At 66.6% G+C, this 57671-nt stretch carries 42 protein-coding genes and 1 tRNA gene (2 of these 43 cut by a window edge); 19 read left to right on the top strand and 24 right to left on the bottom strand.

The window, feature by feature from the left end; translation table 11 throughout:
- Positions 1-365 carry the final stretch of an efflux RND transporter permease subunit gene (locus Q8Q80_RS12990; protein WP_305633307.1) on the top strand. The gene continues 2773 nt to the left of window position 1, outside the view, so the window shows 365 of its 3138 coding nt (coding positions 2774-3138); its start codon lies off the left edge, out of view; it ends in the stop codon at positions 363-365.
- Between the two features lie 61 nt (positions 366-426).
- On the opposite strand, the gene Q8Q80_RS12985 is transcribed toward Q8Q80_RS12990, so the two are convergent.
- Positions 427-511 (bottom strand) — tRNA-Leu (locus Q8Q80_RS12985).
- Positions 512-571: 60 nt separating this feature from the next.
- Here Q8Q80_RS12985 and hpnC point away from each other — a divergent pair.
- From hpnC to Q8Q80_RS12965, 4 genes are read left to right on the top strand one after another with little or no spacing between them, the layout of a single operon-like run.
- Positions 572-1405, top strand: coding sequence for a squalene synthase HpnC (hpnC, locus tag Q8Q80_RS12980; protein WP_305633306.1), 834 nt, complete (start codon positions 572-574; stop codon positions 1403-1405).
- On the top strand, positions 1402-2235 hold the full coding sequence (hpnD, locus tag Q8Q80_RS12975) for a presqualene diphosphate synthase HpnD (protein ID WP_069037720.1): 834 nt from the start codon (positions 1402-1404) through the stop codon (positions 2233-2235). The genes hpnC and hpnD overlap by 4 nt, the downstream gene beginning before the upstream one ends.
- Positions 2220-3500, top strand: a complete 1281-nt coding sequence (gene hpnE / locus Q8Q80_RS12970; protein ID WP_305633305.1) for a hydroxysqualene dehydroxylase HpnE — start codon at positions 2220-2222, stop codon at positions 3498-3500. Before hpnD ends, hpnE begins: the two co-directional genes overlap by 16 nt.
- 7 nt (positions 3501-3507) lie before the next feature.
- Entirely contained in the window at positions 3508-4431 is a 924-nt protein-coding gene (locus tag Q8Q80_RS12965) for a hypothetical protein (protein WP_305633304.1), read from the top strand.
- Between the two features lie 41 nt (positions 4432-4472).
- On the opposite strand, the gene Q8Q80_RS12960 is transcribed toward Q8Q80_RS12965, so the two are convergent.
- The gene (locus Q8Q80_RS12960) at positions 4473-4952 is read right to left on the bottom strand and encodes a hypothetical protein (protein ID WP_305633303.1); all 480 of its coding nucleotides are present in this window, start codon (positions 4950-4952) and stop codon (positions 4473-4475) included.
- Between the two features lie 113 nt (positions 4953-5065).
- On the opposite strand from Q8Q80_RS12960, the gene Q8Q80_RS12955 reads away from it, so the two are divergent.
- Together Q8Q80_RS12955 and Q8Q80_RS12950 are read left to right on the top strand one after the other, a co-directional pair.
- A complete protein-coding gene (locus Q8Q80_RS12955) occupies positions 5066-5533 on the top strand; it encodes a putative toxin-antitoxin system toxin component, PIN family (RefSeq protein ID WP_305633302.1) in 468 nt (155 codons plus the stop codon).
- A gap of 171 nt (positions 5534-5704) precedes the next feature.
- Positions 5705-7912: a TonB-dependent receptor gene (locus tag Q8Q80_RS12950; RefSeq protein WP_305633301.1), complete on the top strand. Its 2208-nt coding sequence runs from the start codon at positions 5705-5707 to the stop codon at positions 7910-7912.
- Here the strand turns inward: Q8Q80_RS12950 and Q8Q80_RS12945 are convergent.
- The 3 genes from Q8Q80_RS12945 to clpB all read right to left on the bottom strand — a co-directional run bounded on the left by Q8Q80_RS12945 (position 7900) and on the right by clpB (position 11906).
- Positions 7900-8691: a TatD family hydrolase gene (locus tag Q8Q80_RS12945; protein WP_305633300.1), complete on the bottom strand. Its 792-nt coding sequence runs from the start codon at positions 8689-8691 to the stop codon at positions 7900-7902. The two genes, Q8Q80_RS12950 and Q8Q80_RS12945, sit on opposite strands and share 13 nt — an antisense overlap.
- A 61-nt stretch (positions 8692-8752) precedes the next feature.
- Positions 8753-8980, bottom strand: a complete 228-nt coding sequence (locus Q8Q80_RS12940) for a glycine zipper 2TM domain-containing protein (protein ID WP_305633299.1) — start codon at positions 8978-8980, stop codon at positions 8753-8755.
- A 340-nt stretch (positions 8981-9320) separates the two neighbouring features.
- The gene (clpB, locus tag Q8Q80_RS12935; protein WP_305633298.1) at positions 9321-11906 is read right to left on the bottom strand and encodes an ATP-dependent chaperone ClpB; all 2586 of its coding nucleotides are present in this window, start codon (positions 11904-11906) and stop codon (positions 9321-9323) included.
- Positions 11907-12051: 145 nt separating this feature from the next.
- Here clpB and Q8Q80_RS12930 point away from each other — a divergent pair, with 145 nt between their 5' ends.
- Positions 12052-13638 carry an acyl CoA:acetate/3-ketoacid CoA transferase gene (locus Q8Q80_RS12930; RefSeq protein WP_305633297.1) on the top strand — a complete coding sequence of 529 codons (1587 nt, stop codon included), beginning with the start codon at positions 12052-12054 and terminating at the stop codon, positions 13636-13638.
- 25 nt (positions 13639-13663) lie between these two features.
- Positions 13664-14512 carry a TIGR01841 family phasin gene (phaP, locus tag Q8Q80_RS12925; protein ID WP_305633296.1) on the top strand — a complete coding sequence of 283 codons (849 nt, stop codon included), beginning with the start codon at positions 13664-13666 and terminating at the stop codon, positions 14510-14512.
- 107 nt (positions 14513-14619) lie between these two features.
- Here phaP and Q8Q80_RS12920 read toward each other — a convergent pair whose 3' ends face one another.
- The 9 genes from Q8Q80_RS12920 to Q8Q80_RS12880 form a co-directional block, all read right to left on the bottom strand.
- Positions 14620-14925, bottom strand: a complete 306-nt coding sequence (locus Q8Q80_RS12920) for a hypothetical protein (protein WP_069037728.1) — start codon at positions 14923-14925, stop codon at positions 14620-14622.
- Positions 14926-15039: 114 nt separating this feature from the next.
- The gene (locus Q8Q80_RS12915; protein ID WP_305633295.1) at positions 15040-17949 is read right to left on the bottom strand and encodes an EAL domain-containing protein; all 2910 of its coding nucleotides are present in this window, start codon (positions 17947-17949) and stop codon (positions 15040-15042) included.
- 91 nt (positions 17950-18040) lie between these two features.
- Positions 18041-19681: a FecR domain-containing protein gene (locus Q8Q80_RS12910; protein ID WP_305633294.1), complete on the bottom strand. Its 1641-nt coding sequence runs from the start codon at positions 19679-19681 to the stop codon at positions 18041-18043.
- A 111-nt stretch (positions 19682-19792) separates the two neighbouring features.
- Positions 19793-20521 (bottom strand): retron system putative HNH endonuclease, encoded by a 729-nt coding sequence (locus Q8Q80_RS12905; RefSeq protein ID WP_305633293.1) that lies wholly within the window; start codon positions 20519-20521, stop codon positions 19793-19795.
- Positions 20518-21939, bottom strand: coding sequence for an AAA family ATPase (locus Q8Q80_RS12900; RefSeq protein ID WP_305633292.1), 1422 nt, complete (start codon positions 21937-21939; stop codon positions 20518-20520). Before Q8Q80_RS12900 ends, Q8Q80_RS12905 begins: the two co-directional genes overlap by 4 nt.
- Positions 21940-22067: 128 nt before the next feature.
- Positions 22068-23495, bottom strand: coding sequence for an efflux transporter outer membrane subunit (locus Q8Q80_RS12895; RefSeq protein WP_305633291.1), 1428 nt, complete (start codon positions 23493-23495; stop codon positions 22068-22070).
- The gene (locus tag Q8Q80_RS12890; RefSeq protein ID WP_305633290.1) at positions 23492-26590 is read right to left on the bottom strand and encodes a multidrug efflux RND transporter permease subunit; all 3099 of its coding nucleotides are present in this window, start codon (positions 26588-26590) and stop codon (positions 23492-23494) included. The genes Q8Q80_RS12895 and Q8Q80_RS12890 overlap by 4 nt, the downstream gene beginning before the upstream one ends.
- Positions 26587-29658 carry a multidrug efflux RND transporter permease subunit gene (locus Q8Q80_RS12885; protein ID WP_305633289.1) on the bottom strand — a complete coding sequence of 1024 codons (3072 nt, stop codon included), beginning with the start codon at positions 29656-29658 and terminating at the stop codon, positions 26587-26589. The genes Q8Q80_RS12890 and Q8Q80_RS12885 overlap by 4 nt, the downstream gene beginning before the upstream one ends.
- 12 nt (positions 29659-29670) lie before the next feature.
- On the bottom strand, positions 29671-30951 hold the full coding sequence (locus Q8Q80_RS12880; RefSeq protein WP_305633288.1) for an MdtA/MuxA family multidrug efflux RND transporter periplasmic adaptor subunit: 1281 nt from the start codon (positions 30949-30951) through the stop codon (positions 29671-29673).
- Between the two features lie 398 nt (positions 30952-31349).
- On the opposite strand from Q8Q80_RS12880, the gene Q8Q80_RS12875 reads away from it, so the two are divergent.
- Both Q8Q80_RS12875 and ggpS read left to right on the top strand, forming a co-directional pair.
- Entirely contained in the window at positions 31350-32612 is a 1263-nt protein-coding gene (locus Q8Q80_RS12875; protein WP_305633287.1) for an MFS transporter, read from the top strand.
- A 35-nt stretch (positions 32613-32647) separates the two neighbouring features.
- On the top strand, positions 32648-34894 hold the full coding sequence (ggpS, locus tag Q8Q80_RS12870) for a glucosylglycerol-phosphate synthase (protein ID WP_305633286.1): 2247 nt from the start codon (positions 32648-32650) through the stop codon (positions 34892-34894).
- On the opposite strand, the gene Q8Q80_RS12865 is transcribed toward ggpS, so the two are convergent.
- From Q8Q80_RS12865 to Q8Q80_RS12835, 7 genes are all read right to left on the bottom strand, one after another.
- Entirely contained in the window at positions 34895-36424 is a 1530-nt protein-coding gene (locus Q8Q80_RS12865) for a sodium/solute symporter (RefSeq protein ID WP_305633285.1), read from the bottom strand. It abuts the gene before it with no gap.
- A 404-nt stretch (positions 36425-36828) separates the two neighbouring features.
- Positions 36829-38286 carry an efflux transporter outer membrane subunit gene (locus Q8Q80_RS12860; protein ID WP_305633284.1) on the bottom strand — a complete coding sequence of 486 codons (1458 nt, stop codon included), beginning with the start codon at positions 38284-38286 and terminating at the stop codon, positions 36829-36831.
- A complete protein-coding gene (locus Q8Q80_RS12855; RefSeq protein ID WP_305633283.1) occupies positions 38273-41413 on the bottom strand; it encodes an efflux RND transporter permease subunit in 3141 nt (1046 codons plus the stop codon). The genes Q8Q80_RS12860 and Q8Q80_RS12855 overlap by 14 nt, the downstream gene beginning before the upstream one ends.
- A gap of 11 nt (positions 41414-41424) precedes the next feature.
- Complete coding sequence (locus tag Q8Q80_RS12850; protein ID WP_305633282.1) at positions 41425-42633, bottom strand: efflux RND transporter periplasmic adaptor subunit; 1209 nt, start codon at positions 42631-42633, stop codon at positions 41425-41427.
- 499 nt (positions 42634-43132) lie between these two features.
- Positions 43133-44017 (bottom strand): nitrate- and nitrite sensing domain-containing protein, encoded by an 885-nt coding sequence (locus Q8Q80_RS12845; RefSeq protein ID WP_305633281.1) that lies wholly within the window; start codon positions 44015-44017, stop codon positions 43133-43135.
- Complete coding sequence (locus tag Q8Q80_RS12840; RefSeq protein WP_305633280.1) at positions 44011-45210, bottom strand: methyl-accepting chemotaxis protein; 1200 nt, start codon at positions 45208-45210, stop codon at positions 44011-44013. The genes Q8Q80_RS12845 and Q8Q80_RS12840 overlap by 7 nt, the downstream gene beginning before the upstream one ends.
- A 37-nt stretch (positions 45211-45247) precedes the next feature.
- Positions 45248-45925, bottom strand: coding sequence for a TetR/AcrR family transcriptional regulator (locus Q8Q80_RS12835; protein ID WP_305633279.1), 678 nt, complete (start codon positions 45923-45925; stop codon positions 45248-45250).
- Between the two features lie 143 nt (positions 45926-46068).
- On the opposite strand from Q8Q80_RS12835, the gene cobA reads away from it, so the two are divergent.
- The gene (gene cobA, locus Q8Q80_RS12830; protein WP_305633278.1) at positions 46069-46875 is read left to right on the top strand and encodes a uroporphyrinogen-III C-methyltransferase; all 807 of its coding nucleotides are present in this window, start codon (positions 46069-46071) and stop codon (positions 46873-46875) included.
- Positions 46876-47016: 141 nt separating this feature from the next.
- Here the strand turns inward: cobA and bamC are convergent, their stop codons facing one another.
- Positions 47017-48186, bottom strand: coding sequence for an outer membrane protein assembly factor BamC (bamC, locus tag Q8Q80_RS12825; protein WP_305633277.1), 1170 nt, complete (start codon positions 48184-48186; stop codon positions 47017-47019).
- Between the two features lie 10 nt (positions 48187-48196).
- Complete coding sequence (gene dapA, locus Q8Q80_RS12820; protein ID WP_305633276.1) at positions 48197-49075, bottom strand: 4-hydroxy-tetrahydrodipicolinate synthase; 879 nt, start codon at positions 49073-49075, stop codon at positions 48197-48199.
- A gap of 236 nt (positions 49076-49311) precedes the next feature.
- Between dapA and Q8Q80_RS12815 the strand changes: the two genes are divergently transcribed.
- Complete coding sequence (locus Q8Q80_RS12815; RefSeq protein WP_305633275.1) at positions 49312-50901, top strand: methyl-accepting chemotaxis protein; 1590 nt, start codon at positions 49312-49314, stop codon at positions 50899-50901.
- A gap of 148 nt (positions 50902-51049) precedes the next feature.
- Here Q8Q80_RS12815 and Q8Q80_RS12810 read toward each other — a convergent pair whose 3' ends face one another.
- The gene (locus Q8Q80_RS12810; protein ID WP_305633338.1) at positions 51050-51928 is read right to left on the bottom strand and encodes a histone deacetylase family protein; all 879 of its coding nucleotides are present in this window, start codon (positions 51926-51928) and stop codon (positions 51050-51052) included.
- A 161-nt stretch (positions 51929-52089) separates the two neighbouring features.
- On the opposite strand from Q8Q80_RS12810, the gene Q8Q80_RS12805 reads away from it, so the two are divergent.
- The 6 genes from Q8Q80_RS12805 to sugE form a co-directional block, all read left to right on the top strand.
- Positions 52090-53001 (top strand): MoxR family ATPase, encoded by a 912-nt coding sequence (locus tag Q8Q80_RS12805; protein WP_305633274.1) that lies wholly within the window; start codon positions 52090-52092, stop codon positions 52999-53001.
- Entirely contained in the window at positions 53001-53954 is a 954-nt protein-coding gene (locus tag Q8Q80_RS12800) for a DUF58 domain-containing protein (RefSeq protein ID WP_305633273.1), read from the top strand. The genes Q8Q80_RS12805 and Q8Q80_RS12800 overlap by 1 nt, the downstream gene beginning before the upstream one ends.
- A complete protein-coding gene (locus Q8Q80_RS12795; RefSeq protein WP_305633272.1) occupies positions 53951-55939 on the top strand; it encodes a DUF3488 and transglutaminase-like domain-containing protein in 1989 nt (662 codons plus the stop codon). The genes Q8Q80_RS12800 and Q8Q80_RS12795 overlap by 4 nt, the downstream gene beginning before the upstream one ends.
- The gene (gene mltB / locus Q8Q80_RS12790; protein WP_305633271.1) at positions 55936-56958 is read left to right on the top strand and encodes a lytic murein transglycosylase B; all 1023 of its coding nucleotides are present in this window, start codon (positions 55936-55938) and stop codon (positions 56956-56958) included. Before Q8Q80_RS12795 ends, mltB begins: the two co-directional genes overlap by 4 nt.
- A 52-nt stretch (positions 56959-57010) precedes the next feature.
- A complete protein-coding gene (locus Q8Q80_RS12785; protein WP_305633270.1) occupies positions 57011-57394 on the top strand; it encodes a hypothetical protein in 384 nt (127 codons plus the stop codon).
- A 165-nt stretch (positions 57395-57559) separates the two neighbouring features.
- Positions 57560-57671, top strand: partial view of a quaternary ammonium compound efflux SMR transporter SugE gene (gene sugE / locus Q8Q80_RS12780; protein WP_305633269.1) — the start only. 206 nt of this gene lie beyond the right edge of the window; only the first 112 of its 318 coding nucleotides appear in the window; it begins with the start codon at positions 57560-57562; the stop codon falls past the right edge of the window.

Below are 57671 nucleotides of genomic sequence, written 5' to 3'. Positions count from 1 at the left end.
CGAGTGTCGTGGGTTTCATCGCGCTGGCGGGCGTAGCGGCCGAATTCGGCGTGATCATGCTGCTTTATCTCAGGCAGGCGTGGACGGCGCGCATCGAGCAGAACATGACCAGCGAAGCCGATCTGCTGGATGCGATCCGCGAAGGGGCGGTGCTGCGCGTGCGGCCCAAGGCGATGACTGTGGCGGTGATTCTGGCCGGCCTGCTGCCCATCATGTGGGGCGGGGGCACCGGCAGCGAGGTCATGCAACGCATCGCGGCACCCATGGTGGGCGGCATGATCACCGCACCGCTGCTGTCCATGTTGGTGATACCGGCCGCCTATTACCTGATGCGTCGGCCGCGCAGAAAATTCCTTCCGCCATGACACATCGCTCACTCATGCAGTGACGGTGCGCCCATCAGCCTTCAACGTCCGTCCGCACCGATGGTGCCCAGGAAGGGACTCGAACCCCCACGCCTCGCGGCGCCAGAACCTAAATCTGGTGCGTCTACCAATTTCGCCACCTGGGCAGGCGGCACGGATTCTATCAGGCGGGGCCGGCGGCACGCGCCCGGTATACTCCGCCACCCATGTCGGTCGAACACTACGAAAACTTTCCGGTCGCGTCGAAGCTGATGCCACCCGCGCTGCGCGAGCCAGTGGCCGCGATCTACTGGTTCGCCCGCCATGCCGACGATCTGGCGGATGAAGGCGACGCCGCGCCCGAAGCGAGGCTGGCCGCGCTCGAGCTGTGCCGCGAACAATTGCGCATCATCGAACGCGGCGGCGAACCGGACGACGCCATCCACCGCCGCCTCGCGCGCGCCGTGCGCCAGTGGTCGCTGCCGCTGCCGCTGTTCCATGACCTGCTCGACGCCTTCGCGCAGGACGTGGTGCAGACGCGCTACGCCAGCCATGCGGAACTGCTCGACTACTGCCGCCGCTCGGCCAACCCGATCGGCCGCCTGCTGCTGTGCCTGTACAAGGTGGACGATGCCGCCAGCCTCAAGCAGTCCGACGCGATCTGCAGCGCGCTGCAACTGATCAACCACTGGCAGGACGTGGCGATCGACTGGCGCAAGAACGCCGACGGCATCCCGCCCGGCCGCGTCTACATTCCGCAGGATGCGATGGCGCGCTTCGGCGTGACCGAAGCACATCTGGCGCAGTCGCACTGCGACGCCGCCTTCCGCGCACTGATGAAACACCTGGTCGATGACGCCCGCGCGCTGATGCACGCCGGCATGCCGCTGGCCCGCACGCTGCCGGGTCGCACCGGCTGGGAGCTGCGTCTGGTCGTGCAGGGCGGGCTGCGCATTTTGCAGCGCATCGAGCAGGTCGATTACGATGTATTCCGCCACCGCCCGAAACTGGGCCGTGTCGACTGGCCCGTGATCGGGTGGAAAGCCCTGAATTACCCATGACACCCGACGAATACTGTCAGGACCGTGCCGCAAAGAGCGGCTCGTCCTTCTACTACAGCTTCCTGTTCCTGCCGCCGCCGCGCCGCCGCGCCATCACCGCGCTGTACGCCTTCTGCCGCGAAATCGACGACGTGGTCGACGAAACCACCGACATCAGCCTCGCGCGCACCCAGCTCGCCTGGTGGCGCACCCAGGTCGCCGCCTGTTTCGACGGCACACCGGAACATCCGGTCTGCCTCGCGCTGATTCCGGCCATCCGCGAATTCAGCCTGCCGCGCGAGCAGCTGCTGGAAATCATCGACGGCATGGAAATGGATCTCGACCAGTCGCGCTATCTCGACTTCAAGGGCCTGCAGCTCTACTGCTACCGCGTTGCGTCGGTGGTGGGGCTGCTGGCGGCGCAGATCTTCGGCAGCACGCAGCGCGAAACGCAGAAGTACGCACACGATCTGGGCATCGCCTTCCAGCTCACCAACATCATCCGCGACGTCGGCGAAGACGCGCGGCGCGGTCGCATCTACCTGCCGGTCGACGAGCTGCAGCGCTTCAATGTGCGGGCCGCCGACATCCTGAACGCGCGCTACAGCGACGAATTCCGTCAGCTGATGGAGTTCCAGATCGAGCGCGCCCGGCACTATTACGAACAGGCGATGGCCGCGTTGCCGGCGGTCGATCGCGCATCGCAGCGGCCCGGTCTGGTGATGGCGGCGATCTACCGCACCTTGCTTGACGAGATCGAGCGCGACGGCTGCCGCGTACTCGACCGGCGCATCGCGCTGACGCCGGTGCGCAAGCTCTGGTTGGCCTGGAAGACGTGGCTGCGCAGTTGAACGCGGACCGGCCATCGGTCGCCATCGTCGGCGCCGGCTGGGCCGGGCTGGCCTGCGCGGTGGAATGCGTGGCGCGCGGTGTGCGCCCGGTGGTGTTCGAGGCGGCGCCGCAGGTCGGCGGGCGCGCGCGCGCGGTCGAGCTCGACGGTCTGGCGCTGGACAACGGCCAGCACATCCTGATCGGCGGCTATGTCCACACGCTGGCGATGATGCGCACCGTCGGCGCCGACCCGGACCTGCTGTTCGACCGCCTGCCGCTGTCGCTGCGCTTCACCGACGGTTTCGAACTGCGCGCCCGCTCCGGCTCGCAATGGGCGCAGGCGCTCGCCTTCATGACCTGCCCCGGTCTGACCTGGGGCGACCGGCTGGCTGCAATGCGCCTGATGGCGGCGATCCGCCGGTCGCCACCCGCCGACGAAACGGTGACGCAGATGTTTGCGCGCACGCGCCAGACCGACACCAATGTGCGCTACCTGTGGGCGCCACTGTGCATCGCCGCACTGAACACCGGCCTCGACGACGCAAGTGCCCGCGTGTTCGCCCAGGTGCTGCGCGACACGCTGCTCGGGCGCGCCGGCGCGTCCGACGTGCTGCTGCCGCGCACCGATCTGGGCCAGCTGTTTCCGGCGCCGGCCGCCGCCTGGCTGACACGGCAAGGTGACCAGGTGCGCGTGGGCGAGCGGGTGCGGGCGATTTCGCCGCATGCGGAGGGCTTCGCGCTTGATGTCGCCGGCAGCCCGCAAGTGTTTGAACAGGTCGTCGTCGCCACCAGCCCGCACCACGTGCCGGCGCTGCTCGGCGCCCTGCCGGGCACCGAGCGCATCACGGCGGAGATCGCTTCGCTCGGCTACGAACAGGTGACCACCGTGTTCGCCGATTTCGGCAAGGGTGCGCGCCTGCCGCAGGCCATGATGGGCTTCGCCGACGGCGTGCCGCACTGGATATTCGACCGCGGCGCGCTGGGCGGGCCGCCCGGATTGATGGCCTGCGTGGTGTCGGCCGCCGACGCGGCGCGCGACGACACCGAGCGCGCCGTCATCGAGGCGGTACGACGCGCCTTTCCGTCGCTGCCCGAACCGCGCTGCGTGCGCACACTGACCGACCGGCGTGCGACCTTCCGCTGCACGCCGGGCCGTGCCGTGATCGCACAGCCGGCTGACCCGCGCCTGGCGCTGGCCGGCGACTACCTGCTGCCGCTTTATCCGGCGACGCTGGAATCGGCGGTGCGCAGCGGCATCGCCGCCGCCCGACGCGTGGCCGGCTGACGCACGCATGACGATGCGCGACGGCGTCATCGCCGTGCTCCTCGCACTGACGCTGACCGGCCCGGTGAGCGGGCAGCCCGCAGACCCCGCGTCGTTCAGTTTCGCCGCCTGGGGCGACGTGCCGTACAGCCGGGTCGAGCGCGACAAGGCGCTCGACATGCTGGCCGAACAGGCCGCGCTGCCACTGGCCTTTTCGATCCACATCGGCGACATCAAGAGCGGCGGCAGCCTGTGTGACGACGCCACTTTCGCCGACCGTCAGGCATTGCTCGACGGCTCGACCCACCCGCTCATCCTGCTCGCAGGCGACAACGAGTGGACCGACTGCGCGCGCGCATCGGCCGGCGGCTTTGCGCCGCACGAGCGGCTCGATGCGCTGCGCGCGCGCTTCTTCGCCACCGGCGAATCCTTGGGCCAGCGCCGGCTCGCGCTGACGCGGCAGGACTGCTGCGCGGAAAACGTGCGCTGGTCGAATCAGGGCGTGCTGTTCGCCACGCTCAATGTGTCCGGCAGCGCGCTGCCGCCGGGCCCGCGCAGCGCACAGCTCGAGGCGGCAACGCTGCGCTGGCTGGACGACACCTTCGCACAGGCGCAGACCGGTGGCGCGCATGCGCTGGTGATCGCCTTCCACGCCAATCCGGCGTTCGCCGATCACGCGAAGGGCTCGCCGCGCCCGCGTTACCGCTCGCTGCTCGACCGCCTGGCCCTTGGCGCTGCCCGCTACGCGCGCCCGGTACTGCTGATCCACGGTGACACGCACCGTTATCGGGTGGACCAGCCGCTGCACGACCCGCGCAGCGGCGCCGTCCTCGACAACGTGACGCGGCTGGAAACGCACGGTTCGCCGTGGCTGGGCTGGACATTGGTGAAGGTCGATCCGGCCGCCACGCCGCCCTTCAGCTTCGAAGCACGCCCTCAGTGGCTGGATTGAGTGGCTGGACTGAGTGGCTGGAGTGCTCCGGCCGTCGGCAGTCACTTGAGGATCAGCGGGTCGATCATGATGTCGCGCGTGAAGAAGGTGTTCTGCTCGCCGGCGCAGCTCATGAAACCGAGCGCCTCGCCGAAGCGCAGGAACTGCCCTTCGCGCTTCAGGTAGGCGTTCTGCGCCTGGTAGGCCTCGGTTTCGGTCTTCAGCGTGGTCGGACAATCGGCGAAGATGGCGTCGCCACGCGCCTTGTGCTGCAGCACATGCACCAGCTCATGCAGCAGGAAGGAGTTGTCGGCGGCACTTTCCAGATCGAGCGTGTCGCGCACGTAGATCACGTAACGCTCGGTTTCGAAGGTGGCCACGATATTGGTGCAGCCGTTGCCGGTCTCGGGACACACGGCATCCGCCAGCGCCTGTTCGCTGATGATTTCGATCGGCGGCAGGTCGGCGAGCGGAATTTCCGGGTAGCCCGACAACTTGGCGGCCAGCGTCAGCAGAAAGGACAGCAGTTCCTGGCTCACCATGAATGCGCGCTCCGGTCGGTCGATGGTCGGGCCGTCATGCGCCCGCGCAGCGAAAGACAGCGACCGGCACCGGTTCGTTCGCCGGCTACACTTGCCGCCCTTCACTTGCCTTCATGCCTTCACTCGCCCCACCCTGCCCGATGCGCATCGTCCTCGACACCAATGCCGTGCTCGACCTGCTGCTGTGGCACAACGCCGAACTCGACTGCGTTGCGCAGGCGCTGGCGGCCGGCCCTGCACAATTGGTGTGCGATGAAGCCTGCCTGCGCGAATTGCGCACGGTGCTGCGCTATCCGAAGTTCGGGCTGGACGACGCGCAGGCGGCGGCGCTCTATGAAGCCTATTGCATGAAGCTCGAACTGTCGCCGCTGCCCGAAAGCCCCGACACCGGCCAGCCGCGCTGCCGCGACCGTGAAGACCAGAAATTCTTCGATCTCGCGGTGCGTGCCGGCGCCGACCTGCTGGTGACGCGCGACCGCGCCTTGCTGCGCCTGGGGCGACACCGTCTGTGCCCGCCGACCTTGCACATCCTCGCCCCCCCCGCCATCCAGACCTTGTTCGCCGCGGCCCGCGGTGAGTAATTCCCGGCGTCCGCCGCGGGTCGCAGATTCAAGCTTTTCGTGAGGTTTTGTAAGTCGGCCCTGCCTATACTCCGGCCGCTTCGACAGACGTGCGCAGACACGTCGCCCAACCCACTTCGCAACGCGCAGCCCCGCGCGCCTTGCCAGCAGATACCCAGAGAGAGGCCCCGCATGACCCCCGCGCTCCGTCACACCCCGCTTGCGCTCGCCCTTGCGCTGATTGGCCAGTGTGCCAGCGCCGAAGAACTGAAGATTGCCCCCACCGTGGTCATCACCGGTACCCGGGTCGAGCAGAATTCCTTCGATCTGCCGATGGCCATCGATTCGATCGACAAGGCCACGATCCAGGAACAGCGCGGCACGGTGAATCTGTCGGAAGTGATCAACCGCGTGCCGGGCGTGGCTTCGGCCGGCAAGGAGAACTACACGCAGGAGCAATCGCTGACGATCCGCGGCTTCGGCGCGCGGTCGGCGTTCGGCGTACGTGGGGTCAAGCTGATTGCGGACGGCATTCCGGCCAGCACGCCGGACGGCCAGGGCGGCACCGGTCTGTTCGATCTGGCATCGGCCAGTCGCATCGAAGTGCTGCGCGGCCCGTTCTCGGCGCTGTACGGCAACCATTCGGGCGGCGTCGTCCAGATCTTCACCGAAGATGGCCCGGACCGCTTCACGGTGACGCCCAGCTTCCAGTTCGGCAGCTACGGCACGCAGCGCTCAGGCGTGAAGTTCGGCGACACCGTCGGCAATTTCAACTACACCGCCAGCGTGTCGGACTTCCGCACCGACGGCTATCGCGACTACAGCCGCTCGGACAAGCAGCAGGCCAATTTCAAGGCGCGCTGGATGCTCGGCGACAAGTCTTCTCTGACCTTCGTCGGCAACTACATGCATCAGCAGGGCCAGGATCCGCTCGGCCTCACCTTCACCCAGTTGAATAGCGATCGCCGGCAGCAGGGCACGTCCAACCGCAACCTTGCCGGCAATCCCGGAACCGCCGAGTTCTTCGGCACGCGTCGCACGCTCGAGAACTCGCAGGGCGGCGTGGTGTTCGACACCGCCCTGTCCGATCGCGACAGCCTGCGTGCGATGTTCTACCTGGGCAATCGCAACAACGAACAGTACCTCGCGCTGAATGCGGGTACGCAGGACAACGTGACCGCATCCGGTGGCGTTTCGGTGTTCGACCGCGACTACTGGGGCACCAGCCTGCGCTGGACGCGCAAGCTCGAAACGGTCACGTTCAGCGTCGGCGCCGAGTACGAGCGCGCCGACGAAGCGCGCAAGGGCTACCGCAACGGCACCACCTCCAGCGGCGCGCAGGCGCTGGCCGCGGTGTTCGGCTTCCGCGGCGCTCTCAAGCGCGACGAACGAAACGTGGCGGAACAGACGGGCACCTTCGTCCAGGGTGAATGGGCTGTGACGAAGGACGTGTCGCTGTCGGGTGGCCTGCGCTACACGAAGATGGACTTCAAATCGAAAGACAACTTCATCTGCAATGGCGGCTGCTCCGGCACGACGAATGTCGCAGGCGTGAATCCGGACGACAGCGGTTCGGCTTCGTTCAGCGACTGGACGTATGCGCTGGGTGCCGTATGGAAGGTGACCCAGACCAGCAACTTCTATGCAAACGCAGGGCGCAGTTTCGAAGCGCCGACGCTGATCGAACTTGCCTATCGCCCGGATGGCGGCGCAGGCCTGAATTTCGATCTGAAGCCGTCGGTCAGCGACCACTATGAAGTGGGTTTCAAAACCTTCCTGAACAATTCGACCCGGCTCGACATGGCGGCCTTCTACATCGACTCGGCCGATGAAGTCGTCATCCGCAGCAACGAGAACGGGCGCGCGGTGTACCAGAACGCCGGCGACACTTCGCGCCGCGGCTTCGAACTGGCGATTGACTCCAGGCTGACGCGCGACATCGGCGCCTACGCGTCGCTGACGCTGATCAAGGCAGAGTTCGAGGATGCCTTCGCTTCATGCCTGACCGCGCCGTGTACCGTCAATCAGGCAGTGACGATCAATTCGGGCAACAAGATCGCCGGCATCGCCAACAAGTCGTTCTTCGGCGAAGTGACCTACAAGCACGATCCGTGGGGTTTCAACGGTGGCCTCGAGTATCGCGCCACCGGCCGCATGTTCGGTAACGACACCAATGACGTACGCGTCGGCGGCTACGGCGTTGCATCGATCCGCGGCGGCTTCACGCAGACGGTTGGTGGCTGGAAGCTGAACGAATTCGCGCGCATCGACAACCTGTTCGACAAGGAATACGTCGGCTCGGTGTACATCAACGCCGGCAATGCGCTGACCGGTCGCTACTACGCGCCGGCATCGGAACGCACCTGGCTGATCGGCGTGTCCGCCAGCTACGCGCTGTAAGCCTTCGCGGCGAGCCGGGGCAGCACGCGCAGCGCGTTCGCCCCGGTGGCCTGAACCAGCGTCTCCTCGCTGACACCCCGGATGCCGGCAATCACCTGCGCGATGCGCGGGAGGTTGGCCGGCTCGTTGCGTTCTCCGGCCGCGAATTCGGGCGGAATGTCGGGCGAGTCGGTCTCCAGCACCAACGCGTCGAGCGGTAGTTCGGTCACCAGCCGGCGCAGGTTCAGCGCACGCGCCCAGGTCACCGCGCCGCCGAAGCCCAGCGCGAAACCGAGCTTGATGAATTCGTCCGCCTGCTGGCGACTGCCATTGAAGGCATGCGCGATACCGCCCGGGCCGGTGCAGCCGAACACCGCGCGCAGATGCTTCAGAATGCGGTCCTGACTGCGCCGCACGTGCAGCAGCACCGGAAGGCCGAAATCACGCGCCAGTTCGAGCTGGCGCACGAAAAAGTCTTCCTGAAGCGTCGCGTCGATATGGGCGACGAAGAAATCGAGACCGATTTCGCCGACGGCGATCACGTCGGGGTCGTCGAGTTCGAGCGCCAGGGCGTCGATGTCGGACAGCTGTGCCGCGGGGATGTAAAGCGGATGGATGCCCAGCGCAAAGCGCAGGTCGGGCTGGCCGGCGCACACCGCCCTGACGCGACCGAAGCCGGCTCGATCGACCGCCGGCAGCACGATGGCGCCGACGCCGGCCGCGCGAGCGCGTTCAATGATGCCCGCGCGGTCCGTGTCGAACTCGGATGCATCCAGATGGCAGTGCGTGTCGATCAGCATGGGCACAAGCATAGCGGCCCGTGCCCCGATGCGCCGCCGGTTGACCGACGGCATGAGGCGTTCAGCGCTTCTTCTTGCCCATTTCGTTGCCGATGGCGCCGCCGGCAATCGCACCGCCCACGGTACCGATTGTGCTGCCGCCGGTCAGCACCGATCCGGCGACACCGCCGGCAGCCGCGCCGATCAGCGCATTGCTTTCGCTCTTGCTCATGCCGGCACAGCCGGTCATCAGCACCGCCATCGCAGACACGACAGCCAGGGTTTTCAGGGATCGGTTCGGGGTCGTCATCGCAGGTCTCCAGGTTCGGGAATGATTGCCCCGGTGCGCCAATGCAGCTCCGGGGTTCAACTCGAGTCTAGAAAAGCGGTGCGGTCCCGGGTGTCGGCGGGCAGCGCAGCCACGTGTCGGCGCTGTCCGACAAACAGGGAGGCATCAGACGCAACAAGGCCGCGACTCCCTCGTGGGAGCCGCGGCCTGTGGGAGTGAAGTACCCCTGTGGGAGCGGCGGCCTCGCCGCGATACGCACTTTGCACGGCGATGGTCGCGGCACGATCGCGGCGAGGCCGCCACTCCCGCCGGGGTCACTCTCCCACACAGGCCGCCGCTTCCGCCGCGACGCGGCCCTGCGTCAGTTCGGCTTGCGGAAGCTGAAGTGACCGCCAGCGTCCAGATCGACGACGATCACGTCCTTCGGTCCGAAGCTGCCTTCAAGGATGCGCTTCGACAGCGGGTTCTCGATGTGCTCCTGGATCGCCCGCTTCAGCGGCCGTGCACCGAACACCGGGTCGAAGCCGGCCTTGCCCAATTCGGCCAATGCGGCGTCCGACACCTGCAGCCCCATGTCGAGCTTGGCCAGGCGCTTTTCCAGGTAACCCAACTGGATCTTCGCGATGCTCTGGATGTTGCGCTCGTCCAGCGCGTGGAACACCACCACCTCGTCGATGCGGTTGATGAATTCCGGACGGAAGAAGGTTTTCACCTCGCCCATCACCGCCAGCTTCACGACGCCGTAATCCGAGCCCGACATCTGCTGGATCATCTGGCTGCCGAGGTTGGAGGTCATCACGATGACCGTGTTCTTGAAATCCACGGTGCGGCCCTGACCGTCGGTCATGCGACCGTCGTCGAGCACCTGCAGCAGCACGTTGAACACGTCCGGATGCGCCTTTTCGACCTCGTCGAACAGGATGACGCTGTAGGGCTTGCGCCGCACCGCCTCGGTCAGGTAGCCGCCTTCGTCGTAGCCGACATAGCCCGGCGGCGCACCGATCAGGCGGCTCACCGAATGCTTCTCCATGAATTCGCTCATGTCGATGCGGATCAGGTGGTCTTCCGAATCGAACAGGAATTCGGCCAGCGTCTTGCACAGTTCGGTCTTGCCGACACCCGTCGGGCCGAGGAACAGGAAGCTCCCGTACGGGCGATTCTCGTCCGACAGCCCGGCGCGCGAGCGGCGGATCGCGTCGGACACGAGACGCACCGCCTCGTCCTGACCGATCACGCGCCGGTGCAGCTTGTCTTCCATCTTCAGCAGCTTTTCGCGTTCGCCCTGCATCATCTTGCTGACCGGAATGCCGGTCGCGCGCGACACCACCTCGGCGATTTCCTCGGCGCCGACTTCGGTGCGCAGCAGCTTGTTGGCGGGCTTCGCCGAACCGTTCTTTTCCGCCTGGTTCAGTTGTGCTTCGAGCTGCGGCAGCGTGCCGTACTGCAGTTCGGCCAGCTTGTCGAACTGGCCCTTGCGCTGCAGATCCGTCATCTGCGCACGCACCTTTTCGATCTCTTCGCGGATGTGGCTGCTGCCGGCAACCTGCGCCTTTTCGCTCTTCCAGATCTCCTCGAGGTCGTTGTATTCGCGCGCCAGCCGGGTGATTTCCTCTTCGATCAGGCCGAAGCGGCGCTGCGACGCCTCGTCGGTTTCGCGCCGCATGGCTTCGCGCTCGATCTTCAGCTGGATCAGCCGGCGGTCGAGCTTGTCCATCACCTCCGGCTTGGAATCGATTTCCATCTTGATGCGCGCGGCCGCTTCGTCGATCAGGTCGATCGCCTTGTCCGGCAGGAAGCGGTCGGTGATGTAGCGGTGGCTCAACTCGGCCGCGGCGACGATGGCCGGGTCGGTGATTTCCACGCCGTGGTGCAGTTCGTACTTTTCCTGCAGGCCGCGCAGGATGGCGATGGTCGCTTCCACGCTTGGCTCGTCGACCAGCACCTTCTGGAAGCGGCGCTCGAGCGCGGCATCCTTTTCGATGTACTTGCGGTATTCGTCCAGCGTGGTGGCGCCGATGCAGTGCAGCTCGCCGCGCGCCAGCGCCGGCTTGAGCATGTTGCCGGCGTCCATCGCGCCTTCGCCCTTGCCGGCGCCGACCATGGTGTGCAGTTCGTCGATGAACATGATGATGCGGCCTTCGTCCTTGGCCACTTCGTTCAGCACGTTCTTCAGCCGTTCCTCGAATTCGCCGCGGTATTTGGCACCTGCCAGCAGACCGGCCATGTCGAGCACCAGCACGCGCTTGCCCTTGAGCGATTCCGGCACCTCGTCATTGACGATGCGCTGCGCCAGACCTTCGACGATGGCGGTCTTGCCGACGCCCGGCTCGCCGATCAGCACCGGATTGTTCTTGGTGCGCCGCTGCAGGATCTGTATCGCGCGGCGGATTTCGTCGTCGCGGCCGATCACCGGGTCGAGCTTGCCGGCGGCGGCGCGCTCGGTCAGGTCGACGCAGTACTTCTTCAGTGCTTCGCGCGAGCCTTCGGCTTCCGCGCTGCCGACCGACGAGCCGCCGCGCACCTGTTCGATCGCCTTTTCGAGCGTCGTGCGGTCCAGCCCCGACTGCTTCAGCAGACGGCCGATATCGCCCTTGTCGCTGGCCGCAGCAAGCAGGAACATTTCGGACGCGATGAACTGGTCACCACGCTTCTGCGCCTCGCGGTCGGCGAGGTTCAGCAGATTGGTCAGGTCGCGGCCGATCTGCACTTCACCGCCGTGGCCCTCGACGGTCGCGATGCGCGACAACGCCTCATCGACCGACTTCTTCAGCGGCGCGACATTGGCGCCGGCGCGTTGTAGCAGAGAGGTAGTGGCGCCGTCGTCCTGGTTGAGCAACGCGAGCAGCAGGTGGGCCGGCTCGATGTACTGGTGATCGCGGCCGACCGCAACGCTCTGGGCGTCGGCGATGGCCTGCTGGAATTTGGTGGTCAGTTTGTCGAAGCGCATTGGGGTCTCCCGAATCATGGTCTGCACGCTATCTGGGGCAGACACTGCGCTTTTCAATCGGGCTGCGCTTGATGCGGATCAATTCGCGATGCACAGGCCTCGGCGGCTCCGGTACAGTAAGCCGGTCCGACACGTGCCCTTCACGATGACCGCAACGCCCAGGAACGCCAGCAAGATCATGAGTGCCGCCGAGGCGGTTGCCCGCATTCCCGATGGCGCCAGCGTGGCCACCACCGGTTTCGTCGGCATCGGCTTCGCCGAACATGTAGCGATCGCAGTCGAACAGCGCTTCATCGATACGCAGCATCCACGCGACCTCACACTTGTGTACGCGGCCGGCCAGGGCGACGGTCACTCACGCGGTCTGAACCACTTCGGCCACGAAGGCCTGGTGAAGCGGGTGATCGGCGGTCATTGGGGGCTGGTACCACGGCTGCAGGCGCTCGCCGTCGCCAACCGCATCGAAGCCTGGAATCTGCCGCAGGGCGTGATTTCGCAGCTGTTCCGCGACATCGCCGCGCATCGCCCCGGTCAGCTGACGCGCGTCGGACTCGATACCTTCGTCGACCCGATACACGGCGGTGGCCGGATCAATGCAATCACGACCGAAGACATGGTCACCCGCATGCGCATCGGCGACGAGGACTTCCTCTTCTACAAGGCCTTTCCGGTGACGGTGGCGCTGGTGCGCGGCACCACTGCAGACACCGACGGCAATGTAACGATGGAGCGTGAGGCGCTTACCCAGGAAGCGCTGGCGGTCGCGATGGCGGCGCACAACGCGGGCGGTCTGGTCATCGTGCAGGTGGAACGCGTTGCCGCGCGCGGCTCGCTGCATCCGCGCCAGGTGAAGATCCCCGGCGTGCTGGTCGACTGCGTCGTCGTTGCGCCGCCCGAGCATCACATGCAGACCTTTGCATCGCACTACAACCCGGCGTATTCGGGCGAAGTGCGGCTGCCTCCTGGGTCACACCCGGCGATGCCACTGGATATCCGCAAGGTGATCGCGCGCCGCGCCGCGCTGGAGTTGCGACCCGGTGACGTGGCGAATCTGGGCATCGGCATGCCTGAAGGCGTCGCCTCGGTGGTGGCCGAAGAAGGTCTGGGCGATGCCGTCACGCTGACCGCCGAACCGGGCGTCATCGGCGGCATTCCAGCCGGCGGTCTGGACTTCGGAGCAGCGGTGAACACCCAGGCGGTGATCGACCAGCCCTATCAATTCGACTTCTACGACGGCGGCGGACTGGACATCGCGGTACTCGGACTGGCGCAGGCGGACGCCGAAGGCAATCTGAACGTATCCCGCTTCGGTTCGCGCCTCGCCGGTGCCGGTGGCTTCATCAACATTTCGCAGAATGCGCGCAGACTTGTGTTTGCCGGCAGCTTCACGACCGGTGACAGCCATATCGCGGTCGAACGGGGCGCGCTGCGCATCCGGCGCGATGGCGACCGGATGAAGTTCGTGCAGGCGGTCGAGCACCGTACATTCAGTGGTCGCGAGGCGCGCCGCCGTGGCCAGCAGGTGCTCTACGTCACCGAGCGTTGCGTGTTCCGCCTGATCGACGGCGGACTCGAACTGATCGAAATTGCACCGGGCATCGACCTTGAGCGCGATGTGCTGGCACGCATGGCCTTTGTGCCCGTCATATCATCGTCGCTGCGGACGATGGATCCGGGCATTTTTGCCGACACCGTCATGGCGCTTGACGCGCAGTGGCGGCAGAATCCCTGACATTCACTTCACAAGGAGTCGTGCCATGAGCAATCCCGAGCAGATGTCGGAACTGCAGAAGAAGAACATCGAGGCGGCGATGCGTCTGGCGCAGCTGTCGATGGAAAATTCACAGCGCATCATGCAGTTGCAGGTGGCGACTGCCCGTGCACTGTTCGAAGAAAGTGTGGCCAACGCCCGTGCGCTGTCCGATGTGCGCGAACCGGTGAATCAGGTCGAACTGCGTTCACAGCTGGCTCGCTCGACCACCGAAAGGATGCTCGGTTGCGCGCGACAGATTGCGGAAATCACCTCCGAAACCCAGGCGGAGTTCGGCCGGCTGGTCGGTGAGCAACTGAACAGCGGTGGCTCCGACCTGATGGACAGCCTGCGCAAGCTGCTGGCCGGCATGCCGATCACCAGCACGCGGTCGATGGGTTCGATGCAGGAGGCCATCGACAAGGCGCGTGGCGCGTTCGAACAGATCAGCGCGCTCACGCGCAGTGCATTCGAGCAGTTTGCCGGCGGGGCTACGGCCGCACCGGCGCGCCCGGCGATGGCCCCGGAACCCTCCGCTGCGAAGCCCGCTGCGCCGGAAAAGGTTGCGACGCCGACCACGGCACCGAAGGTTGCCGCTGCACCGGTTGCACCTGCCGCAAAGCAGGCACCGCGGCCGGCCGCGAAATCGGTGCGCAAATCCGCCGCCACAAAGCCGACTGCTGAAAAACCTGCCGCCAGCCCGGTCGTCAAACCCGCCACCAAGGCCGCCAGGCCTGCGGCCAAGCTGACTTCACCGGTCAAGTCAGCGCCGACCAAGGCTGCATCGACCAAAGTAGCGGCGAACAAAGCGGCACCCTCGAAACCCACCGCAACACGCAGCAAGAAGGCCGACTGATCGGCACTGCCGCAACGCCAGCCGAAAGCAAAACGACCCGGGTGGCCTGAGCCACCCGGGTCGTTTTGCTTTTCAAGGCTGTTGACCGGAAAACCGGTCCGGCAGAATTACTTGCCCAAGCCCTTGAACGATGCCATTGCGGCCTGACCGGCTTCGGTCGCGAACGCGGTGAAAGTCTGGCCCTGCGCCTGCAGCAGCTTGAACAGCGCGGTGTTGGCTTCCACGTTGAAGCGGATCAGCTCTTCCGGCGTCTTCAGGCTGGCGGCCTTCTGCGCTTCGGACTGGAAGAAAGCCATCAGTTCTTCGCCGGATTTCTTCTGCAGCTCGATCGACTTCGCAATGGTCTGCGCCTGGATTGCCATCAATGTCTGAACGGCTTCCATCGGCTTCTGAAAATCGGGTTTTGTCGTCATGGTGTGTCTCCTTTGGTTATGTTGCAGTGCAACAATGAACGTAGATTACCCCTTCCGGTCCGGATGTCAATCACTTTTTGATGCTGTCACTTCACTGCCCCTTCTCCGCCCGGTTCAAGACTTGATCAGTCTCAGTGCGCGCGGTTCGCTGCGCTGCTTGCTACCCAGGATGTTATTGGCCAGCAGGTCGGCCGCACTGAGCGGACGCGCGAACAGATAGCCCTGGACGACATCGCAGCCCTGCGCCGACAGCCGCGAAAGCTGCTCTTCGGTTTCAACGCCTTCCGCCACGACCCGCATGCCCAGACCATGTGCCAGCGCGATCGTCGCGCGCACGATGGCTTCGTCGTCGGCGTCACGCACCAGATCGCGCACAAAGGAGCGATCCACCTTCAGTTCGTCGATCGGAAAGCGCTTCAGATAGGACAACGACGAATAACCGGTGCCGAAGTCGTCCACCGACAGCGACACGCCGAGTGCGTGGATGTCGGCCAGCAGCGCCGCAACGTGATCGACATCGCTCATCGCGGTGGTTTCAGTCAGCTCCAGTCGAAGCAGCGACGGTTCGATGCCGGAACGTGTCAGCGCGTGCGACACGCGACGCACCAGCGAACGCCCGAGGCACTGGCGCGCCGACACATTCACGGCGACCGGAACGACGTTGAGCCCCTGACGCGACCACTCGGCGATCTGCCGGGTGACCGCCTGCAGTACCCATTCACCGATCTCCTCGATCAGGCCGGATTCCTCGGCGACCGCGATGAAATCGACCGGCTGCAGCAATTCGCCTGCTGCGCCCGTTGTGCCACCTTCACGCCGGAAGCGCAGCAGCGCCTCGAGCGCCGACAGACGACCGCTGGCCAGTTCGTACTGTGGCTGGTAATGCACCTCGAAGCGATTCTGTTCGAGCCCGCGGCGCAGATCCGCTTCGAGTTCGATCCAGTCGCGCGTGCCGGCACTCATGTCCTGGGCATAGAAATGGATGGCCGCACCGGCCTGCGACTTGCTGCGATACATCGCCGTGTCGGCCATGGCAAACAGCACGTCCGGGTCGCTGCTGTCTTCGTGCGCGATGGCCACGCCGATGCTGCACGAGAAGCGGAAATCGACGCCATCAAGCGTGATCGTCTGGCCGACCGCATGCATCACCTTGGCCGCCACGCGCGACACGGCTTCGCGATCGCCCAGGCCCTGCAGGATGATCATGAACTCGTCGCCGCCCCAGCGCGCCACGGTGTCGCTGGCGCGGCAGACCGCGCGCAGCCGGCTGGCCAGCGTGGTCAGCACGGCGTCGCCCTGCTGATGGCCAAGACTGTCGTTGATGCGCTTGAAGCGATCGAGGTCGACGAACATCACGGCCACCACGCCCGCGTCGCGCTGCGCCAGCACCTGGCGCAGCCGGTCACGCAACAGCAGGCGGTTCGGCAGGCCGGTCAGTGCGTCGTGCGTCGCCTGATGTGCCAGACGTTCGGCCGCGTCCACGGTATCGCTGACATCGTTGAGCACCAGCACGACGCCTTCGATGCGACCCGACGCATCGAACAACGGGCTGGCGGACAGACGCAGCGCACGCGCCGGGCCGTCACGGCCTGCCGGCATGCTGACGTGCCCCGGCCGCGTCACCGGTTGCGCAGTATCGCGACAGCGCTCGGCCAGCGCCGTTGTCTCGATCAGCAGGTCGCGGCCGAGTACCACCAGTTCGCCGAGCGCACGTCCCTGCACGTGATCAAGCGTCGACCCGAGCAGCACCAGCGCCTGCCGGTTCAGATAGCGGACATTCAACTGCATGTCGAGCCGCAACACCGCATCTGAAATGGCTTGCAGCGTGGCGTCAGCACGTGCGTTGACGCGGTTGAGGCGCAATCCGAGACGCAGGGACTGGGTGCCCAGCCAGCCGAGCGCACCCAGTGTGACGGCGATCGCCACGCTGATCATCCCGAGCCAGCGGGACAGTCCGTCGAGCAGCGCGAGCATGCCCAGCCAGGGCAGCAGCACGGCCATGACCACCAGTGCAACATCGCGCAGGCGCCGTTTCGGCCCGATCCACGCGACGGCGCCGAGCAGGAGCAGGCCTGCGAACAGACTCCACCGCGGCGACAGCGGTGTCACGATCGCGCCATCGGTCAGTGCCATGTAGCCACGCGCATGGAAATCCACCGATGTCATCGGGGCGCCGTGGCCGGACATCGGTGTTGCCAGGGGTACGCCCAGCCCTGCCGCCGTGACGCCGACCAGCACGGTGCGCCCGCGCAGGGTCTCCGGCGGCACGCGCCCCGCCAGCAGATCGACCGCCGGAATGTGACGCAGCGGCCAGTCGTGCGATGACGGCAGCACGATGACTTCGTGGTCGCGCACCCATCGGCCGGCAGCAGTCGCCCCGCCATCATGCTGCCGGCCCAGACCGGCCAGCGGGCGAGGCGGCTGCGAAACGTCCATCAGCGCCCACGCAAACGCCGGCCACTGCGGACGGTGTTCGCCGGCTTCCAGAAACAGGCGACGCGCCAGCGCATCAGCGTCGAGTTCGACGTCGACATGGCCGAGCCGCGCTGCAGCCGCGGCCAGCGCCGGCAGTGGCTGCAGCGTGTCGATGCCGCCCCCTGGCCGCGCCACCGGTGCAACCGGCAGTACCACATTGCCGGCGCGTGCAATCGCTTCGGCCAGACGACCGTCTTCGCCGGGGTCCGACGACGGTTCGGCAAACATGACCGGGTAGCCGATGCCTGCGACACCGGCGCGGTTCAGTGCATCGATCAGTTCGGCATGGCGCGAGCGCGACCAGGGCCATGCACCCAACGCCTTCAGGCTGGCCTCGTCGATCGCGATCACCAGCGGCGCACTGACTGCGCTGGCCGGCGCGTCGGCCGTCACGCCTTGCATCACCAGCTGGTCATGTACCAGCAGGTCAGCCCGTTCCAGCGTGCGCGGTGACAGGGCATGCAGTACCAGCAGAACGGCGATCGCGACAACCCACGGCAAGCGACTGTGGTCGAGCAACGCGACGGCGATGCGCTGCGCTGCTTTCATCGGACGGACCCGTTGGCAGCCCTTTCGGCAAACCTTTCGGCCAACCCGCCACAGCAGTCAATCGACTCGACGACCTTCATGCAGGCTCCTGTCAGAACAACAAAAGCAGCGGCAACAGCCACCAGGGTTGAAAGGACGGCGGCGGCTCGGGCACGGTGATGGCCTGTACCGGGGCCCAGTCACCTTCGACACCGTCGGCGGCGAAGCTGCGCACGCGCAGCAGGTAGCGTCCGGGCGCGGCATCGCGCAGCAGGTAGCTGGCGCTGTCGAGCCGGGTATCGACCAGCGGCTGCGCGAAGTCATCGCCCGTCGCGATCTGCAGCTGGTAGCTGACGCCCTCTCCCGAGCTGCGCCAACGCAGTGCCAGCCCGTCGGGCGACGCCTCCGGTGCTTCCATCGCCGGACCGGGTTCTGGGCGCCGGAACGGCTGCGGATCGCTGAACGGCCCGGCCCCCTCGTCGGGGTTGCTGCTGGCCACGCGCCAGAAGTAGCTGCCGGGCGGCAGAGCGGCTTCGAACGCATATGCCGGCTCGGTGAGATCACGGCGGTCGACGATCAGGCTGTCGAAACCTTCGCTCGCCGACACCTGCAGACGCCAGCGTTCGTCTGCGCGCGACCGGCTCCAGCTCATCGCCGGCCGGTCGTCGCTGATGCGGGCATTCGGCGCCGGGCTGACCAGCACCGGCGGTTCCGGTCGCGCGTCAAGCGTCAGCGGCCATTCCGCGTCGCGGCCTTCGAGGCCGGTCGCATCGACGCCGCGCACACGGACCCGGTACTCGCCATCGGGCAGCGTGGCGACTGCAACGGCGGCCTGTGACGAGGTACGGTCGGACAGCACGGTGTCGAAGCGGGCATCCGGTGCAACCTGCACGCGGTAGGCCGTGGCGTCGGCCAGCGCCGGAAAGGGCAGATTGAGCGGCAATCGGTCGGAAAACAGGGTCTGCGCCGCGGGCGCGGGCAACAATGCACGCGGTGGCGCAATGGGCGTGCCGCGCATGGCCGAGGCACCCTGCCCGGCGGCCACCTGCTGTTCGCCCGCCGCATTGCCGAAGGCGACGCGGCCTTCGATGACCTCATTGCGCGTATCGGCATCACCGGCATGCACACGGAAACGCGTGCCGCGCACGGCGGCGATCGCGGCCGGCGTATCGATCTCGAAACGGCTCGCCGTGCCGCTGCGCGGTACCACCAGACTTTCCAGCGAGCCGCGCAGCAGGTCGAGCCGCACCCAGGTACCCGCGCCAGCCGCGAAATCGGCGGACTGGCGCACCCCCAGTTCGCTGCCCGGACGCAGCTGTACGCGGCTGCCGTCGCTGAACCCCAGCGCCGCACTGCCTGCTTCGCCGGTCAGCACGCGCGTGCCGACGGCCAGCAACTGGCCGGCCACCGCTGCGCTGCGCCGCCCGTCCGCGGCGATCACGACTACATCGCCCTGCACGGCGTCGAGCTTCACCTCGCGCGTGCGCAGTTTCAGCCAGTCTTCGGGAATCAGCAGCCGGGTGCCGGGTTGCATGCGGCGCGGCTCGGTGATCCGGTTGTAGCGCTGGATGCGCGGCCAGTAGGACAGATCCTTCAGATAGCGCTGGGTGAGGTTCCACGGGTTGTCGCCCTCGCGAACGATGTAGGCGAAATCGGCCGCCTGTGCGGACGACGCCGGAACCGCCAGCGCCGACAACAGTGACAGGGCAAGCACACAGGACAGGGAACCAGCGGACGGCAGTCGTACGGACATCGGACCCTCGGGCACGCGGCGGCGAAGAACATATGCCTGAATCCTAGTCGCATCGACGCGCACTCGCCATCCGTCGTCCGGCCTAGCCGTCTTCGGGGACTCTTGTGTCTTTTAAGGGAATGCGGACGCGCAATCGCGCAAGGTTTGTTCAGCAACCGGACCGAAGAACTGGCGTGTCACAGAAAAGAAAAGGCTAAGCCTTCCGTTTACGGGAACGAGATCGATAGCTGCCAAATCGGAGAGGCTCCAGTGCTTTTGACGATGCTCTTCATACAGCCGATCCAGCTCGTCCCACCATTGCTGGCGCCGCGTGACAAGAAAAGGGCTGTTGAGATTGAGCAGATCGACGGTGTACTGCGCCTGATCTTGTTCCGCCGCATTGAGGTCCGTAGATGGAACGACGCGCCCATCCGACAAGTAGGCAAAAAATCGATGACAGTCCGGACGATGCGGAGAGACGAAGCGCTGCATGTCGCATGCGGTCTGTTTATCTGAGGCATGCCCGCCAAACACAACCTTCCCTTGAAACCTCATGTCATGCAGATCGTTGGCACTGTCGAGCGCGCTAGCCGCCAGATTGCTGTAGTCGAAGGTGCGAGATGGTTTCTGGCTTTTGTTCTCGACATGTTCGATGTGATACCCCAGACCTTCCTCGTCGGCACGCAGTTCGCTGTAACAGCAAAGCTGGAACTGCTCTTCAAGCAGACACTGCAAGACCGCCGCCTTGTGCCGACGAAACGAATTCCACCTGGTCGTCGCTTGTTCCGATGTTTCCGGGGGATGCGTATGTGCCTGTGTGAGATGAAACCCACCAGAGCCAAGCTTTCTTATTGCCCTCACTGCTTCAGGGCTTCCTGCCGCTGAATGCTGCGGCGAAGGCGTTGTAATTGAGGATGTCGTTCGCCCAGGGCCGAAGTGAGTCGGTTCATCAGATCGACAGCTTGTGGCTCTTCATAACCGCCCTGATCCACCCACTCGGTGAGTCTCAGCAAATCTGCCTTCTCGGCTACGGGCGGCTGAGGATCGACCAGCATGACGCTGTGCATGACATCACCACTTGGTTCGCCATAGGTCATGGCGATAGGCATTGCTGCAATCGTCTTTCCGGCCGCATCCGGGCCGATCACCCGGATGTTCTCGCGCCGAACGGTACTCAGCACTTGCGGGCTGTGGGTGGTGACGATGAATTGCATTTCGGGAAACGCCCTGATCAGGCTTTGCAGCACGACCTGCTGCCACTCCGGATGCAGGTGCATGTCCACCTCGTCGATCAGCACCACCCCCGGCGTTTCCAGCGCCGCTCTACCGCCCAGATGGCCATTGAGTTTTGTCGCCCTGAAAGCGATATCGGCCACCATGCCGATCATGTTTCGTATGCCGTCGCTGAGCAGCTCGACCGGCAGTTCTCCATGCTGATCGTGGTGAGCAACCAATGTATCCCGAGAAATGGAGTACTCGATATCCTTCCAGCCGACGGGCTCAAGACAGTTATTCACGGCTGTGCCGACCGACTGGATGTACCCGTCGAACTCGGTGCCTGTCGACGGTCGCCCCGTCTCCTGCGCCATGATCCGGGCCTCCTTTGAATTCAGGTTCCAGTATCTGAACCAGGCAACAAAGGACTTGTAGCTGGAGGCCGGATCCAGGCAATCCGCGTAGCCGATGGTGCGAGACGTACGCTGCAGCTTCTTGTTCTCCGTGAGCTTCTTCTGTTGCCACAAGCGACCGGTGCCGTAATACGCGACAAGCGGCAGCAGAACATCGCTTCCGGGGGTGCGCACAGCCTCCTGCAGGCGCTTGCCATAATCGATCAGTTGCTTGGCGTCCTTGATGGTGGTCTTGGCTTTACTGGGACCGGACAGGCTTCGCCGCCACACCGTGGGTGGATGGTTGCCAAGAATGCTGTCTTCAATGCTGTCTGCGATAAAACCAGTCGCTTCGAGACGCACACCTTTCACCGCGTATTCCATTTCATGGGTACGGGTTTCCCGCACCCGGTGCTGGCGGATGTCCGTGGATTCAAAATGCTTTCCGACCGCCTCATCGAAAGATCCTATGAAGGGGCCAAAAGCCACCGCTATTGCATCCAGGATGGAGGTCTTGCCCGCACCGTTCGCAGCCACCAGCACCGTAAGTTGGGGGTGAAAATCGATATCGATCTGCTCGAAGCAACGGTAGTCGCGCAGCTTCAAGCTTTGTATGTCCAGGTGGGGCATGGGTGCCTCGGCACGTTCGGGAAATCGGCTCAGATCGATCACGATTGATGCTGACCAGTTTCCAAGTTTGTTGTTGATCTGCTGATTCTGCCTTTCTCAAACTGCGTTCACAAGCCCGTTCACCGGGGCCACTGCAGCTCTCGATCCCACATTGGACTTTCCCGGTGCGCTCAGGGTGCTGCCGCCAGCCCCTGCCAGCCGCCGCCGACCGCCTTGTTCAACAGCGCGCTGGCCGAGAACTGCCGGCCGCGCAGCTGGGCGAGGCTGCGTTCATTGTCGAGCGCCGTGGTCTGCGCAGTGATCACTTCGGTGTAGTTGGCGATGCCCGCGCGATAGCGGTTGAGTGCCAGCGTTTCCGCCTCGCGCGACGCTTCGAGCGCCTGCGCGCGCAAGGCTGCTTCGTCTTCCAGCAGGCGCAGCTCACTCAGGTTGTCTTCCACCTCCTGTAGTGCACCCAGCACGATCTGCCGGTACTGGGCGACCGTGATGTCGTGCGCCGCACGCGCCGATTCGATCTGCGCATCGCGCCGGCCACCGTCGTACACCGCCTGCGCCACGCTCAGGCCGAACGACCACACCAGGTTGGATGCCGAGAACCACTGCGCGAAGTTGTTGCCGGCATAGCCGGTCGAGGCGTTCAGCGTCAGCGACGGAAACCACGCTGCCTGCGCCACACCGATGCGCGCGTTGGCCGCGGCCACGCGCCGTTCCGCCGCGGCAACGTCGGGCCGCCGCTCGAGCAGTGTCGACGGCAGACCGACCGGCGTGGCCGGGGGTGCGGCGGGCCAGTCGGCCAGTTCCAGTGCGAAGGTGGATGGGGGCGCGCCGATCAGCACCGCGATGGCGTTCTGCAACTGGGTCCGCGTCAGATCGAGATCGACTGCCTGCGCCTGGGCCGCGCGCAGCTGCGCCAGCGCCTGCACCTCGTCACCGCGCGTCGACACGCCGGCGGCGACACGGTTGCGCGCCAGTTCCAGCGCGCGCTCGAAGGACGCGACGGTGCGCCGGTAAAGGTCGCGCTGATGGTCGGTCGCGCGCAGCTGGAAGTAGTTCTGTACCAGTTCGGCGTGCAGGCTCAGCCGCACCGACGCCAGATCACCGGCGCTACCATCGAGTTCGGCACCGGCCGCCTCGACCTCACGCCCGATGCGCCCCCACAGATCCGCTTCCCAGCTGGCGTCCAGCCCCAGCTGGGTGGTGTTGGACTGGTTCGCCGAGCGGCCTTCGATCGCCGCACCGCGGCTGCGCCGGGCCGCCGCTGTCAGTCCGATTTCGGGCGTGTAGCCGGCGCGAGCCAGCTGCGCGGCGGCGCGCGCCTGACGGAAGCTGCCGAGCGCAGACTGCAGGTCGGGGTTGGCCGCATCGAGCCGTACGATCAGATCATCGAGTACCGGATCGCCATAGGCGCGCCACCATTCGCCGCGCGGCAGGTGGTCGGCCGGCTCGGCCGGCTTCCAGCCTTCGGCGGCACGGAAATCGGCGGGCATGTCGAAGGCCGGTCGCTGGTGATCGGGGCCGATCGAGGTGCAGCCTGCGGCAAACAATGCCAGCAGGAGTGCGCATACGACGGGAGAAGGACGGAGAAGCAGCGGGTTCATGGCGTCACCGTGCGGCCGCGGCCGGCAAACCACCGGCGGCTGTAGCGGCTGAAACGTTCGAGATAGAGATAGGTGACCGGCGTCGTGTAGAGCGTCAGCAACTGGCTGACCACCAGACCGCCGACCACCGCAATGCCCAGCGGCTGGCGCAGTTCCGAGCCTTCGCCGAAGCCGATGGCCAGCGGCAGCGCGCCGACCATGGCCGCCAGCGTGGTCATCAGGATGGGCCGCAAGCGCATCAGGCAGGCCTCGCGGATCGCCTCGTGCGGCGAGCAGCCGAGATTGCGTTCAGCGTCGAGCGCGAAGTCGATCATCATGATGGCGTTCTTCATGACGACGCCGATCAGCAGCAGCAGGCCGATGATGGCGATCAGCCCGAATTCGATGTTGAATGCCATCAGTGCGAGGATGGCACCGATGCCGGCCGACGGCAGCGTGCTCAGGATGGTCAGCGGATGAATCAGGCTTTCGTACAGGATGCCAAGCACCAGATAGACCGCGATGATGGCACCCAGCACCAGCAGCGGCTGGTTCGACAGCGATTGCTGGAAGGCGCGCGCCGATCCCTGGAAACCGGCATTGACGCTGGCCGGCACACCGATCTCGCGCATCGCGGTACGGATGGCTTCCATGCCCTGCGCCAGCGTCACGCCCTCGGCGGTGCCGAATGAAATGGTGGTCGACACCTTGCCGCCCAGATGCGAAATCGACAGCGGCATGGTGCCCTGGGTGACGCGGGCAAAACTGTCCAGCGGCACCAGCTGGCCGTCGGCGCCGGCGACGCGCACCGCGTCGAGCGCCGAAATGTCCTGCGCGCGCGCCGGATCGACCTCCAGCACCACCTTGTACTGATTCAGCGGCTCGTACAGCGTGCTGATCTGGCGCTGCGCGAAGGCGTCGTTGAGCACCTGGTTCACGCCGCCCGGCGTGATGCCCAGCCGCGCCAGCGTGTCGCGGTCATACATCAGCATGGTTTGCGAGGCGCGGTCTTCCTGATCGGTCGATACATCGACCAGTTGCGGCAGGTCGCGCATCGCAAAGCGCACCTTCGGCTCCCATTCGCGCAGCACGCGCAGACTGTCGGCGGTCAGCGTGAACTGGTATTGCGACGACGAGCGCAGGCCGCCGATGCGCAGGTCCTGCGCCGCCACGAGAAACAGCGACACGCCCTCGATGCGCCCCAGTTTGCCGCGCAGCCGGCCGATCACCTGATCAGCCGTTGCATCGCGCTCCGACAGCGGCTTCAGATTGACGAAGAAACTGGCGTTGTTCGCACCGCCGCCGCGCCCGCCGCCCGTGAAGGCGCTGACATTGGCCACCGCCGGATCGGCGCGCACCACCTCGACCGCCTGCGCCATCTTCTTCGTCATCACCTGGAAGGACGTGGTCTGGTCGCCGCGCAGGCTGCCGAACAGGCGGCCGGTGTCCTGATTCGGAAAGAAGCCCTTGGGCACGATGACGAACAGCCACAGGTTGAGCGCGATCGCGCCGGCGAAGATCAGCATGACGATGCGCGTGTGACGCAGCGCCCAGTCGAGACTGTGCGAGTAGGCGAGCTGGATGTCGTCGAACACGCGCGCCAGCGCGCGCTGCCAGCGTGCTTCCTGTTCGACCGGCCGGTGGCGCAGCAGGCGCGCTGCCAGCATCGGGGCCGCAGTCAGCGACACCACCATGGACACCAGCACGGCAACCGACAGCGTCAGCGCGAACTCACGGAACAGCCGGCCGACGATGCCGCCCATCAGCAGGATGGGGATGAATACCGCCACCAGCGACAGGCTGATCGCCACCACCGTGAAGCCGACCTCGCGTACGCCCTGCACCGCCGCTTCGAACGGCTTCATGCCACGCTCGATGTGGCGCGCGATGTTCTCGATCACCACCACTGCATCGTCGACCACGAAGCCGGTGGCGATGGTCAGCGCCATCAGCGACAGGTTGTTCAGGCTGAAGCCCAGCAGGTACATCACCGCCAGGCTGCCGGCCAGAGACACCGGCACGACGATGGCCGGGATCAGCGTGGCGCGGGCGTTGCGCAGGAACAGGAACACCACCAGGATGACCATGCCGACCGCGATGGCCAGCGCGATCTCCACCTCGTGCAGCGCGCTGCGTATGGTGACCGAACTGTCCGACACCACTTCGAGCTTCGCCGAGGCGGGCAGGCTGGCCGCCAGTTCCGGCAGCAGCGCATGCACCCGTTCGACGGTTTCGATCACATTGCTGCCAGGGCGCTTGGTCACCACCAGCAACACCGTCGGCTTGCCATTGGTCAGACCGAGGTTGCGCACGTCCTGCACCGATTCGGTCACCGTCGCGACATCACCGAGGCGCAGCGTCGCGCCCGAGGTGTGACGCAGGATCAGCGGCACGTAGTCGGCCGCGCGGCGTACCTGGTCATTGGCGTCGATCTGCCAGTAGCGGTCGCCCGATTCGACGAAACCCTTGGGGCGATAGACATTGCTTTCGCTGATGCGCGCGCGCACGTCTTCCAGCGTCAGGCCGTGCTGATGCAGCGCGTCCGGATTCACCTGCACACGCACCGCCGGCGGCGACCCGCCGCCCACGGTGACTTCGCCGATACCCGGAATCTGCGCCATCTTCTGCGCCAGCACGGTCGAGGCGATGTCGTACAGACGCGGAATCGGCACCGTATCCGAGGTCAGCGCCAGGATCAGGATGGGTGCGTCGGCCGGATTCACCTTGCGATAGCTCGGGTTGGACGGCAGGCTGGTCGGCAGGCTGGCGCGCGCGGCGTTGATCGCCGCCTGCACGTCGCGCGCCGCGCCCTCGACATCGCGGTCCAGCTCGAACTGCAGCGTCACCCGGGTATTGCCCTGCGAACTGCTCGACGTCATTTCGGTGACGCCGGCAATGCGGCCCATGGTGCGTTCCAGCGGTGTCGCCACGGTCGCCGCCATCACTTCCGGGCTGGCGCCGGGCAGCGACGCACTGACCGATATGGTCGGGAAGTCGACCTGCGGCAGTGCGGCCACCGGCAGCAGCACGAACGCCAGCGCGCCGGCCAGTGCGATCGCCGCCGTCAGCAGCGTAGTCGCCACCGGTCGGTAGACCGACCAGGCCCAGCCGCTCACGCCCGATGCTCCTGCGCTGCGTTGCCGCGCGCCGCGAACAGCCGACCGAACGCGAGATAGATGACCGGCGTGGTGTACAGCGTCAGCACCTGGCTCACCAGCAGGCCGCCGACCATCGTCAGTCCCAGCGGGTGGCGCAGTTCGGATCCCATGCCGCCGCCCAGCATCAGCGGCAGCGCACCGAGCAGTGCCGCCATCGTGGTCATCAGGATGGGCCGCAGTCGCAGCAGGCAGGCCTGATAGATCGCGTCGCGCGGTGCCATGCCCTGCGTGCGTTCGGCGTCGAGCGCGAAGTCGATCATCATGATCGCGTTCTTCTTGACGATGCCGATCAGCAGGATGATGCCGATCACCGCGATCATGTCGAGCGCGTGACCGGTGCCGAGCAGCGCCAGCAACGCGCCGATCGCGGCCGACGGCAGCGTGCTCAGGATGGTCAGCGGATGGATGAAGCTTTCGTACAGCACGCCCAGCACGATGTACATGGCCGCCACCGCGGCAAGGATGAGCCACAGCGTGTCGCTCAGCGAAGCGCGGAAGGCTTCGGCCGACCCTTCCCAGGTCACGGTGAGCGTGGCCGGCATGGCGAGCGCGCGGCGCGTGGCGTCGATGGCGTCGACCGCTTCGCCGAGCGACGCGCCGTCGGGCAGGTTGAACGACACCGTGGCGGCCGGAAACTGGCCCTGCCGCCCGATCGACAAGCGTGCCGGCCGCTCCTCGATGCGCACCAGACTGCCCAGCGGAATCTGCTCGCCGGTGGCCGACATCACATGGATCTGCGATATCGCTTCCGGGCCCTGCTGGAACTGCGGCTGCACTTCCAGCACCACGCGGTACTGGCTCGACTGCGTGAAGATGGTCGAAATCAGGCGCTGGCCGAAGGCGTTGTACAGCGCGGCATCGATATCGGCCACGGTCACGCCGACCCGGGCGGCGGCGGCGCGATCGATGTTCACATAGGCCTGCAGGCCGCCGGTCGTCAGATCGGTCGTGACGGCGGACAGCTTGTCCGACTGCTGCAGCGCTGCGACCAGCTTCGGCACCCATTCGAGCAGGTCGTCCTGATTGGTGGCCTGCAGGACGAAGGGATACTGCGCGCGACTCACCCGGTCCTCGATCGTCAGGTCCTGCACCGGCTGCAGATGCAGCGTGATGCCCGGCACCTCGCGCGCCAGATCCTCCAGCCGGCGGGCGATCTCGGGCGCGCGTGCGTCGCGGTCAGCCAGGGCTTTCAGACGGATCTGCATGCGGCCGGTGTTCAGCGTCGGATTCTGGCCGTCGACGCCGATGAAGGAACTGATGTTTTCCACATCCGGGTCGCGCAGCAGCACTTCGGCCAACGCCTGCTGGCGCACGCTCATCGCCGAGAACGACACGGTCGGTTCGGCCTCCGAAATGCCCTGGATCAACCCGGTGTCCTGCACCGGGAAAAAGCCCTTGGGCACGGCGAGGTAGAGCAGCGCGGTCAGCACGAAGGTGGCGACGGTGACGACCAGCGTCAGCGTCTGGTGCTCGAGCACCCAGCGCAGCGTGCGCGCATAGCCGGCCAGCAGGCGGGCGTACCAGCCCTCATCGGCTTCATGCGCCGGTTCCGCCTTCAGCAGGCGCGCTGCCATCATCGGCGTCAACGTCAGCGACACCACGGCCGACAGCAGGATGGCGATGGTCAGCGTGAGCGCGAATTCGCGGAACAGCCGGCCGACCACGTCCTGCATGAACAGCAGCGGAATCAGCACCGCCACCAGCGACACGGTCAGCGAAATGATGGTGAAGCCGATCTGCTTCGCGCCATCGAGCGCGGCCTGCATCGGCGTCTTGCCCTGTTCGAGGTGGCGCGCGATGTTTTCGGTCATCACGATGGCATCATCGACCACGAAGCCGGCGGCGATGGTGAGTGCCATCAGCGTCAGGTTGTTCACCGAAAAGCCGGCCATGTACATGACGGCGAAGGTGCCGATCAGCGACAGCGGCACCGCCACCGCCGGAATGACTGTGGCGCGGACGTTGCGCAGGAACAGGAAGATGACCAGCACGACCAGCGCGACGGCCATCACCAGTTCGATCTGCACGTCGCGTACCGAGGTGCGGATCGATTCAGTGCGGTCGGTCAGCACGGCCACATCGACCGCGTCGGGCAGCGAGGCCTGCAGTTCGGGCAGCAGCGCCTGGATGCGCGACACCACGTCGATCACGTTGGCGCCCGGCTGGCGCTGGATGTTCAGGATGAGCGACGGCGTCTGGTTTGCCCAGGCGGCCAGCAGACGGTTTTCCGGTCCATCCACCACTTCGGCGACGTCCTCGAGCCGGATCGGTGCGCCGTTCTTCCACGCAATCACGCTCTTCCGGTATTCGGCCGCCGACCGCAGCTGGTCGTTGGCATCCAGCGTGGTGGCGCGGGTCGGTCCGTCGAAACTGCCCTTGGCCTGGCTGGAACTGGTGCTGACGACGGCCGCGCGCAGCTGTTCCAGGCTGAGGCCGTAGGACGCCACCGCCGACGGATTGACCCGTACGCGCACGGCGCGCCGCTGGCCGCCGGAAATGCTGACCAGCCCGACGCCCGACTGCTGCGAAATCTTCTGCGCCAGACGCGTGCTGACGGCTTCTTCCAGCAGATGCAGCGGCAGCGCGTTGGAACTGATGGCCAGCGTCATCACCGGCGCATCGGCCGGATTGACCTTGCTGTAGACCGGCGGTGCCGGCAATTCCTGCGGCAGCAGCGTCGCGGCGGCATTGATCGCGGCCTGCACCTCCTGCTGCGCGGTATCGAGCGAAATGTTCAGACCGAAGCGCAGCGTGACCACCGAGGCGCCGGCCGAACTGACGGAATTCATCTGCACCAGCCCCGGCATCTGGCCGAACTGGCGTTCCAGCGGCGAGGTGATCAACGAAGTGGTCAGTTCCGGGCTGGCACCCGGGTAGAAGGTGACCACCTGCATCGTCGGGTAGTCGACCTGCGGCAGCGCCGACACCGGCAGCAGCCGGTAGGCGATGAAGCCGGTCACCAGCAGCGCGATCATCAGCAGCGAGGTCGCCACCGGACGCAGGATGAACAGTCTGGACGGATTCATGGAAATGGCCGGTCAGCGCGCCGGCGCAGCGTCGCGACGCCCGGGCGACGCCGCGTCCGGCTTGCCGGCACGGGCACCCGCGGCCGGTACATCGTCGATCTTCACCTTGTCGCCTTCGCGCAGGCGATCGACGCCGTCGGTCACCACGCGCTCGCCGGGCTGCACGCCTTCGGTCACCTGCTGCAGTTCGCCCGCCAGCGTGCCGGTCTTCACCGGCCGCATCGCCACTGTCAGATCGTCACCGACGACGTACACGAAGGTGCCGCTGGCGCTGCGCTGTATCGCGGTGACCGGCACCACGACGGCAGCGGACACCGTGTCGACGCGCACCCTCACATTGACGAACTGGTTCGGAAACAGCACGTCGTCGCGGTTTTCGAACATCGCCTTGGCCTTGACGGTGCCGGTGGCGACGTCGATCTGGTTATCCAGGATGCGCAGCGTGCCGGTGGTGAGCACACTGCGGTTTTCGCGGTCCCACGCTTCCACCGCCAGGCCGCCGCGCTGAGCGATGGCGGCGCGCACCGCCGGCAGTTCCGGCGCCGGCAGTGAAAACACGACCGAAATCGGCGCTTCCTGCGTGATGGTCAGCAGGCCTTCGGTATCCGACGCGCGCACGATGTTGCCCGGTGTCGCCTGGCGCAAACCGACGCGCCCGCTGATCGGCGCCGTGATGCGCGCGTAGCTCAGCGACAGCTGTGCCGCTGCGATGCTTGCCTCGTCGGCCTTGATGGCGGCTTCGTACTCGCGCACCAGCGCCTGCTGGTTCGTCACCTGCTGGGTCGCGATCGAATCCTGCTTGAGCAGCGTTTCGTAGCGGTTGAGGTCTTCGCGCGCATTGGTCAGCAGCGCCTGGTTGCGCAGCTTCGCTGCCTGCGTCTGCGCCAGTTCGACCTCGAAGGCACGCGGATCGATCAGTGCCAGCAGATCACCCTTCTTCACCCGCTGGCCTTCGGTGAAATGCAGCGAGCGCAGCTCACCTTCGACGCGGCTGCGCACCACGACGCTTTCGATCGGCGTCACCGTACCGAGCGCACTCACCGTCACCGGCAGATCCGCCCGTGTGGCCAGCGCGGTACCGACCCGTGATTCGCCACCGAAGCGACGGCCTGCGGCGCCGGGTGCGCCGGGTGCCGCACCGGCCGGCCGGGCGCCCGGCGGCCCTCCACCCTCGGCAGGCGCACCGGTGCGCTCCCGCGCAAGAAACCAGCCGGCCGTCAGACCGGCCAGTACCAGCAACATCAGTATCCAGGGCCAGCGTGGTTTGCGAATAACGGGGAGCGTCGTCGTCATGGAATATCGGTCGAAGTGAAATCGGTGGCATGGCGGTCAGCGCGCACGGGGATGTCACCCGCGTTCGTCACGACTGCCATTGTCGGCTGCGCATGTTAATCACGTCTCGGCGCGCCGGGCGGACTTGTGAATGGACTGTGAACGGCGGTGAGCGGTCGTCAGCGCGTCGCTCGACCGGGCCGGATGTCGATGCCGCAACGCGGTGTTGAGCGACGCCCGGTACGCGGGGTTCCGCAAGCGGCAGGATTGCGTCTGGTAAACTGTTGGAGTCGTCTACAGGCTCAGCCAGCAGTTCCACCGCGCGGCCCTGCGTTTTTCCGCGGGACACCCTGTCCCGCTGTCCGGCCTCACACCCTGCGTCAGGTCGCTTCCACTCCGTCTTTCGGGAGAGCGAAGCCTTGCTTGTCCATCTGCTGCCACTTGCGGCACTTCTGTCCGGCGTTGCCCTGCTGTTGCTGGGCAGCGGCCTGCTGACCACCCTGCTCGCCGTGCGCGGCGGCATCGAAGGCTTCGGCAGCCCCTTCATGGGCCTGCTGGGTTCGATGTTTTTCGCCGGCTTCCTGATCGGCACCCATGTCGCACCGCGCATGATCCGCCGGGTCGGCCATGTGCGTGCATTCGCTTTCTTCACGTCAGCGGTGGCCTGCAGCGTGCTGTTGCACGAGTTGCTGGTCGTGCCCTGGGTGTGGGCGCTGGTCCGCCTGCTGACCGGTATTTCCATGGTCGGGCTGTACACCATCGTCGAAAGCTGGCTGAACAGCCAGGCGGCACCGGCACAGCGCGCCCGTGTGTTCTCGGTTTACATGGGCGTCAATCTGGGCGCACTGGCGCTGTCGCAGCAATTGCTGCATCTGGGACCGGCCAGCGGCCACGTTTTGTTCGGTCTGGCGGCGCTGCTGGTGTCGGCAGCCGTGATGCCGGTGGCCGCGACCCGGCTGGTTCAGCCCGTGCTCGACCACAGTGCGTCGGTCGACCTGAAAAGCCTGTATGCCAAGGCGCCGATCGCGCTCTCTGCGGCTTTTGCGTCGGGCCTGGCGATGGGCGCCTTCTGGGGTCTGGGTGCGGTGTGGGCTGACGGTCACGGCTTGGGACATCAGGGCATCGCGGCCTTCATGACTGCCACCATCCTGGGTGGTGCGCTGTTCCAGTGGCCGATCGGTCTGCTGTCCGACCGCATCGACCGCGGCCGCGCGATCGCCTTCGTGGCGTTCGGCGCCACAGTGTGCGCCATCGGACTGATGGCAGCCGCCCGCCACGGCACGCTGGCGACCAGCATGGCTGGCTTCATCTACGGTGGATTCGCGTTCGCGCTCTATCCGATGGCCGTCGCCCGCATGATCGACCGACTCGAGCCACACGAAGTGCTTTCGGGCAGCAGCAGCCTGCTGCTGATTCATGGCGCGGGTGCCGCCGCCGGCCCGCTGCTGGCCGGGTTCGCCATGGCGCTGGCCGGCGACGCGGCGCTGCCGCTGTGGTTCGCCGCGACCCAGGGTGTTCTGGCAGTCGCCGCCTCGTCGCTGTTGCGCCGGCTCACGCCGGACATCGCCCATCAGACCCGCTTCCAGCCCATGGTGCGCACCGCATCGACCGCCTTCGACATGGTCGACGGGGCGCACCCGAACGACCTTCCATCCACGCGACCCAGCCCGGAGACCCGCTGACCCGAACCCGCAACCTGCTCTGAAAGGACTTCATCATGCTTCTCGCCACCGATCTTGACGGCACCTTCCTTGCCGGCGCCCCGGAAGCGCGACTGCGCCTTTACCAGCGCATCGCAGCCGACCCCGAAGTGACACTCGTGTTCGTGACCGGACGCGGCCTCGAGGCCGTGCTGCCCATCCTGTCCGACCCGACGATACCGGTGCCGCACTACATCATCGCCGACGTCGGCGCGACTGTCGTCGATGGCGCCACTCGGCAGGCGGTGCAGCCGCTGCAGTCGGCGATCGACGTCGTGTGGCCGGGCGAACTTGCGGTGACCGAGGCGCTGGCCGGCTTCGAACGGCTGCAACGGCAGGAAGTCCCGCAGCAACGGCGCTGTTCCTACTTCTGCGAGGGCGACGCGGTGACCGGCGACATCCACTCCGCGGCAGCGGCACTGGGCTGCGACGTGCTGTATTCGGCCGACCGCTACCTCGACATCCTGCCGCCCGGCGTGAACAAGGGCAGCACGCTGCGCAAGCTGGTGCGTCATCTGGGCATCGACCCCGAACATGTACTGGTGGCCGGCGACACGCTGAATGACCTGTCGATGTTCGAACAGGGTTTCCGCGGTGTGTGCGTCGGCGAGTCGGAACCGGCGCTGCTGGCGGCAACCATGGACCGCTCGCGCATCGTGCATGCTTCGCGCATCGGCTGCGGCGGCATCATCGACGCACTTCGCAGCTTCCGCATGATGCGTTTCGATCCGGTCAGCCCGGTTACTGACGGCGGCGATGCCGAGCTCGTCATCGTCTATCACCGGCTGCCGTACGAGGAGTACATCGAAGACGGCATCGTGAAGCAGCGCCGCCCGACTTCGCCCAACGGCATCATTCCGACGCTGCTGAGCTTCTTCGCCGAAGGTCAGCAGGGCTCGTGGGTGGCCTGGTCCACGCTCAATGCAGAATCGACCGATTTCGAGGTGCACACGACGGTCGATCGCCAGCGCTACCCCAATCTGACCTGCGCGCGGGTCGCACTCGACAAGAACGACGTCGACATTTTCTACAAGCGCTTTTCGAAAGAAGCCTTCTGGCCAACGCTGCACACCTTCTGGGAGCGAGCGCAGTTCCGCGAAGACCACTGGCAGGTGTTCCTGAAGGTGAACCGGCTGTTCGCCGAACGCAGCGCAGCCGAGGCGGCACCGGGCGCCACCGTCTGGCTGCACGACTACAACCTGTGGATGGTGCCGGCAGCGCTGCGCGAAATGCGGCCCGACCTGAAGATCGCCTTCTTCCACCACACCTACTTTCCGTCCGCCGACGTGTTCAACGTGATGCCGTGGCGGCGCGACATCGTCGGCAGCCTGCTGCAATGCGACTACATCGGCTTCCACATTCCGCGCCAGGCCGAAAATTTCGTCGACGTGGCACGCGGCGTGGCACCGCTGAAGGTGCTCGAATCGCGCAACTGTGCACCGCGCTTCCTGACCTATGGCTGCGCCGTCGGGCTGGACGAGATGACGACGGCAATCGAGGTGCATGGCCGCCGGATCGGCATCGGCGCCCATCCGGTCGGGCTGGATGTGCAGCGTGTCGGTCGCCTGCTGGCCGACCCGGCGACCGCCCGCCGCATGGACAGCCTGCGCCATGAACTGGACGGCCGCCGGGCCATCCTGTCGGTCGAGCGGCTCGACTACACGAAGGGCACGCTCGAAAAGCTGCTCGCCTTCGAACAGCTGCTGGAGCGCTACCCGGAAATGCGCCAGAAGGTCACGCTGATCACCGTATGCGTGCCGGCGGCGAGCGAAATGACCATCTACCGCTCGCTGCAGACACAGATCGAGCAGGCCGTCGGCCGCATCAACGGCCGCTATTCGAGAGTGGGCTGGACGCCGGTGCAATTCTTCTTCCGCGCCATTCCGTTCGAGGAACTGATCGCCTACTACGCGGTGGCCGATGTCATGTGGATCACGCCGCTGCGCGATGGCCTCAATCTGGTCGCCAAGGAATTTGTAGCGGTGCAGGGCCTGATGCAGGGTGGCGGCGTGCTGGTGCTGTCCGAGTTCGCCGGCGCCGCCGCCGAACTGCACGGCGCCGTACTGACCAATCCGCACGACATCAACGACCTGCGCGAGAAGTGCTACTACGCACTGAACATGCACCGCGCCGAAGCCGAGTCACGCCTGCGCGAACTGCTGGCCATCGTGCAGTACAACGATGTGCATCGCTGGGGGCAGGAATTTCTGGCGGCCGTCGCCGCTTCGGTCAACGGCGTACCGGACGCAATCGAGCCGTCCTGATCAGCGAAACAGCCACACCACGATCAGTACGGCGAATGCGATCAGCGCAGCACCCGCTTGCAGCGAGCGCGGAGCCGGGCCGGCGTCCGGCAAGGCGCGGGCCGGTGCCGCGCCGATCCCGGCTGACGCCTGCCACACCAAGGCAGCCAGCAGCGTCGTCGCGAACAGCAGCCCTGCGACAATGGTGAAGTGCGGCACCGCCCACCCCGCCACCGATGCCGCCAACATCGCAGCGCTGATCGCATGTCCGGTAAGCAAGCCGCGCAGCGCGGCCGATGCGCCGACGCGGTTGTTCGTCATCGCCAGTGCAAACACCGCCACCAAGGGTGGCACCACGTAAGAAAATGCCTGTTGAAGATAGGCAAACAGCCCGGGGAAGTGCGCGATCTGCGGCGCCCACAGCGCAGCCAGCAGCATGAAGCCAAGCGTGCTCGCGCGGCCCAGCCTGGCCTGATGGCGCGCACTCAGGCCAGGCCGGCGCGGCAACACGAAATCGCATATGAGCAATGTAGACGCCGAATTAAGCGCCGAATCGACGCTGGACATCATGGCGGCAATCAGGCCGGCCACCATCAACCCGGCCAGACCGACCGGCGCATAGTGCAGGATGAGTTCGACGAATACCGTGTCGGGCTGCTCCAGGCCTGGCAGCAGCACCGTCGCCATCACACCCGGCATCACCATCAGGAACAGCGGCAACAGCTTGAGCGCAGCGGCAATGAGCGCACCCTGTCCGGCCGCGCGCAGGTCGCGTGCGCCAAGCAGGCGCTGCGCGACATACTGGTTCATGGTCCAGTAGTAAAAGCCCAGCACGGGCAAACCGATCAGCGTACCCAACCACGGTAGTACCGGATCATCCATCGGCCGGAGCAGCGAAAGCCGCTCCGGTTCGACCGCTGCAACCAGTCGCCCCCAGTCGTGATCGAACTGGCCGAACACGATCGTGCTCATGACCACGGCACCGGTCAGCAACACGACCGTCTGCAGCATGTCGGTATAGACGACCACACGCAATCCACCGGCCGCGGTGTACAGACCGGCGAACAAGGCCAGTCCGGCGCAGGCCGCACCCAGTGTCACTCCGGGCACCATCTGGCTCAGGATGAGGCCGCCGGCGTAGAGGCTGCCGGCGGTATCCAGTGCCAGACTGAGGAAGAGTGAAGTACCGGACAGATAGCGTCTCAGCCGCGCATCGAAACGCCGTTCGAGCAGTTCCGGTACGGTGGTCAGCCGGCCACGGATGAAGGTCGGCAGCACGAATACCGCGGAGAACACCAGAACGAGTGCCGCCACCCACTCGTAGTTGGCAACCGAAATTCCGTTCGCGTAGGCCGCCCCGGGCAGGCCGATCAGGGTGGTGGACGAAATGTTGGACGCGAACAGCGAAAGTCCGATCGCCAGCGGCCCCAGACTGCGGCCCGCGAGGAAAAGTTCGTCCGCATCCGGCGCTGCACGCGAGGCCCATACGCAGAGCGCGATGGTCACAAGCAGGTAGATCGCGATCACGACCAGGTCGGGCGTCTGCAACATGCAGGGGCTTTCGTGATGAACGCATGCAACGGCCATCGTGGACGTGGTGGCTGCATGCTGACGGTACAAGGCGGCCGGTGTGCCGCGCGACGGTACCCGGCGGTCCGTTCGCATCTGATCCGTGCGTCAGGGCCTGGACTGCGACGCGCTTGCGGCACGCGTCATGTACGGATCAGATGCGAACAGACGCTGGCACGCCAGCCGAGACCTTTTCACCCGCTGGAGGTGATGTCAAGCTGCGGTCGCGCCGCGATATGCACGCGGCACAACGTCGGTCGCAGCACCGATCGCGGCGAGAACGGAGCGGGGATTTCGGCGAGCACTGCTCGCCGCGATCGTGCCGCGATGGTCACATTGCAGCGTGCGGATCGCGGCGAGGCCGCCGCTCCCACAGACCGCCGCTTTCAGCGCGCTGCGGTCGGCGTGTTCTCCAGTGTCTCCGCCGGACCGCCGGATTCGATGCGGCCGCTCCAGCCGCCGCCGAGGGCCTGATAGGTATTGACCAGCGCAGTGACCCGGTCGAGGCGGCTGGCGATCAGCTGACGCTCGGCCGACAGCCGCTCGCGTTCGGCATCAAGCAGCACGATGCGGCTCGCGTTGCCGGCGTTGAATGACAGTTCGGCCAGATCGCGCGCACCGCGCGTGGCGTCGGCCAGCTTCACCGTCTCTTCCATCGCCTCGCGGGCGCCCCGTGCGGCGGACAGCGCACCGAGCGCATCGGCATAGGCCTGACGCGCTGCCTGCTGATAGGTCTGCGCGATCTGCGCACGTTCCGCTTCCGTCTGCGCAACCAGCGCGCGCGTGCTGAGCAGGCCGACCAGCGGCTGCGCAATCGCGGCGCCGACACTCCAGGTGCGGGCTGAGGCCGACAGCAGATTGCCCAGCGTGGCGCTTTCGCCGCCCAGTGCGGCGGTCAGCGAAATGGTCGGCATCCACTGCGTGCGTGCCACTTCGACGCTCAGGCTGGCCGCCGCGAGATTGGCTTCGGCGGCGCGCACGTCGGCGCGGCGCGCCAGCAGATCGGAGGTCAGTCCGGACGGAATTTCCGGCTGCACAGCGAGCGTGGACAGCGCAAGTCCGCGATCCGGCATCCGTTCGACCAGTTCGCGCGGCGAGCGGCCGAGCAGCACCGACAGCGCAGTTTCAGCCTGTTCGCGCGCACTGCGCGTGCTGGCCAGCGACGCGGCCACACCGGCCCGCTCGGAGCGCGCCAATTCCAGGTCATAGCGGCTGATCGCACCACCGGAAAACTGCCTGTCGCGCAGCCCCAGCGCCGATTCGCGCGTGGTCAGCGTCTGCGTCAGCAGTGCTTCGTCGGCATCGAGCGCGCGCAGATTGAAATAGGCACGCGCCACCTGGGCGCTGATCGACGCACGCAGCGCTTCCAGTGCATAGCGACTGGAAGCGAGCTGCTGGCGCGCGACGTCGCGCTGACCGGACAGACGTCCGAACAGATCGAGTTCGTACGAGGCATTGAAGCCGCCGATGACCGTGTTGTACTGGCGCGGCCGGTTCGGAATCGGCCGCTCGGTGCTGAACTGCTGGCGCGAGCCGGACAGAGACAGGTTCGCATCGGGCAGACGGTTGATGCGCACCAGATCAAGCGTAGCCTGCGAGGCCTGCACGCGCTGGGCGGCGATCACCATGTCGTCGTTGCGCGCCAGCGCTTCGGCGATCAGGCCGTCGAGCACCGGATCGCGGAAGCTTTCCCACCAGCGGTCGAGCTCGACCGGCGTCGTGGCGTTGACTGCAGGCAAGTCCAGTTCGGGCGCCGGTTTCGGCATCAGTGAGCAGGCCGACAACAGGCTCGCCGCGAGCAGCGCGCCCAGCGCGCCGCGACGTGCGGGATCAATGAGGCGCATAGGGATTCTCCGGCTTCGGTGGTTCGACTTCTTCCGGCGGCGTGGCCAGCCGGCGGTCGACGATGATCTTGTAGAACAGCGGCACGAAGAAGATCGCGAGAAAGGTGGCCGCGATCATGCCGCCGATGACGCCGGTGCCGACCGACACCCGCGCACCCGCGCCGGCGCCGGTCGAGATCGCAAGCGGCAGCACGCCGAGGATGAAGGCGAGCGAGGTCATGATGATGGGGCGCAGGCGCAGACGCGCCGCCTCGATCGCCGCGGCAGCCACCGCATAGCCTTCCTGGTGCTTGAGCACTGCGTACTCGACGATCAGGATGGCGTTCTTGGCCGACAGGCCGAGCAGCGTCACCAGACCGATCTGGAAATACACGTCATTGGTCATGTCGCGCAGCCACACCGCGGTCAGCGCGCCGAAGATGCCGAACGGCATGGCCAGCAGCACGGAAAACGGCAGCGACCACTTCTCGTACAGCGCGGCCAGGATGAGGAACACCATCACCGCAGCCATGATGAGCGCGATCGATGCCGCGCTCGACACGCGCTTTTCCTGGAAGGCGGCACCGGTCCATTCGAAGCTGGTGTCGCCCGGCAACGAACGCGCCAGCCGTTCGACTTCGGCGATCGCCTGACCGGACGAGTAGCCGGGAGCTGCCTGGCCCATCAGCTTCACCGCCGGCAGATTGTTGTAACGGTCCACGGTGTCCGGGCCCGAGCCGTACTCGACCTTGGCGAAGGCCGACACCGGCACCATGTCGCCCGCGGCGTTCTTCACGTACAGCCGGCCGATGTCTTCCGGCGAACGACGGTACTGGCTTTCGGCCGACATCAGCACCTGCCACACGCGGCCGAACTTGTTGAAGTCATTCACGTAGAAGGTGCCCAGCGTGCCGGCCAGTGTGTTGAACGCTTCGGTCAGCGGAATGCCCAGCGCCTTGGCGCGCTCGCGGTCGACGTCCACGAACAGCTGCGGCGCATTCGGCCGCCACAGCGTCTGCAGGCCGCCCGCCAGCACCGGCGTCTGGTGTGACGAGCCGATCAGTGCGTTCATGTTCTCGACCAGCCTTTTCGTGCCGCCGTCGCCGCGATTCTGCAGATAGAACTCGAACCCTCCGGTATTGCCCAGGCCGAAGATGGCCGGCGGATTGAAGGCGAGCACCAGCGCCTCCTTGATGCCGCCGGTCTTTGCGAACACCTCGCCAACCAGCTGCTGCGTGCTCATCTTGCGTTCGTTCCAGTGCTTCTGGCTGACGAAGATGGTCGCCGCGCTGTTCTTGAAGCCGCCGCCGATGAAGTCCATGCCGGAGAAGGCCATCACATGCTCGTTCGCGTCGTTCGACTGGATGGCCTTCATCACTTCGGCCACCACCTTGTCGGTGCGCTCCAGCGTGGCGCCATCGGGCAGGAACACGGCGACGATGAAGTAGCCCTGGTCTTCGTCCGGCACCAGCGAGCCGGGCGTCTTGGTCCACAGGCCGATGGTGATGACGACCATGCCGGCGAACAGCAGCACGCCGACCGCCGAGCGCTTGATCATCCAGGTGACGGCGCCGGTGTAGCGGTGCGTCACCCGGGTGAACCAGTCGTTGAACCACAGGAAGATGCGCGCCTGGTTCTTGTGTTCGTTTTTCAGCAGCGCCACGCACAGCGCCGGCGTCATGGTGAGCGCGACGATGCCGGACAGCACGACTGCAATCGAAATGGTCACCGCGAACTGCCGGTACAGCTCGCCGGTCAGCCCGCCGAGGAAGGCGATCGGCACGAATACCGCGGTCAGCACCAGCACGATGGCCACGACCGGCCCGGTCACTTCCTGCATCGCCTGGATGGCGGCGTCGCGCGCCACCATCTGCTGCTCGTGCATGATGCGTTCGACGTTTTCCAGCACCACGATGGCGTCGTCCACCACGATGCCGATGGCCAGCACCATGCCGAACAGCGTCAGCGTGTTGATCGAATAGCCGAGCAGATGCAGACCGGCGAAGGTGCCGAGCAGCGACACCGGCACCGCCAGCAGCGGAATCAGCGTGGCGCGCCAGTTCTGCAGGAACACGAACACGACGACGAACACCAGGATCATCGCCTCGCCCAGCGTCTTCACCACTTCGGTGATCGACACCTCGACGAAGCGCGTCGTGTCGTACGGAATGGCGTAGGTCATGCCCTGCGGGAAGCGCTCGGCCATGTCAGTGATGGCCGCCTTGGTCACCTTGGCGACGTCGAGCGCGTTGGCGCCCGGCTGCAGGAATACGCCCATCAGCACCGCGGGCTTGCCGTTGTAGGTGCCGTTGAAGTCGTTGTCCTTCGAACCGAGTTCGATCCGTGCGACGTCGCGCAGGCGCAGCTTCGAGCCGTCGGCGTTCGAACGCAGGATGATGTTCTCGAATTCCTCGACCGTGGACAGCCGGCCCTTCGTGGTGATGGTGTACACCATGTCCTGCCCGCCGCCGGTCGGCGACTGGCCGATCTTGCCGGCGGCGAACTGGGCATTCTGGTCGCGCAGCGCCGCGGCGATTTCGGTCACCGTGACGCCGAGCTGGGTCATGCGGTCCGGGCGCACCCAGATGCGCATCGCGTAATCCTTGGCGCCGAAGATCTGCACATTGGTCGTGCCGGGAATCTTCTTGATGTTGTCCAGCACGTTCAGCGTCACGTAGTTCGACGTGTACAGGTCGTCGTACCTGTCGTCCGGCGAATAGAACGCCAGCACCAGCAGGAAGGCGGACGAGCTCTTTTCCACCGTCACGCCCTGCCGGCGCACCTCTTCCGGCAGGCGGGCGTCGGCCTGCTTGACCCGGTTGTTCACGTTCACCGCCGCCTTGTCCGGGTCGGCACCGATTTCGAAGGTGACCTGGATTTCCACCACACCGTTCGAGGTCGAGGTGGACTGCATGTACATCATGCCTTCGACGCCGGTGATGACGTTTTCCAGCGGCGCGGCAACCGTCTGCGCAATGGTTTCTGCCGACGCACCCGGGTAGATGGCGCGCACGGTGACCACCGGCGGCGCGATTTCCGGGTACTGCGCGATCGGCAGCGCCCGCATCGCCGCCAGACCGGCCAGCACCAGCAGGATGGAAATGACGAAGGCGAAGATCGGCCGGTCGATGAAGAAGCGCGAAAACATGTGCGCGCTCCTTATTGCGGCGCGGCGGGGGCTGCTGCGGCCGGCGCCTGACCGTTGTCGATCTGCACCGGCGAACCGGGTACGAAAATGCGCGCCATGCCGTCGACGATGATGCGTTCGCCCGGCTGCAGACCTTCGCGGATCACCCACGCATTTTCCAGCTCACCGTCGAGTTGCGCCCATTCACCGAGCTTGACCGGACGCGGCTGCGCGAGCAGCTTGCCGTCGGCTTCCGCAATGACATAGACGAACTTGCCGTTCGGGCTGTCGAGCACCGCACGCTGCGGCACGGCCAGCGCATCCGGGCGCGTGGCGCCGGACAGCGCGACGCGCACGAACTGCCCCGGAGACAGCTTGCCGTCACGGTTTTCGAAGGTGGCACGCAGCGCAAAGGCACCGGTGCTGGTGTCGGCCTTGTAATCCTCGAAGCCGAGCCGCCCGGTGCGCGGGAATTCCGCGCCGTCGGAGGTGCGGATCTTCACGACGAAGCCGGCGTTGTCGAGCCGCAGCAGACCGCGCGCGATTTCGTCGCGGGCGCGCAGGTATTCCGCTTCGCCGACGCCGAAATTGACATAGGCCGGATTGATCTGGGCCAGCGTGGTCATCAGGCTGTCGGAGCCGGCGACCGCCAGACTGCCTTCGACCTTCAGCGCACGGCCGGCCAGACCGCCCAGCGGGGCCCGCACGTCGGTGTACCCCAGATCGATGCGCGCGGTCTGCACCTGCGCTTCGGCCGACTTCACCGCAGCGCGCGCCAGATCGCGCTGCGACAGCGCGTCGTCCGATTCCTTGCGGCTGGCCGCTTCCGCATCGGCCAGCGGCTTGATGCGCGCGTACTCGCGATCGGCCTGCGCCAGCTGCGCCTTCGCCTGATCGAGCTGGGCTTCGGCGGCGGCGACACGGGCACGATAAGGCGCGGCATCGAGCCGGTACATCACCTGCCCTTCCTTGATGCGCTGGCCTTCTTCGTACAGACGCTTCTCGACGATGCCGGTGACGCGCGCCCGCACCTCGATTTCGCGCGAGCCGGCCACCTGGCCGACGTACTCGAAACGAACGGGCACTTCGCGCGGCGCCACCTCGAGAACCTTGACGGCCGGCGGCGGCATGCCGCCATTGGCCGGCTTGCCGTCTTCCTTGCCGCAACCCGCCAGCGCGAGCACAAGCACCGTCACGGACAGCACGCCCACGCGCTGAACGACATCCATCGCTTTATTCATGATCCATCCCGGAAGCTGAAGCGGCGATGCCGCGCAAAAGTGTCGGGCCATGCAGGCGACAGCCCTGTTATGGCCGGAATTATAAACATACATCCTTGTATGTTTAAATTACCGGATGAAAAAAATATTCATTCCGGTCACGACGAACGGGATGTCCGGGATCAGACATGGAGGGGTTCCGGGACCTTGTCCCGGTCGACAAAGGTAAACGTCCTGAAGCGCTGGCGCGATTCGGGCAGGCCGTTGCTGCGACGGTCCGGGCGAACAGCGCGCACAACAGCGCAATGCGGTAGCGCACCCCAATCTGGGCATACCCGAGCGAAATGCAGTCAGCGCCCGGTTGGAAGCAGGCGCGACCGATTCGATGAAGGTCTGCACGATTTGCGGCGCGCCCGGTCACCCCAGGTGGGGTCAGCGCAGCGATGCCCGGCGGACTTGCGTATCGCCCCTGTCAGACAGCGCGCCGGGTTCAAGCGCTGTTCGCTTGACGAATTCGCGCTCAGGCCGCGGCGCGCAATCCGGCGGAGGGCGACGCCAGTTCGCGGCGCAGGTCTGCGCCACATTCGTCTATCCAGGCATAGACGCCGTCGATGGCCCGCGTCGCCCCGGCGAACCACGCCTCGGCGTTCAGACCGGCGGCGCCGCCGAGCAGGTGTCGGCGCAGTGTCGACATCATGGCGCCGACGCTTCGGTCTGCATCGATCGCGGCCTGGCTGTCGTCGGACGCCGCGAGCGCCTGTCGCAGCAGCGATTCGATGCGTGACGCGAGATACATCAGGCGCACGCGCGCCACCGGTGCGCACTGGCCGCGCGCCGCCACGCCGGTGCCGATGGCGCGCGCCTGCCCGAGGTATTCGGCCAGCGCCGGCAGGCTGCCGATGTGGTTGCGTACCCGACCGGCATCGACGCACCCGGCCGCGCCCAGTTCGACGCGCGCCTCGCCAAGCCCGGCCAGCCACTCCAGGGCGCGCGACACCAGCAGGCCGTGGCGGGCGATGCTCTGTTCGGCGCCGGCCTTGCCCTGTTCGATCAGGTCGACCAGTTCGCGCCACTGGAAACGGAACAACATCAGGTCGTTGTGCGTCACGCAGGCGCGCGGCATCTCGTCTTCCGCCCGCGCGGTGTGTTCGAGCGCGACGATGCAGCGATCGATGTCCTGCCGCCGCGCCGCCATCTGCGCGCCGAACGCGGCATCGCCCGCCAGCCACGCCACGCTCATGCCGCGATGCTGCTGCAGTGCACGCACCAGCTGCAGCATCACCGCACAGCCATCGAGCGCACGCAGCGCCGTCTGCACCATTTGCGTGCGCGTGCTGCGGCGCTGCCACAGCAGGATGCAGGTCGTCGCGGCGAGGGCTGCGAGTATCACGAGTGTGGTCAGCATGTCTGTTCCACCTGGTAGGTGTCGAGTGCGTCGCGGAGCTGGCCGGCCATCTGTTCGAGATAGCCGGACAGTTCGTGGTTGTCGTGGATGAGGTTCTCGTTCTGCCCGGCCAGCCCGGCCACCTGTTCGACGTCACGCGCCAGCGCTTCGGCAGCGCGGCTCTGTTCGGTGCTGGCCTGGGCGATTTCGGTCACCGCGGCGAGCGTGGCATCGATCTGCGCGGCAATGTCGCCCAGGCTGCCGATGACGCCGGCGGCTTCGCCCCGGCCCAGCGTCACTTCGCTGCCGGCGCGGTCGATGGCGCTGCTGACCGATACGACGTCGCCCTGCAGCCGTTCGATCAGCGCCTGCACCTCGCCGGTGGCCTGCCGGGTCAGGCCGGCCAGCTTGCCGACCTCGTCGGCGACCACCGCGAAGCCGCGTCCGTTCTCGCCGGCGCGCGCCGCCTCGATCGCCGCATTCAGCGCCAGCAGATTGGTCTTGTCGGCGATCGCCGCGATGGTGCCGACGATGCCGCCGATGTCGGCCGAACAGGCATTGAGCCGGGCCACGCGTTCGCCGGTGGCCTGCATGTCGACAGCGATGCTGTCCATGCGCAGTCCCAGTTGCTCGCCCGTGCGCGTGCCGTCTCTGGCAGCCGCATGTGCCGTACGCGCCATTGCGGCGGCGTCGTCCGCCTGCTCTGAACTGACGGCCAGGCTGGTGGACAACTGTTCCAGCGTGGCGGCCGAACTGACCGTCACTTCGCGCTGCGAGCGCACGCCGCTGTCGCCGGCGCGCGCGTTCGCGCTGCTTTCGCGCGACGAGTGCTCGAGCTCGTGCACCACCCTGGACAGACGCGTCATCAGGCGCACGAAGGATCGCGCCATGCCATTCATGCTTTCCTGCAGCGTGGGGGCGTCGACGCTGCCAGGCTGCAGCCGCGCGGTGAGGTCGCCGCTTTCAAGCGCCAGCGCGAAATCGATCAGCGTGCGCTCGGCCCGTCGTCGGGTACGCAATTGCGCCGCCAGCAGGACACCGCAACCCGTCGCCGGCAGCAGCGCAAGCCAGCGCCAGTCAGGCAGGCCGGCGGCGAACAGCCCGGCGACGAAGGCGAGCATTGCAGGCAGCAAGGCAAGCAGGACCAGCGGGATGCGCGGCGCGGCATGGGCACGCACGGCGGGCGGGGATGAGGAGAGCGCAAGGGTATCCATGCCATCGCCGTAGCAATTCCCAGGCCAGCGCGTAAGGTCAGGCGGACAGCGCGGGCGCCTCCATGCCACCGACGACGAAGGGCACCAGTGCACGCAGCAGCGTTTCCGGGTCATGCCTCCTTTCCGGCGCGCAGTGGCCGAGCAGCTGCATCACGTCGCGGCCGGCCATCACGTAGGCGACGATGCCGACGAAGAAGTACATGCGCCTGACCACCTCGTCTTCAGGGACATCGGGCAGCGCGCGCAGCAGCGCGACGCGGTAGCGGTCCATGATCTGCACATACTCCGCCGGAATGTAGTCATCGCCCGGTTCGAAATACGCGCGACCGATCAGCTGCTTGAATACGGAGCCGGACACCGTGTCCTTGCGCGACAGGCGCAGGATGGACTCGATGAAGGTCTGCACGATCTGCGGCACCGTCAGCGGCGCGCCGCCCGCTTCGCGTTCCAGCTTGTCGAGATAGTCCGAGCGCCGGCCGTCGGCACCGAGCACGCGCCGATAGATGGCTTCCATCAGATCGCGCTTCGATTTGAAGTGGTAATTGATGGACGCGAGCGGCACGCTGGCGGCATGCGCAATCATGCGCATCGATGTCGCGGCATAGCCCTGCTCGGTGAACAGCTTTTCCGCCGCCTCGAAAATCCGTTCCTTCGCGTCTCCGCGCGGCCGGCCCGCGGCGCGCCCGCCCTTCCCAATGTCGTCGTCGGATTGCATGCGTACGCCTCTTTTTACGCCCCGGAATGTAGCACTGCACGCACACCGGCGGTGCATCCGTCAGACTGCCGGCGACGGCACGTACGCTGCACGTGGCGGCGTCCTCGGGACGGGCATGGCCCCGCGCTTGCTTGTATCCGGGCATGAACATTCAAACTGATGCTTTCTCCCGCGCAACCGGCAAGGTCTATCTGATCGGCGCCGGGCCGGGCGACCCGGAGTTGCTCACGCTGAAGGCCGTGCGCGTGCTTGGCCTGTGCGACGTGCTGCTGGTTGATGATCTGGTCGATCCGGCCGTGCTCGGGCACGCACGGCCGGACGCGCGCATCGTGCGTGTCGGCAAGCGTGGTGGCTGTCGCAGCACGCCGCAGGCCTTCATCGAACGCTTGATGCGGCGCTGTGCACGGGCCGGGCTGACGGTCGGCCGGGTCAAGGGCGGTGACCCCTTCGTGTTCGGCCGCGGCGGCGAGGAGATGCAGTCCATGGCGCGCGCCGGCATCGCCTGCGAGGTGGTCAGCGGCCTGTCGTCCGGCATCGCGGTACCCGCATCACTCGGCGTACCGGTGACGCATCGCGACTTCGCCTGCGGCGTCACCTTCGTGACCGGGCACGCACGGGCCGACGGCCAGCCCGGACGCGAGCCGGACTGGGCGGCGCTGGCACGCTGTGGCACCACACTGGTCATCTATATGGGAATGCGCACGCTGGACAGCATCACGCGTGCGCTGATCGATGGCGGCCTGCCGGCTGACACACCGGCCTGCGCCATCCAGAACGGCACCCGGTGCGATCAGCGCAAGGTTGTGGCGACTGCCGCAACGCTGGCAACCGAAGTTTCAATCGCCGGACTTGGCAGCCCCGCCATCGTGGTGATCGGCGAGGTGGTCAGCCTGGCTGACGCTGCTTCAGCGCTCGATCTGCAACAGGAAAGCGCACGGATCGCAGGCTGAACGCCGTCGACGATTCACTTCGCACGGCCGTGCGTGGCAGCAGATGCCATGCGGGGTACTGCTGTGGGGAGCGGCGTCCCCAGCCGGATGTCCCCGGCCGCAGCCACCGGTTTGCGAGCTGACTCTCCGGGGCCCGGCCGGCTACTTGAGCTGTTCGTGCAGCAGCGACAGGATGCGCTTTGCGGTCTTGCTGTCGTCCACGCCGCCTTCCGGCGTCAGCACCTGGACGTTGCTCTGCTTGCCCTCACCCTTGATGTGGATGCGGTACTGGTTCTGACCGGCCTTCGGATCCGGTTTGTCGTCCGGCATGAAGAAGAGCAGTTTGGACAGCACGCCCTTCTTGCCCTCGCCGGCGGTGGCGTCGACTTCCGGATCGACGTAGCGCACGAAATACACGCCCTGCGAACGGTCGCGGTCCTCGACGGTAAAGCCGACGCGATCGAGTGCGAGGCCAACCCGGCGCCACGCGCGGTCGAAACCTTCGTAGATCTGCAGCGTGCCGCCCTTGTCCGCCGTCACCAATTGCGCGCGCTCGGCCACCGGCTGGGCCGCCACCAGCGTCTTGGCCCGTTCGTTGTCGGCGCCCAGACGCACCATCAACCGGCGCAGCATTTCGGCTTCCAGTTCGGGGTCAGCCGGGCGCGGTTGCCACACGGTGCTGTCACCGCGCTCGTTGATGTACACCTCCATCACGCCGCGATGGCTGACGTAGATTTCGGTGGTACCCGGTTCCGCACCGGGTTCGAGACGGGTGCGGTACTTGTCGCGTTCCGGCGTCGAATACAGGTTGTCGAACACCCTGCCGATGGTGTTGCGGATGATGTCGTTCGGAAGCTTGGCGCGGTTTTCGTTCCAGTCGGTTTCCATGACGCCCGCTTCGGGCTGCTCGATGTCGATCAGGAAACCGGTTTCCTGCCAGAACTCCTTCACCTGCGGCCACATCTGTTCCGGAGAGCCGGCGACGACCAGCCAGCGCTGATTGCCCGAGCGCTCGATGCGCATCTTGTCGACCTGCGGCAGCACGGCGCCGCCCTGTTGCTGCGCCTGCGCCGGCCCCGCACGATCTGCGTTGTAGGCGGACAGCGTGGCCACGTCGCGGCCGGCGGAATCCGGCACCGCGTAGCGATCACTGGAGGCCGGCAGCGTGAGGTCGGGCGGCAGGTCGAGCCGCGGTCCGCGTTTCTTGGCAGCTGCCTTGTAATCGACCTTGGTCGATTCGGTGTATTCGCTGATCATCGAGCACGAAGCCGCGAACACGGCCAGCACGACAACCAGCAGGGTGCGCAACGCACCGGACTTCATGGGAATCATCGGTAAAGCCTCAGTTCAGCACGCCGGCCTGCTGCATCGCGGCGCGAACCTGCGGGTGGAATTGCGGTGCCAGTTCGGTCAGCGGCAGGCGAAGCGACGGGCCGATCAGACCCAGTTGTTGTACGGCCCACTTCACCGGGATCGGATTCGCTTCGCAGAACAGCTGGCGATGCAGACCGGTGAGCTTCGCGTTGAGGGCACGCGCCTTCACGGCGTCGGCCGCCAGGGCTGCGGCGTTCATTTCATGCATCAGGCGCGGCGCCACGTTGGCGGTGACCGAAATGCAGCCGTGACCGCCCATCAGGATGAAGGCGCAGGTGGAAGCATCGTCACCGCTGTACAGCGCGAAACCCTGCGGCGCGCGGTTGATCAGTTCCACCCCGCGGTCGAGGTTGCCGGTGGCGTCCTTGATGCCGACGATGTTCGGGATTTCCGCCAGCCGCAGCGTGGTGTCGTTCGCCAGATCGGCCACGGTGCGACCGGGCACGTTGTACAGGATGAACGGCACGTCGACCGCTTCGGCCTGGGCGCGGAAGTGGCGGTACAAGCCTTCCTGCGTCGGCTTGTTGTAGTAGGGCACGACGGTCAGGCAGGCATCCACGCCCACCGCCTTCGCGCGCTGCGCCAGTTCGATCGCCTCGGCCGTCGAATTGGCACCGGTACCGGCGATCACCGGAATACGGCCGGCAGCCTGCTCCACGGTGACGCGGATCAGTTCGCAGTGCTCGTCGACGTCTACCGTCGGCGATTCGCCGCTGGTGCCGACGATCACGATGCCGTCGGTGCCCTCTGCAATGTGGAAGTCGATCAGGCCGCGCAGTCGCGGGTAGTCCAGGCTGCCATCTTCAAGCATGGGCGTGACGATGGCGACGAGCGATCCGGTAATCATGTGTGAAACAGCTTCAGCAGGAAACGCAGCATTCTACCGGAGCGCAGCGGCAAGCCCAACACACGCGATGCGTCAGTCTGTAACAGCGCTGGCCGACGCACTCATAAGTCAAGCGCTTCACGCAGTAAAAACATTTAATAAGAATTGATTATCAAGCGCTGCACATCGACTCCGATATGAAGCTACCGGCACCGCCATGGCGTCCGGCTGCACGCACAACAAAAGAGGAGACAACGATGCGCAACCCGCTTTCCACCAGTCTGTCGGCGCGCCTGCTGGCCGTGCTGTTCGTTTCGCTGGGCGCAATTTCGGTCAGCAACACCTCGTGGCTGCTGTGGAGCGTGCAGCGCGCCGGCGGGCAGGACATCCCGCAGCTGCTCGATGCCCGGCTCGCACTCGCGGCCACCGCGTTGTCAGCGGCGGGCACTGCTGCAGCCGCCGCGCAGACGCGGGCACAGCTGGGCCGGCACCGCATCGGCGACAGCGGCTACCTGGCGCTGCTCGATACCGGCGACGGCGGGCCGGTGCGCGTCGCGCTGCACCCGGCATGGCAGGGCCACACGCTGGACGAGGTGGGCGACGAAGCACTGCGCGGCAGCTTGCGCCAGGCGCTGCATTCGGCCGGCGGCGAACTTCGCTATCGCGGCGCCGACGGCCGCGCGGTGATCGCGCGCTACCGGCGCCTCGACGACCCGTCGCAGGTGCTGATTGCCGCCGGCCACGCCGACGAACTGAACGCCGGCACGACGCGCCTCATCTGGCAGGTACTGTGCGGCCTGACGGTGAGCGGCCTGCTGCTGGTGGCGATGATGGCGTGGATGTTCCGACGCGAAGTGTCGCGGCCACTGGGCGAGGCGGTGCGGGCGATCGACGCCGTGGCCTGCGGCGACCTGACGCGGGCACTGCACTCGCCGCGGCGCGACGAGATCGGCCGCCTGCTCGGCGCCGTCGAGCACATGCGCGGCGGCCTGGGCGATCTGGTCGGCGCGCTCACGCGCGATGCGCAAACCCTGCGCCAGCGCGCACACCAGCTGTCGGACGCCGCGGCGCAGAGCCGCGAAGGCGCACGGCGGCAGGCCGAGGCGTCAACGTCGATCGCCGCCTCGGTGCAGCAGATGCACACCGGGCTGGAAGAAATCCGTCACAACGTCGGCGCGGCCAATGCCTTCTCGGGACAGGCGGGCGCCAGTGCGCAGCACGGTGCCGGGGTGATCCACGAGGCGTCGGCGGAAATGCGGGCGATCGCCGGCCATGTCACGCAATCTTCGTCGGTGGTCGAGGCTCTGGCGGCGCATTCGGCCAGCGTGGCCGACATCGTCAAGGTAATCGACGCGCTGGCCGACCAGACCAACCTGCTGTCGCTGAACGCGGCAATCGAGGCGGCGCGCGCTGGCGAACACGGCCGCGGCTTCGCCGTGGTGGCCGACGCGGTGCGCAAGCTTTCGGTATGCACGCGCGAGGCGACCGGCCGCATCGGCAAAGTGGTGGCGCGTATCCAGCAGGGCACCGCGGCTTCGGTCGGCACCATGCGCGAAGCGGCAACCAAGGTCGAAGCCGGCGTCCGGCTGGCCGGCGACGCGCAGCAGGCGATCACGATGATCACCACCGATGCCGGCCAGGTGGTGCGGCGCATTGCCGACATTTCGGCCTCGATCGGCGAACAGGGCCGTGCCAGCACCGAAATATCGCGCGCCGTCGAAACCGTGGCCGACATGGTGGAGCACAACAGCGCTGCTGCCGCACGCGTCGCCGAATCGGCCGTGGGCATCGAAAAACTCGCCGAAGACGTACTTGGCGCGGTGAAACGCTTCCGCATCACCGCCTGACGGGTCAGGGGCCGGTAGGCGACTTCAGGGTGCGGGCTTGTTGGGCATCGCCTGCGGCTCACCCCAACCTGCGGAGGGCGATTTCTTTTGCGATGCCAGCCCGTAGGTTGGGGTGAGCCGCAGGCGATGCCCAACATCCGGGTCGTGACTACAGTTCGGCCAGTGCCCTCACGTGCTCGGTCACGCTGCGGCCCAGTGCCGACAGCGCGTAGCCACCCTCGAGCATCGACACGACGCGGCCCTGGCAGTGCACCTGCGCGAACTTCAGCAGTTGCGTGGTCACCCACGCGTAATCCGCCTCGACCAGACCGAGCGACGCCATGTCGTCTTCGTAGTGCGCATCGAAGCCGGCCGAAATGAACAGCATCTGCGGGGCGAATTCCTGCAGCCGCGGCAGCCAGCGCGTACTGACCGCCTCGCGGAAGGCCTCGCCGCGGGTGCCGGCGGGCAGCGGCACGTTACACAGATTGCCGGCGAGAGGTTTGTCGCCCGAGTAGGGATAGAACGGGTGCTGGAAGATGCTCACCATCAGCATGCGTTCGTCGCCGGCGACGATGTTTTCGGTGCCGTTGCCGTGATGCACGTCGAAATCGATGATGGCGACCCGCTCCAGCCCATGCACTTCAAGCGCATGGCGGGCGGCGACGGCAATGTTGTTGAAGAAGCAGAAGCCCATCGCACGCCCGAATTCGGCATGGTGGCCGGGCGGGCGCACGGCGCAGAAGGCGTTGCTGGCCTGCCCCGACAGCACCAGATCGGTGGCATGGATGCCGGCACCGGCGGCACGCAACGCGGCACGCAGCGTGCCGGGGCACATGGCGGTGTCCGGATCGAGGTGCACGATGCCGCTGGCGGGTGACTGATCGAACACCTGCCGCACATGGGCGGCCGAATGCGCCCGCTCGAGCGCTTCGACGCCGGCCAGCGGCGCGTCGTGGTGCGCCAGGCAGATGTCGAGCCCGCTGGCGATCAGGCGGTCCTGTATCGCGCACAGCCGGTCCGGGCATTCAGGATGGTGCGAGCCCATGTCATGCAGCGCGCACTCGGGATGTGTAATGTATGCGGTGGTCACCGCGCCTCCTCCATTTTTGCGGCGTATATGCAACCGTGCCTCTGCGTGCCGTGTCACACCGCGTGAATTGAATCGTGCCCTGCATTATCCCGCCACACCTTAACCCACCTCAAGCCATGTCTGATCCCCGTGCTGTCGTCGATGCCGCGTCCACCCTCATACTCGGCAAGCGCAGCCGGCTCGAACTGGCGCTGACCTGCCTGATTGCCGGCGGTCACCTGTTGATCGAGGATGTTCCCGGCACCGGCAAGACCACCCTCGCCCACGTGATGGCGCGCCTGCTCGGGCTCGATTTCCGCCGCGTGCAATTCACCAGCGACCTGCTGCCGGCCGACATTCTCGGTGTATCGGTGTTCGAACGCGAAACCGGCGCCTTCCGCTTCCACCCCGGCCCGGTATTTACCCAGGTGCTGCTGGCCGACGAGGTGAACCGCGCCACACCGCGCACGCAGAGTGCGCTGCTCGAAGCGATGGAAGAACACCAGGTCAGCGTCGAAGGCGAAACGCGCCCGCTGCCCGAGCCCTTCTTCGTCATCGCCACGCAGAACCCGGCCAGCCAGATCGGCACCTATCCGCTACCCGAATCGCAGCTCGACCGCTTCATGATGCGCATCACCATGGGCTATCCCGATCCGGCGGCCGAACGCGCACTGCTGACCGGCCGCGACCGGCGCAGCCTGCTGGCCGACCTGGCGCCGGTGGCCGACGCCGCGACGCTGACCGCCTGGCGCACGCAGGCCGAAGCTATCCATGTCAGCGATGCGCTGATCGATTACGTGCAGGCGCTGATCGCCTACACGCGCACCGGCGGTGCCTACCGGCTCGGTCTGAGTCCGCGGGCCGGGCTGGCGCTGCTGGCCGCGGCGCGCGCCCGCGCGCTGCTCAATGCACGCAACCACGTGCTGCCGGAAGACGTGCAGGCGGTGATGCCGGCGGTTGCGCTGCACCGGCTGCCGATGCTTGAGCAGCCAGCCAGTCACGACGATGCCGCCCGCCATCTGCTGCAGGCGGTCGCGCTGCCGGTCTGATGCGGGAAGCGATCCGCCGCTGGCTGGCCACCTTGGGCGGCTCGCCCGCGCTGCCGCTGACCCTTGATCGTCGCCGCATTTTCGTGCTGCCGACCGGGCCGGGTCTGGCCTTCGGCTGTGCGCTGCTTGCCATGCTGCTGACCGCGATCAACTACACGCTGAGCCTGGGCTTCGCACTGGTATTCATGCTGGCTGGCCTGGGTCAGGTCGCGCTGCTGCATGCCTTTCGCAACCTGTACGCGCTGAAGCTGCGCGAAACGATGCCGGAGCCGGTGTTCGCCGGCCAGCACGCGAGCTTCCCGCTGTGGCTGGACAACGATGCCAGCCGGCCGCGGCCGGCGCTGCAGCTGACCATGGCCGGTGCCGATCCGGTCACGATTGATCTGGCGCCGCAGCAGAGCCGGGCGGTCATGCTGCGCGTGCCAACGACACGGCGCGGCTGGCTGTCGCCGGCGCGCGTCACGCTGGACACCCGCTACCCGCTCGGCCTGATCCGCGCCTGGTCGTACGCGAAGCCGGCCCAGCGCTGTCTGGTGCTGCCGCAGCCGGAAAGCGGCAGGCCGCCGCTGCCGGCCACGGCGGCCGGTGAGGCGGGGGTGCGCCCGCGTGGCGAAGGCAGCGAGGAATTTGCCAGCCTGCGCGACCACCGCGCGGCCGATTCGCCGCGCCACGTGGCGTGGAAAACCTCGGCGCGCACGCCGGATGCGCCGCTGCTGACCAAACAGTTCGAAGGCAGCGACGGCGGCGACCTGTGGCTGGACCTCGCCCAGCTGCCCGCCACGCTGTCGCTCGAACAGCAGTTGTCGCGGCTGACCGGCTGGGTGATCGACGCCGACGCCGCCGGCCTGCATTACGGGCTGGCGTTGCCGGGCACGCGCATCGCGCCGGCCAGCGGACCGGCACATCGCGCGCGCGTGCTGCGCGCGCTGGCACTTCACGGGTTGCCGGCATGAAGTGGCGCCGCACGACCGCCCCCAGGGTGGCCGCCGAACCGCTCGATCAGTCGCGCATCGCCTGGCTGATGGCGGTCGCCGCCTGTGCGCTGGTGCCGCACGGCTCGCACCTGCCGGGCTGGCTCATCGCGGTGGCAGCCCTGCTGTTCACCTGGCGGGTGGCGCAGTGGAAGCTGGGCTGGCCGGGTGCCAGCGGCCTGGTCAAGCTGCTGGTGGTGATCGCCTGCTGCGCCGGCGTGTCGCTCACGTTCGGCCGCCTGTTCGGCCGCGAGCCCGGCGTGGCACTGCTGACACTGATGCTGGTACTCAAGCTGCACGAATTGCGCAGCACGCGCGACGGCCACACCGTCGTGCTGCTCGGCTATTTCATGTTGCTCACCGCCTTCCTGTACTCGCAGACACCGGCCATGGCAGCCACGCTTGGCGTGTCGATGACGGTCATCACCGCGGCGCTGATCGCGCTGACCGGCCCGCCGGCCGCGCCGCGCGCATTGCTGCGCCACGCCGTATGGCTGCTGGCGCAGGCGCTGCCCTTCATGCTGGTGCTGTTCGTGCTGTTCCCGCGTGTGCCCGGCCCGCTGTGGGGCCTGCCGCTCGACGCCTGGAGCGGCACGTCGGGGCTGTCCGACTCCATGTCGCCGGGCTCGATTTCGCAGTTGAGCCTGTCCGGCGCCATCGCCTTCCGCGCGCGCTTCGAAGGCGATGCGCCGCCGGCACGCGATCTGTACTGGCGCGGGCCGGTGCTGAGCGCCTTCGACGGCCGCACCTGGCGGCAGGGCAGCAGCGCGCAGCGCATCGGCGATGGCGTGCCACACCCGGTACCCGGGCGTGCGCTGGCTTATGAAGTCACGCTGGAGCCGCACAACCGGAACTGGCTGTTCGCACTCGAAACCGTCAGCACCCTGCCGGCCGACGTGCGGGTGAGCGACGACTGGCAGTTGCTCGGTCGCGACGGCGTGCGCACCCGACGGCGCGACCGTTTCGAATCGGTGCTCGGCGCGCGACCGGGCATCGAGGAGTGGAGCGGTCATCTCGACGCAGCCCGCCAGTTGCCGCGCGACGGAAATCCGCGCGCCCGGCAACTGGCGCAGACGCTGCGCGCCGCCTCGCCGGCCGACACCGTGGAGGCCGGCCTGCGGCTGTTCCGGCGCGAAGCCTTCGTCTACACGCTGACGCCGCCGCTGCTCGGCGAAGACGGCATCGACGCCTTCCTGTTCGACACCCGGCGCGGTTTCTGCGAGCACTACGCCGGCGCCTTCGTGTTCCTGATGCGCGCCGCAGGCCTGCCGGCGCGCGTCGTGACCGGCTATCAGGGCGGCGAGCGCAACGAGGTCGACGACTACGTCGTGGTGCGCCAGTCCGACGCCCACGCGTGGGCCGAGGTGTGGCTCGAGGGCGAAGGCTGGCGGCGCGTCGATCCGACCGCCGCCATCCTGCCGTCGCGCATCGAACGCGGCCTGGCCGACCTGCCGGCCGGCGAACCGGTGCCCTTCGTGGCGCGCGTCGATCTGGGCTGGCTACGCTCGCTGCGCCACCAGTGGGAGGCCGCGAACAATGCGTGGAACCAGTGGGTGCTGTCGTACGACCAGCAGAAACAGCGCGAACTGCTGAGCCGGCTCGGCATGTCGCAGCCCGACTGGCGGCTGATGACGATCTGGCTGGCATCGCTGTGCGCGCTGTTTGCCATCGCGCTGACATTGTGGGCAATGCGCCGCAGCGGATCGGCCGATGCGCTGGCGCGCGCGTGGAGCGGGGTCGACCGCGCATTGCGCCCGGCCGGCCTGGGCCGCGAAACATGGGAAGGGCCGCTCGACTACGCGGCACGGATCGGCCGGCTGCGCCCCGATCTGGCACCCGTGCTTTCTCAGGCGTGTAGACTTTATGCCGACGCCCGCTATGGCGCGGCCCCGCCCGCCGCTGCGACCCGCGAACTCAAGGCCTGCGCCCGCGCGCTGCGCCGCCAACGCACTCCGCCCCACCAATGACCTCACGCTTCACTACCGACGCCTTTTCACGGCGCCATTTCATGCTCGGCAGCGCGGCACTGATTGCCGCCGGCCGTTTGCCGGCGCAGACAACCGGTACTGGCGGCTTTGCCGGCCGTGACGACGTGCGCGCCTTCTGCGCCGAACTGGCCGACGCGCACGGCTTCGACGCGGGCTGGCTGCTGACGCAATTCGAACCGGTACAGCCGCAACCCAGGGTGATCGAACTTATCCGCCCGCCGACGAAGCCGGGCGTGCGCTCGTGGCAACGCTACCGCGGCCGCTTTGTGGAACCGCTGCGCATCCGTGAAGGCCGTGCCTTCATGGACGAATACGTCACAACGCTGGCGCGCGCCGAACAGCAGTACGGCGTGCCGCCGCATGTGGTCACCGCCATCATCGGCGTCGAAACGATCTATGGCCGCCACACCGGCAACTTCCCGGTCATCGGCGCTCTGGCCACGCTGGCGTTCGACTATCCACCGCGCGCCGAACTGTTCCGGCGCGAACTGGGCGAGCTGTTCCTGCTGGCGCGCGACCAGAACCGCGATGTGGCCAGCTATCGCGGCTCCTACGCCGGCGCGCTCGGTTACCCGCAATTCCTGCCCAGTAGCTGGCGCCGTTATGCGGTCGATTTCGACAACGACGGCCGCGTCGACCTGATCGACAGCCCGATCGACGCCATCGGCAGCGTCGCCGCCTACCTGAAGGAACACGGCTGGGAGCCGGGCGAACCGGTGGTGCAGCGCATCCTGGTCGACAGCAGCACGGTTGCGCCGCTGATCGAATCCGGCATCGAGCCGATACTCGATACCGACCGGCTGCTGGCCAGCGGCATCCGCCCGCTCGGCCGCGAACTGATTGCCAAGCCGGCGGCCGTGGTCGATCTGATCACGCCGGATGCGCCGACCGAATACTGGCTGGGCTTCAGGAATTTCTACGTGATCACGCGCTACAACAAATCGAGCTTCTACGCGATGGCGGTGCATCAGCTGAGCGAGGCGCTGGCGCGTGGCTGACCGCAGCCTGTGCACTCGCTCTCTGCACTCGACCCCGAACCTGGACTCGAACATGATCCGCCTTCTGATCGCCGCGACGCTGGTCGCCCTGCACTGTTCGAACGCGAGCGCCGACGCTTCGCCGACCGGACGCTGGGCGGGTGACTACAAGACCGACGAAGGCATCGACCGCGAAGCAGAGTTCGTCGTGACCGAAAACGGCGCGACCTGGACCGGCAGACCCAAGGGCAGCGCCGGCCGGCAGAACCCGTGCTTCAACCGCGCCTTTGCGGTGCTGATCGAAGGCGGGCCTGATGGCGCACTGTCGCTGTGGGTGAAGGCCAGCCAGGCCTTGCCGCTGTGCAAGGACCTTCGGCTGCAACTGACCCGGGTATCGCCGACCCGGCTCGAAGGCCGGTTCAAATCAGGTGCGCCGGTCTGGCTGGACAAACGCTGAGCCCGGCACGCCATGGTGCATATATATAGGCACCATGGCGCGGCGCTACCAGGCTTGACCCGCGCATTGAATGAAACCAATATTCACTCCATGCAACATTGCACCGGGACGACCCGGTCGCCTTCATTCTTCCGGGGACGACCCCGGATGTCCGGAGCATTCATCATGGCGTGGGTCATCCTGTTCATCGCAGGTCTGTTCGAGGTCGCCTGGGCGATCGGTCTGAAACACACCGACGGCTTCAGCAAGCTGTGGCCGTCGGTCGGCACCGCGGCTG

Origin of the sequence: Methyloversatilis sp., from assembly GCF_030698125.1 — a bacterium.
GTDB lineage: Bacteria > Pseudomonadota > Gammaproteobacteria > Burkholderiales > Rhodocyclaceae > Methyloversatilis.
This window is presented reverse-complemented; position numbering and strand designations above follow the sequence as displayed.

What these genes read in the sequence shown, in the direction of transcription:
- hpnC (WP_305633306.1), top strand. Translation starts at nt 572, where the DNA reads ATGTCGGTCGAACACTACGAAAACTTTCCGGTCGCGTCGAAGCTGATG.
- hpnD (WP_069037720.1), top strand. Translation starts at nt 1,402, where the DNA reads ATGACACCCGACGAATACTGTCAGGACCGTGCCGCAAAGAGCGGCTCG.
- Q8Q80_RS12965 (WP_305633304.1), top strand. Translation starts at nt 3,508, where the DNA reads ATGACGATGCGCGACGGCGTCATCGCCGTGCTCCTCGCACTGACGCTG.
- Q8Q80_RS12960 (WP_305633303.1), bottom strand. Translation starts at nt 4,952, where the DNA reads ATGGTGAGCCAGGAACTGCTGTCCTTTCTGCTGACGCTGGCCGCCAAG.
- Q8Q80_RS12955 (WP_305633302.1), top strand. Translation starts at nt 5,066, where the DNA reads ATGCCTTCACTCGCCCCACCCTGCCCGATGCGCATCGTCCTCGACACC.
- Q8Q80_RS12950 (WP_305633301.1), top strand. Translation starts at nt 5,705, where the DNA reads ATGACCCCCGCGCTCCGTCACACCCCGCTTGCGCTCGCCCTTGCGCTG.
- Q8Q80_RS12945 (WP_305633300.1), bottom strand. Translation starts at nt 8,691, where the DNA reads ATGCTGATCGACACGCACTGCCATCTGGATGCATCCGAGTTCGACACG.
- Q8Q80_RS12940 (WP_305633299.1), bottom strand. Translation starts at nt 8,980, where the DNA reads ATGACGACCCCGAACCGATCCCTGAAAACCCTGGCTGTCGTGTCTGCG.
- clpB (WP_305633298.1), bottom strand. Translation starts at nt 11,906, where the DNA reads ATGCGCTTCGACAAACTGACCACCAAATTCCAGCAGGCCATCGCCGAC.
- Q8Q80_RS12930 (WP_305633297.1), top strand. Translation starts at nt 12,052, where the DNA reads ATGACCGCAACGCCCAGGAACGCCAGCAAGATCATGAGTGCCGCCGAG.
- phaP (WP_305633296.1), top strand. Translation starts at nt 13,664, where the DNA reads ATGAGCAATCCCGAGCAGATGTCGGAACTGCAGAAGAAGAACATCGAG.
- Q8Q80_RS12920 (WP_069037728.1), bottom strand. Translation starts at nt 14,925, where the DNA reads ATGACGACAAAACCCGATTTTCAGAAGCCGATGGAAGCCGTTCAGACA.
- Q8Q80_RS12915 (WP_305633295.1), bottom strand. Translation starts at nt 17,949, where the DNA reads ATGAAAGCAGCGCAGCGCATCGCCGTCGCGTTGCTCGACCACAGTCGC.
- Q8Q80_RS12910 (WP_305633294.1), bottom strand. Translation starts at nt 19,681, where the DNA reads ATGTCCGTACGACTGCCGTCCGCTGGTTCCCTGTCCTGTGTGCTTGCC.
- Q8Q80_RS12895 (WP_305633291.1), bottom strand. Translation starts at nt 23,495, where the DNA reads ATGAACCCGCTGCTTCTCCGTCCTTCTCCCGTCGTATGCGCACTCCTG.
- Q8Q80_RS12885 (WP_305633289.1), bottom strand. Translation starts at nt 29,658, where the DNA reads ATGAATCCGTCCAGACTGTTCATCCTGCGTCCGGTGGCGACCTCGCTG.
- Q8Q80_RS12880 (WP_305633288.1), bottom strand. Translation starts at nt 30,951, where the DNA reads ATGACGACGACGCTCCCCGTTATTCGCAAACCACGCTGGCCCTGGATA.
- ggpS (WP_305633286.1), top strand. Translation starts at nt 32,648, where the DNA reads ATGCTTCTCGCCACCGATCTTGACGGCACCTTCCTTGCCGGCGCCCCG.
- Q8Q80_RS12865 (WP_305633285.1), bottom strand. Translation starts at nt 36,424, where the DNA reads ATGTTGCAGACGCCCGACCTGGTCGTGATCGCGATCTACCTGCTTGTG.
- Q8Q80_RS12860 (WP_305633284.1), bottom strand. Translation starts at nt 38,286, where the DNA reads ATGCGCCTCATTGATCCCGCACGTCGCGGCGCGCTGGGCGCGCTGCTC.
- Q8Q80_RS12855 (WP_305633283.1), bottom strand. Translation starts at nt 41,413, where the DNA reads ATGTTTTCGCGCTTCTTCATCGACCGGCCGATCTTCGCCTTCGTCATT.
- Q8Q80_RS12850 (WP_305633282.1), bottom strand. Translation starts at nt 42,633, where the DNA reads ATGAATAAAGCGATGGATGTCGTTCAGCGCGTGGGCGTGCTGTCCGTG.
- Q8Q80_RS12845 (WP_305633281.1), bottom strand. Translation starts at nt 44,017, where the DNA reads ATGCTGACCACACTCGTGATACTCGCAGCCCTCGCCGCGACGACCTGC.
- Q8Q80_RS12840 (WP_305633280.1), bottom strand. Translation starts at nt 45,210, where the DNA reads ATGGATACCCTTGCGCTCTCCTCATCCCCGCCCGCCGTGCGTGCCCAT.
- Q8Q80_RS12835 (WP_305633279.1), bottom strand. Translation starts at nt 45,925, where the DNA reads ATGCAATCCGACGACGACATTGGGAAGGGCGGGCGCGCCGCGGGCCGG.
- cobA (WP_305633278.1), top strand. Translation starts at nt 46,069, where the DNA reads ATGAACATTCAAACTGATGCTTTCTCCCGCGCAACCGGCAAGGTCTAT.
- bamC (WP_305633277.1), bottom strand. Translation starts at nt 48,186, where the DNA reads ATGATTCCCATGAAGTCCGGTGCGTTGCGCACCCTGCTGGTTGTCGTG.
- dapA (WP_305633276.1), bottom strand. Translation starts at nt 49,075, where the DNA reads ATGATTACCGGATCGCTCGTCGCCATCGTCACGCCCATGCTTGAAGAT.
- Q8Q80_RS12815 (WP_305633275.1), top strand. Translation starts at nt 49,312, where the DNA reads ATGCGCAACCCGCTTTCCACCAGTCTGTCGGCGCGCCTGCTGGCCGTG.
- Q8Q80_RS12810 (WP_305633338.1), bottom strand. Translation starts at nt 51,928, where the DNA reads ATGGGCTCGCACCATCCTGAATGCCCGGACCGGCTGTGCGCGATACAG.
- Q8Q80_RS12805 (WP_305633274.1), top strand. Translation starts at nt 52,090, where the DNA reads ATGTCTGATCCCCGTGCTGTCGTCGATGCCGCGTCCACCCTCATACTC.
- Q8Q80_RS12800 (WP_305633273.1), top strand. Translation starts at nt 53,001, where the DNA reads ATGCGGGAAGCGATCCGCCGCTGGCTGGCCACCTTGGGCGGCTCGCCC.
- Q8Q80_RS12795 (WP_305633272.1), top strand. Translation starts at nt 53,951, where the DNA reads ATGAAGTGGCGCCGCACGACCGCCCCCAGGGTGGCCGCCGAACCGCTC.
- mltB (WP_305633271.1), top strand. Translation starts at nt 55,936, where the DNA reads ATGACCTCACGCTTCACTACCGACGCCTTTTCACGGCGCCATTTCATG.
- Q8Q80_RS12785 (WP_305633270.1), top strand. Translation starts at nt 57,011, where the DNA reads ATGATCCGCCTTCTGATCGCCGCGACGCTGGTCGCCCTGCACTGTTCG.